Raw genomic sequence first — 57,671 nt, forward strand, 5'->3', positions numbered from 1 at the left:
GCGCGCGCCTGAGAGGACAGCGCGAGCCGAGGCGGCGCAGCGACGCCCGCGGCCGTTCCGTCGACAGGAGCGCTGCGACCACAAGAGACGAGAAGAGAGAGAGGAACGACCATGGCCATCCCCCGCATCCAGACCTATCGCATGCCACGAGCCGATGAGCTCCCGGAGAGCCGGGCGTCATGGCGGCCGGATCCGGGGCGCTCCGTCCTCTTGGTCCACGATATGCAGGAGTATTTCCTCGGCTTCTACGACGCGAGCGCGTCCCCGATGGTCGAGCTGATCGAAAGTGTCCGCCTGCTCCGGGAGAGGTGCGCGGCGAGCGGGATCCCGGTCGTCTACACGAAGCAGCCGGCAGAGCAGACGAGAGCCCAGCGCGGTTTGCTGACGGATCTCTGGGGGCCCGGTCTGACGCAGCAGCCCGACAAACACGAGATCGTGCGCGAGCTCGCGCCGGGAAGCGCCGACACCGTCCTCACCAAGTGGCGTTACAGCGCCTTCCAGCGCACGGAGCTCCTGGATCTCATGCGCCGGTGGGGCCGCGATCAGCTGATCGTGTGCGGCGTGTACGCGCACATCGGGTGCCTGCTGACCGCGTGCGAGGCGTTCATGAACGACGTCCAGCCGTTCCTCGTGACCGACGGGACCGCCGATTTCTCCCGGCAGCAGCACGACATGGCCATCACCTACGTCGCGCAGCGGTGCGGCGTCGCGCTGCCGACGAGCGACGTCCTCGCGCGCTCGCGCCCCGCGAGCGGGCGAGCACCCCGCGGCGCGAGGCGCCGGCGCCGGCGCCGCTCGGGGGGACGCAGGACCGGACGCCGTGGGTCGAGCGCCTGCGCGGCGACGTGGCCGAGGTCCTCGACCAGCTCCCCTCGGCGATCTCCGATCGCGACAACGTCCTCGATCTGGGGCTCGACTCGATACGGCTCATGACGCTCGTCGAGCAGTGGCGCGCCGCGGGGATCGACGTCGCGTTCGTGGACCTCGCCGAGCTGCCGACGCTCGGGCACTGGTGGGAGTTCCTGTCGACCCGGCTGCCACGCGAGGCGAGGCCAGCGCCCCGACACCGCGCGGAGGCGCCCATCCAGGAAGCTACAGGCTGACCGGCCGAGCTTGCTCCACGACGGCTTCCCCATGGCACAGGTCACCATGAATCGAGTCGCGACATCCCCACCCGGGCCGGTGGCGCGCACCCCGCCGCGCCTGCTTGAGGTGCTGCGCACGACCGCGATCTCCCCCCGCATGCGGCGGATCACGCTGGGCGGCGAGGCGATCGCGGGGTTCCCCGCGCGCTGCGGCGGCGCGCACATCAAGGTCTTCTTCCCGCGCGGCGACCAGGCGGCGCCGGAGCTGCCCACGCTGGGCCCGGACGGCCCCGTCTGGCCTCCGACGCCTCGGCGGCCGATCACGCGCACGTACTCGGTGCGCAGGTACGACGCGCAGGCCGGCGAGCTGGACGTGGACTTCGTCCTGCACGGGGACGACGGCCCCGCGTCGCGGTGGGCCCACCGCGCCAGGCCGGGCGACCGCATCGGCATCGCCGGGCCGGGCGGCCCCGATCCGATGCTCGGTCCCGCGGACTGGTACCTCCTGGCCGGCGACCTCTCCGCGCTGCCGGCCATCGGCGCGCTGCTCGAGGCCCTGCCGAAGACGGCGCGCGGCCACGCCGTCGTCGCGGTCCCCGACGCGGCGGACGTGCAGGAGATCGATCACCCGCCGCACGTCGCGCTGACCTGGATCTACCTGCAGGGCGAGCACGCCCCGGGCCCCCGGCTCGAGGCGGCCGTCCGCGCCCTGGGGTGGCCGGACGGCCGCGTCTTCGCCTGGGTCGCGGGCGAGTCGTCGTCCGTCGTCGCGATCCGCGATCACCTGCTCGACGAGCGCGGGCTCGGGCGCGAGGCGCTGTACGCGATCCCCTACTGGAAGGCGAGCCAGTCCGAGGAGGCGTACCACGCGGAGCGGCACCGGATCATGGACGGGCTCGACAGGGCCTGACGGGAGCGAGCGATCATGGACGGGCTCGACAGGGCCTGACGGGAGCGAACGATGGAGTTCAAACACAAGGCGGCGCTCGTCACGGGCGGGGCCCAGGGGATCGGCGAGGCCGTCGCTCGGAGGCTCGCCGCGCGGGGCGCCGCGGTGGCGGCCGTGGACGCGAACCGGGAGCGCCTGGGCGCCGTGGTCGCCGATCTCCAGGCGAGCGGCCATCGCGCCGCGGCGTTCGCGGTGGACGTGGCCGACGGCGAGGCGGTCGACGGCGCGGTGGAGCGGATCGAGCGCGAGCTCGGCCCGCTCGAGATCCTCGTGAACGTGGCCGGCGTGCTGCGCATGGGCGACGCCCTCTCGCTGACGAACGACGACTGGGAGCGCACGTTCGCGGTCAACACCCGGGGGGTGTTCAACGTGAGCCGGGCCGTGGCGCGCCGCATGGTGCCGCGCCGATCGGGGTCGATCGTGACGGTCGGGTCCAACGCCGCGCGCACGCCGCGGATGAACATGGGCGCTTACGCCGCCTCGAAGGCCGCCGCGGCCCAGTGGACGAAGTGCCTCGGCCTGGAGCTCGCGCAGCACGACATCCGGTGCAACGTGGTGTCCCCTGGCTCGACGGACACGCCGATGCAGCGCGCGCTCTGGGCGGACGATCGCGGCGCTCAGGCGGTCATCGCCGGCGCTCCCGAGGCGTTCCGGCTGGGCATCCCGCTGCGCCGGATCGCCACGACGGATGACGTCGCCAGCGCGGTGCTGTTCCTGCTCTCGGACGAGGCGCGGCACATCACGATGCACGACCTCTGCGTCGACGGCGGCGCCACGCTGGGCGCCTGATCCTGGCCGGACTTCGTTCGAGCGAGAAATGAGACGCCAAGACGAAGACGCCAAGAACAGAATCCTATCTTGGCGCCTTATCGGCGCATGTCCGTCAAGCCGACATCGTCCTGGCGGCGCCCGCGGCCACGCCGAGGCGCTGCTCGTAGCCGGCGAGCGCGCGGGCCCAGGCCGGACGCGCTTCGCAGAGCTCGCGGTAGCGCCGGACGTGCGGATGGTCGCCGAGGAGATCCGCACGCCAGGCCTGGCGGAGGACAGTAGTCATCGCGATGTCGGCAACGGTGAAGTCGTCGCCGGTGACGAATTGCTTGCCGTCGAGCCAGCGGTCGAGGGCACCGAGGCAGCGCTGCGCCCACGCGCAGAGCTCCGGTCGGAGGTCGGCGCCGGCCGTCTTTCCGAACTTGGCCTTCAGATCCAGCAGTACGATCTGCGCGATCGGCGGCTCGACCGTGGTGAGGGCCGCGAACGTCCAGCGCGTGACCTCCGCGCGCTTCCGGAGGTCGGATAGCTCCCCCGCGCGCTCTGCAAGGTGGAGGAGGATTGCGCCGCTCTCCGCGATCACGAAGCCGTCGTCCTCGATCACCGGCACCTGGTTGAACGGGCTGATCCGCGCGAAATGCCCCTCGTTCAGCTCGCCCTTCGGCTGATCGAGACCGTGCACCTCGTACGGAAGGCCGAGCTCCTCGAGCGCCCAGAGGATGCGGAGGTCTCGCGTGAGGCCGATCACCACGCTGGGCACCTTACCGAAGCCGTAGAGCGTGATCGGACGAGCGGTGGGGGCGTCGTGTGCTTCCATCGATTCCATCCTCTAAACGACGCAGCAGCGTGCGTGCAAGCTCGAGCGGTCGCCCTCGGCGGTCTTTTTGATCTCGACGAACGGCGATCGCGCTGTTTGTCGCTCTAAGGGTCTTCCTTGCCCACGTTCCCGAACAGCGCGTCGGACGCCGTGCCGACCATCACCACCGCGGCGAGCGCCACGGCGGCGGCGATCGCGAGGGCGCCGAGTACCCGCGAGGGCTTCATCTGCCACCACATGGCGAGGCCGCTGAGCGCCCACACGACCAGCGTGATCCCGGTGATGTCCGCGAAGAGCGCCCAGAGCCAGGCCACGCCGCCGTGGACGGGGAAATGATGCGTCTTGTGAAGCGTCTCGAGCACCTCGACGAAGCGAGGCCACCCCCGCGCGCCGGCGGGCCGCCCGTCGAGCCGCCCCGTGCCCAGGTTGTATGTGACGTTCCAGGCGCGGCCGTCTGCGTCCCGCATACCGAAGCGCAGCTCGGGGCTGATCTTCGGGTGAGCGCGCAGCGGTCCCGCGGCGTCGACGCCGATCTTGGGCAGGAGATCCTTTATCTGCTCCTGCACCGCCGCCATCCTGTATCCAGGCAGGTCGATCGCGACGCCGGCGAACGGGGGCGCGGGGGCATCGGGCTCGGGAGGATGGCTGGAGACTGTCGCGCTGCCGTCGTCGAGGCGCAGGATCACCACCTGGCGTCCCCCGCCCGCGCTCGGCGCCGCGAGCAGCGGCCACCCGGAGAACGCGCCTCGGGTCCCCGGATCGAGCGTGTAGCGCGAGGGCGAGCCGGCGTTGAGCTGCTCGACGACCTGGCGCGCGAGCTCGCCCGGATCCCAGGGCTGGAACCCGGTGAGCGCCGACAGCCGCTCTCCCGAGAGCGACCGGCTGTCGATGTCTCGCCCGATCTGCGGGTGATTGAAGAGCGTGCCGCTGATCCCGAACAGCAGTATCCAGGGGAACAGCAGCAAGCCCAGGTACATGTGCACGCGGCGCACGACCTTCATGATCGTGCCGTAACGCGGCCGCCCGCGGGGGCCCCGTGGCGAACGGGGTCCTCGCGCGGCGTCGTCCCTCACCGCTTCTTCGTGATCGGGCGCGAGCGTCATCGGATCTTCGCGACGGAGAACGTGAGCCCAGGCGCGCTCACGCCCGCCTCACCGGGCCCGTCCTCGCCGATCTCGCGGAGCGTCGTCGACTCCTGGCCCTCGAACTCCAGCAGGTAGGTGCGGTCGCCGAGCGCGACGGACAGGACGCTGCCGCCGCCGGGCGCGGCGTCGAGCACCGTGGCGGTCGGCGTATCGCCGAGCGTCACGCTGGCCCACCGCCACGCCGCGGCGCTCGCCAGCACGCGCGGGTGGGTGTCGTCCGCGATCGCGAAGAGGCTCTCGTCGAGCACGCGCAGGAACGCCTTGCCGTCCGGGCCGCCGAAGAGCGAGCCGGCGGTGTCGCCGTCGAACAGCGCGCTCAGCTCGACGTGGAACTCGGGATCGAACTGCCTCGTCTCGGGGTCGAAGCGCAGCATGCACGGGGCGGCTGCGTTGTCGGGGTTGAGCCGGTGCACCGCCGCGCCGTACGCCTCGGTGGCCACGTAGATCATGCCGTCGGGCCCCTCGACCCCATCGCGCACGTAACCGCAGCGATCGTCGGTGACGACGGTCGCCTCGTCCGTCGCGCTGTCGACGACGACGACCGCGGCCACGCTCGGGACCTCCGGGCCGACGCGCCACCCGCCGAAGGTGATCACGTCGTCGCCCTGGCGAAGCGGCGGCGAGGAAGAATAGGTGAGCGTGGCGTCCGGGATCACAAGATCCTCGAGCGGAATGTCTCCGGTCACCGTCATCTCCGCGGGATTCCAGACCACCACCTGGGCGGTGGGACCATCGAAGAAGTACGCCTTGGTCTCCGAGACGAAGTGGAACTGCGTGCCGTACTCGCCGATCTTCGCGAGGCCCTTGCCCTGGAAGCTGATGGTGTCCCCTTCCTCGAGGCTGCCGTCCTCCTGGAGGTCGTAGCGGGTCACGGTCGCCGCGGCGTCGCTCGCCACGAAGACCGCGCCTCCGCCGTCCAGCCCGACGCCGAGGGCGCGCCCCTGCACCTCGATCGCGTTCTCCAGCGACAGCGCCTCGGCGGAGTCGATGTCGTCCGTCACGGCGATGTAGCTCTGGGTGTCGCCGCCGTCCGGCCCGAACACCTGGATCGTGAGGGCGTACGCCGGCCCCGCGCTGGGTGTCCCCCCCGTGCCGCTGGTGGCTCCGCCGGCGCCGGTGCCTCCACCGCCGCCGCCTCCCGCGCCGCTGCTCGTGCCATCGCTCGTGTCGTCGCCACAGGCGGCGAAGCACGGGAGGAGCAGTGTCAAGAGGAGGGCATTCGCGTAGCGCGCACGAAATAACATGAAGGATCTCCTTGTGTCGGGTTTCAACTGCCGTCGCACGAACATCGGCTCACAGGCTCAAGGCGAGCTTGGCGTACGCCGCTCGCCCGGGGCGCTGGATGCCGTGGAAGCTGAAGGCCTTCTCGTCGGTGAGGTTCTGCACCTCGACGGTCGAGCTCACCGTCCATCCGCCGCGCTCGACCAGGTACGTGAGCGCGAGCGTGTGCAGGAGCTGCGACGGGATCTCCGCCTTGGAGCGGGCCGCGCCGCGGCCTTCCGGGCCGACGAAGAACGCGTGTACGTAATCCGTGATCCAGGTGAGCGACAGGACATCGCGCCGCGCCGCGATCTCGGGCCACTGCGCGCGCGCGGCGACGCCGCCGAACAGGTACGGGAGGTTCTGGATGCGAACGTCGGTCGAGCCGTCCCGGAAGTCCTGCCATGTGACGTGACCGTCCACCGACAGCCAGTCACCCGGAGAGGTCCACCCGGCTGTCGACTCGAAGCCGACCGATCGCGCCGACAGCGTGTTGCCGTACGCCGAGTAGCCGAGGAACCTTTGCAGCGTGATCAGATCCTCGGTGAAGCGACCGAAGCCGTTGACGTTGAACCGGAGCTGTCCCACGGGGGTCTCCGCGCGCTCCAGGGTCACGCCGACGTTGACGTTGTGGCTCGCCTCCGGCTCCAGGTGGACGTTCGAGACGACGAGCCCTCCGTCGCCGAACAGCTCCTCCGGCGTCGGCAGGCGGGTGGCGACCTCGTACGAGGCCTTGGCGTAGATCGCGTCGGTGAAGCGGAAGCGCAGGCTGTCCCCTGCCCCCACCCGGTGGGTCGCCCGATCGACGTCGCCGATCCGGCCGCTCGGCAGGTGTTCCCGGGTGCGGACCGACTGCAGGTAGAGCTTGGCGAAGGCGATGTTCGCGAGCCGGCCATCGAGTGGCCTCGCCTCGTACTCGACGCCTGCCACCCCGCTCCACAGGTCCCGCTCCGCGGTCAGCGGGTCCTTCTCGCGCTCGGCCACGACAAGGTTCCTCCCGGTGCGCGTCACGTGGGTCGGAGAGAGCCCGAAGCGCAGGAGGTGATCTGTCGCGGGGTGCCACGCCGCGTTGACGCGGGCGAAGGCGGTGTGCTGACGGACTTGCTGGTCGTTCGCGTCCTCCCCGACCTCCCCCCGATACGGGCGCTCCTTGCAGCGGTCGGACCAGTCGTAGGTGCACGTGGCCATGTCGACGAAGGTCGTGCGCGCGTACGAGTACCCCGCGAGGGCGTCGAGCCGCGCCCTCCCGAAGAACGGCTGCGCATACCGCAGCAGCGCGCCGCCGGTCTGCCTGCCGAAGGTCGCCTCTCCGAAGGGCGGCGACGTGACCCTTCCGTCGAGCATGGTGACGAGCGGGCCGTGCTGCAGCTCCTTGTCGTGCGAGGTGAAGAAGGCGCGAACGAGCAGGCGATCGGCCCACGGCCGCCGGGTGACCCCCACCTCGGCCGCGCCGCCGGCCGCGACGTAGCCATCGTGGAACCGCCGGGCGCGCGCGGGCGACGGGCGCCCGCTCTCGTCGAACGCCATGACGTCGATCGGATAGTCGTTCCGCGCACGATCGACGAACCCGCTCGCGCGGGCGAAGAGGCCGCTCGGCGCGTGCGCGTGGCGCGCGCCGAGAGTCAGCCGGTACGTGCCGAAGGAGCCGACCTGGTAGGACGCCGCCGCGCCCGCGCCGCGCGTGTCCTGATCGGTCACCAGGTTCACCGCGCCGCCGAGCGCGTCCGAGCCGAAGCGCAGCGGGACGACGCCGCGGTAGATCTCGGCGCGCTCGACGAGGTTGACAGGCACGTTGGCGACCCCGAAGGAGTGCCCGGCGAGGTCGAGCGGCACGCCGTCGAGGAAGAAGCGGATCCGGTCGTCGGTGAGGCCATTCAGCGAGAAGCGCGCGTCGGAGCCGAGCCCGCCGAGGCGGCGCACGCTCACGCCCTCGGCGCGCGACAGCACCTCGCCGAGATCCGCGGCCTGCCGCCTGGCCTCGACGGTCTCGATCACCTGGACCGCCTGCGCGGAGGTCCGGAGCCTCTCGGCCTCGGAGGCCCCTCGCACGCTCACCTCGATCGCAGGCAGAGCTGGCCCGGCGGCGCCCACGGCGGGCGCGGCCTCGGCGGCGCCTGCGACCGGCACGGCCGCGGGGACTGCCCGCCCGGCCGGCATCCCCGCACCGGGGACCGCCGCGGGGGGCGGCGCAGGCAGCCGGAAGTCGTGGCGGTAGAGGATGCGCGACGCGACGCTCCGGTCGCCTCGCCGGGCCGGCGTGAAGCGGAAGCGCAGCGCGGCTTCCCGCGCGGCCTCGTCGAACCCGTGGCCCGCGGGCTCGGCGACCTCTGCGCCGGTGACACGCCCTTCCGCGTCGATCGTCAGCCGCAGCACGACGCTCCCCTCCAACCCCGCCTCGCGCGCGGCCTGCGGATACGCCGCCTCGACGGCGCCCGTGAGCTCGGGCGGGCGCACCGCGGGCGCGGCGCCATCGCCCGGAGCGCGCGCCGCCGGCGCTGTCTCGGCCTGCGGAGCCGCTCCCTCGACGCCCTCGTCGGCAGGGGCCTCGTCGCTCGCCCGCGCGTCCGCTGCGAAGGCCAACAGGGCACCGCAGGGGGCGAGGATCAGAGTCCCGGCCAGCGCGGCGCAACGCAAGGGGCGTAATCGAATCATGAGATCACCGGGCATGCTCACCGGAGCGTGACGATGCGGCGCTCTGGCCGGCTCTGCGCAAGCTGGTTCTCGTGGCGTCTCGCTCGCCGGCTCCTCAGGCCTCTTCGGATGGCGCAAACCGCGCTGGCCAGGGGTCGCCGCCGCGAGCAGTCATGTCAGGGCTCTCGGGGATTCAACCGCTCACGTCCTCCGCCGCCGGGACCGGGACGACGACGACGCGCTTGCACCGCCGGCACTTCAGCTCGACGCCGCCGGGCACATACCGGGCGAGCAGGCTGCCGCACCCGCAGCGCACGGCGTTGGGCTCGGCATGTCCAGCAACGCCGCAGTGATCACACCGGCTGTCGAGCGGAGCCGTCGCCTTCGACATCAGGTTGTCCATCGTGGAACCCCACTTTCAATATTGAAAGTCACTTTCAATTTCAATCCGGAACCTGCCATGCTACCAACAACGTTGTCAAGCGAAAGCGGTCGGGGAACGTCCGCGACGTCCGCGGAGGGCCGCGATGGTCCGCAGGTCGAGCAGCGCGAGATCGCGCCCAAAACGGAGGCGATGTGCGCGATCGGCGCGCTCGCTCGGGTCGCCGGCGCCGTGCCTCGATGGCGCGGGCGGCCCCCCACCGGACGGTGGCCCGCGGCTGGGGTCCCAACGAATTCACTTGACAATGCCCACCCTACCTCACCATAAACGAACTTGAAAGTAGTTTTCATTTTCACTCAATCGCCGATGCCGAGGTGGGTGCGCTCATCGCGGGGTCGTCGAGCTGCGTCCGCCGCCTGGACGATGTCCGGCGCCCCTGCCCTGCGTGCTCTCGGGGCTCGGGCCCTGCTGCGCCGGCGGGCGCCGCTTTCGTTTTAACGGGCTGGCTCGGACGTCACGGCCGCCGTTGCGCCGTCGTCGCGGGCCGCAGATCGCCTGCCGCGAGCGTGCCTGTGGCGGCTGTCCCGTCGAGCGCCGGTTGAACCAGGAGGGTTGTCGTCATGGTCGCTCCTCAGGACGCGCGCTGGCCGCTGTCGGCCGCGCAACACGGTATCTGGCTAGGCCAGCAGCTCGACCCGGCGAGCCCTGTGTACAACGCGGGCGAGTGCGTCGAGATCTGCGGGCCCATCGATCTCGCCACCCTCGAGGCCGCGATACGCCAGGCCGTCTCCGAGACAGAGACGCTGCACGTGCGCTTCACGGGCGAGGCGGATGGACCGCGCCAGCGACTCGACCTGTCCCCTGACTTCCCTGTCCACCGCGTCGACGTCAGCGCGGCGCCGGACGCGTTCGCCGCGGCCGAGGCGTGGATGCGCGAGGATCTCGCGAGGCCTGTGGATCTCGCGCGCGGGCCCCTCTTCACGGAGGCGCTGTTCACGGCGGGGCCCGACAGGCTCTTCTGGTACCAGCGCGCGCACCACATCGCGCTGGACGGCTACGGCTTCTCGCTGATCGCGCGGCGCGTGGCCGAGATCTACACCGCGCGGGCCGAGGGCCGCTCGAGCGAGAGCGGCGCCTTCGGCTCGCTGCGCCGGGTCGTCGACGAGGATCTGGCCTACCGCGCCTCCCCCGATCTGGAGCGCGATCGCGCCTTCTGGACGCAGCGCTTCGCCGACCGGCCCGAGCCGGTGAGCCTCGGCGACGAGCCGGCGCCCGCGTCGCGCGCCTGCCTGCGCCGGACGGCCTCGCTCGCGCCGTCCACCGTCGACCGGCTGAAGGACGTGGCGCGCCAGGCGAAGGCGACGTGGCCGGACGTCGTGGTCGCCGCGACCGCGGCGTATGTGCACCGGCTCACCGGCGCGCCCGAGATCGTCCTGGGGCTGCCCGTGATGGGGCGCCTCGGCTCGGTGTCGCTGCGCATCCCGAGCATGGTCATGAACATCGTCCCGCTCCGGGTGCCGATCCCGGAGGGCGCGAGCTTGTCCGCGGTCACCCGGCAGGTCGCGGCCGAGCTCGCGGCCATCCGGCCCCACCTGCGTTATCGCTACGAGCAGCTCCGCCGGGATCTCAAGCTGATCGGCGGCAGCCGCCGGCTGTTCGGCCCGGTGGTCAACATCATGCCGTTCGATTACGACCTGCGCTTCGCGGGGCATCGCGGCATCGCGCACAACATCGCCGCAGGCCCGGTCGAGGATCTGTCGTTCGGCATCTACGCGAGGTCGGACGGGCGCGGGCCGCGGCTCGACCTCGACGCCAACCCGGCCTGCTACGGCGACGAGGACCTCTCGGCGCACCAGCGCCGGTTCCTCGCGTTCCTGGAGGCGGTCGCCGCCGCCCCCGAGCAGGCCCTCGATCGCGCCGAGATCGACCTCCCCCGCGCCGCGGCGCGCGCGCCGGGCGCGCACGCGGCCGCGGCCGGGCGGCCCGGCGCGCTGCTCGACGGGGGCCCGCTGCCCGCGCCGGCGCGCCCCGTCGTCGAGCAGATCGCCCTGCGCGCGCGCGAGCAGCCGGACGCGACCGCCCTCCACCACGACCTCGAGCGCGTGACCTACGGAGAGCTCGACCTCGCCGCCCGGCAGCTCGCCGCCCGGCTCGCCGCGCTCGGCGCCGGGCCCGACACGCTGGTCGCGGTGCTCCTGCCGCGCAGCGTCGGCGCCATCACCGCGATCCTCGGCGCGCTCTACGCCGGCGCAGGCTACCTCCCCCTCGATCCGGACGGGCCGCAGCCGAGGACCACGGCGATCCTCGACGACGCCGGGCCGGCGATCGTCGTCACGACGTCGCAGCACGCCGCGAAGGTGGGGAGCGATCGCGCGGTGCACCTCGTGCTCCTGGACGAGGCGACGCGCGGCGCGCCGGCGCGGGCGCCGGTCCAGGGCGCAGAGGAGCACCTGGCGTACGTGATCTACACGTCCGGCTCCACCGGCCGCCCGAACGGCGTCATGATCGAGCGCGGCGCGCTGGCGCACTTCGTTGCAGCCGCGACCCACCGCTACGATCTGCGCCGCGACGACCGGGTGCTGCAGTTCGCGCCGCTGCACTTCGACGCCAGCGTCGAGGAGATCTTCCTGACCCTGTGCGCGGGCGCCGCGCTGGTGCTGCGCACGGACGAGATGCTGCAGTCCGTGCCGCGGCTGCTCGACGCCTGCGAAAGGCACCGGATCACCATCCTGGATCTGCCGACCGCGTTCTGGCACGAGCTCGCCTACGGACTCTCCACAGGCGCGGCGTCGCTCCCCGCGAGCGTCCGCACCGTCATCATCGGCGGCGAGGCGGCGCTGCCCGAGCGCGTCGAGCGCTTCCGCAGCGCCGTCGGTCGGCGCACGCGGCTGCTCAACACCTACGGCCCCACCGAGGCGACCGTCGTCGCCTCGGCCGCCACGCTGAGCGGCGGCGACGCGCCGGACGATGAACACGAGGCGCCGATCGGCACGCCGCTGCCCGGCGTCCGCGCGGCCATCGTCGACACACACGCGCACGGCCGGCTGGTCTCGCAGGGCGCCGTGGGCGAGCTCCACCTCATCGGGCCCGGCCTGGCGCGGGGGTACCTCGGGCGGCCGGACCTCGACGCCGCGCGCTTCGTCGTCCTCGACCAGCTGGAGGGCCGCCCGCGCGCGTACCGCACCGGCGACCTGGTCCTCCAGCGGGCCGACGGGCAGATGGTCTTCGTCGGGCGCGTCGACGACGAGCTCAAGATCAGCGGCCATCGCGTCGATCCGCTCGAGATCGAGGCCGCGCTCCTGCGCCACCCTTCCGTGCGGGAGGCGGCCGTCATCGGGCACGCCTCGGCCGGCGGCGGCAAGCGCCTGTCCGCGTTCCTCGTCGCCGGGGACCCCGCCCCTTCGCCGGCCGAGCTCCGCAGGCACGCGCGCTCGCTGCTCCCCGCGGCCGCCATCCCCTCGGCCTTCGTGCTCACCGATCGGCTGCCGAGGACGAGCTCCGGCAAGATCGATCGCAAGGCGCTGCGCGAGGCGCCGATCGCCGCGACGGCGGAGCCGCCTGCCGCCGCGACGGCGCTCGAGCGGCAGGTGCTGCAGGTCTGGGAGCAGGTGCTCGGCGTGAGCGGCCTGTCGGCGCACGACGATTTCTTCGAGCGCGGCGGCCAGTCGCTGCAGACGATCCAGGTCGCCAACCGGCTCAGCGTCGATCTCGGGCGGGAGATCCCCGTCGCGATGGTCTTCCGCCACCCGACCGTCGCGGCGCTCGCGCGCGCCCTCGACGAGGCGCAGGGCGCGGCGGCGGCGCAGACGAGCGGCGGGCCCCCCGGCGCCATGCTGGCCGACGCCGAGCTCCCCGAGGACGTCGTCCCCCGATCGCTCGCGTGGTCCGGCGGCCGCGGTCGCCCGCGGCAGGTCGTGCTCACGGGCGCGAGCGGCTTCGTCGGCGCGCACCTGCTCCACGAGCTTCTGACACAGACCGACGCGACAGTGGTCTGCCTGGTGCGCGCCGAGAGCGAGGCGCGCGCCGCCGAGCGGATCCGGCAGGCGCTCTCGAAGCAGCGCCTGCCGGTCGACGGCATCGACGCGCGGGTGCTGGCCGTGCCCGCCGACCTGACGCAGCCCCGGCTCGGCCTGAGCGCAGCGCGGTTCGGCCAGCTCGCCGCGGAGTGCGACGCCATCTACCACAACGCCGCGGTGGTCAGCCTCGTGCGCGACTACCGCAGCCTGCGCGCCGCCAACGTGATCGGCACGCGCGAGGCGCTCCGCCTGGCCGCGGCGGCGCGGCCGAAGCCGTTGCACCACGTGTCGACGCTCGCCGTTGCCCCGGGCATCGCGGCGAGCCCCGAGGTCGCGGAGGCGTTCGTGCCGCCGCACCCCGGCCTGCGCGACGGCTACCAGCAGAGCAAGTGGGCGGCCGAGCGCCTCGTGCAGCAGGCCGCAGAGCGCGGGCTGCCGGTCGCCGTGTACCGCCTGGGCCGCGTCGTCGGCGCGCCCGGCACGGGCGTCGTCAACGAGCAGGACCTGGTCTTCCGGCTGCTGCGGGCCGGCATCCCGGCCGGCGTCCTGCCCGATCTCGACGTGCGGGAGGTGTGGACGCCCGTCGACTACGTGGCGCGCGCGATCGTGCGGCTCTCGCTCACCACGCTCACCGCGCAGGCCACGGGCGCCGTGGTCAACGTCGCCCCCGCGCCCGAGGTCCGGCTGACGGAGCTCTTCGACTGGGCGCGCGACTACGGCTATCCGGTCGAGCGCCGCCCGGTCGCGGCGTGGCGCGCGCGGCTCAAGGACGGCGCCGACGCCGCGGACAGCGCGACGCTCGCGTTCTTCGATCTGCAGTCGGCCCCGGCCGACGGAGAGGCGACCTTCGGCATCGGGCGCGTGCGCTGCGACAACCTGGAGCGCGGCCTCGCCGGCGCCGGCATCGCGTGCCCGCCGATCGATCGCGCGCTCTTCTACCGCTACCTCGATCGCTGCGTCGAGGAAGGCCTCCTGCCGCCCCCTTCCAGCGCGGCGCAGCGGGCGCCGCGACCCTCATGACACCGGCTCACGGACGACAACCTCCAGCCTGAGAGAACGACCACGATGACCACACAGACGATCGACACACGGGACAGGAAGCAGGGAGGCGGCGCGCCGCAAGGCGCCGCGGAGGGGCTTCGCCTCGACCGCTCGAACGCGCTGCTCGCCGAGGCGCGAAGGCTCATCCCCGGCGTCACGCAGTCGCTCATGAAGCGGCCGGAGATGTTCGCGCTCGGCTCGTTCCCCGTGTACCTCGAGGGCGGCGAGGGCGCGCTGGTGCGCGACGTCGATGGCAACCAGTACATCGACTACATCTGCGGCCTCGGGGCGAACACGCTGGGGCACAACCACCCCGCGGTCGTCGACGCCATCCGGCGGCGGCTCGACAGCGGCATCCTTCACTCGCTGCCGACGGAGGTCGAGGTCACCGCCACGCAGGACCTCGTCGCGCTGACCCCGGGCGCCGAGATGGCCCGCTTCTTCAAGACCGGCGCGGACGCGACGTCCGCGGCCATCCGGCTCGCCCGCCACGTGACCGGCAAGGAGAAGGTCGTCACCGTCGGCTACAACGGCTGGCACGATCACTTCATGTTCGACACCCCCGGCGTCCCGGCGGTGCTGCGCGAGTACACACACCGCATGCCGCTCATGGCCGAGGCCGACGAGCAGCCGCTGCTCGATCTCATCGCGAGCAAGGGCTCGGAGCTCGCGCTCGTGCTGCTCTCGCTGCCCTACAAGCGGTGCGTCTCGGCGGAGTACCTGCGCAAGGTGCGCGAGGCGTGCCGCGCCCACGGCGTGCTGTTCGTCCTCGACGAGGTGGTCACCGGCTTCCGGCTCGCGCTCGGCGGCGCGCAGCAGTTCTACCAGATCGAGGCTGATTTCGTGTGCCTCTCCAAGGGCATCGCCGCGGGCATGCCGCTGTCGGCGATCGCCGGGCCGCGCCAGGTGATGAGCCGGCTCTCGGAGCTCCAGGTGTCGACGACGTTCGGCGGCGAGATGCTCTCGCTGGAGGTCTGCAGGGCGGCGCTGCGCGAGTACCGCGAGACCGACTACATCTCGAAGGTCGCCGCGCTCGGGAAGCGGCTGCGCGAGGGCATCAACCGGCGCGCAGAGCAGGGCGGCTTCCCGCTGCGCGTCGTGGGGTACGACGCGATCCCCTTCTTCCTCATGGCCGAGGATCTGGCCGTCCACACGAAGCGCATGGAGCCGTTCGTCGGCGCGATGGCGAGGCGCGGCGTCCTGCTGCGGCGCGACGTCAACTTCCTCTGCGGCGCGCACACCGAGGCGCAGATCGATCACACGATCGACGCGGCGCACGACGCGCTGATCGAGCTGGCGAGCCGCGGCGTCATCGAGCGCGGCGCGGGCGCGAAGGCCCAGAGCTGAGCCCACCGTCGTGCAGAACGCTCGCTCCGAACGGACCCTCCTGTTCCTCATCGCCGCGGTCCAGTTCGTCAACCTGCTCGACTTCATGGTCGTCATGCCGCTCGGGCCGGACTTCGCTGTCGCGCTCGGCATCCCGATGTCCGACATCGGCCTGATCGGCGGCAGCTACACAGCGGCGGCGGCGGTCTCGGGGGTCGCCGGCGCGTTCTTCCTGGACCGCTTCGACCGGCGCAGCGCGCTCGCCGTCGCGATGCTCGGCCTCGTCCTCGGCACGGCCGCGGGCGGCCTCGCCACCGGCTTGCCGAGCCTCCTCGCGGCGCGCGTGCTCGCCGGCGCCTTCGGAGGGCCCGCGACCTCGATCGCCTTCTCCATCGTCGCGGACGCGATCCCGCCGCAGCGGCGCGGCAAGGCGATGGGCGTCGTGATGGGCGCCTACTCCCTGGCCGCGGTGCTCGGCGTGCCGGCCGGCCTCGAGCTCGCGCGGCGCGGCGGCTTCCAGGCGCCGTTCTTCGCCGTCGCGGCGCTCGGGCTCGCCGTCGCGGGGCTCGCCCTGCTGCTGCTCCCCTCGATGCGCGGCCACCTCGCCGGGGCGCGGGCGCGCGCCGAGGAAAACGCCCTGCGCGAGCTCCGCGCGCTCGTCGGCCGCCCGCTCGTGCTGCTCTCGTACGCGACGACGGCGGCCATGACGATGGCGTCGTTCCTCGTCATCCCGAACATCTCGGCCTACGTGCAGCACAACCTCGGCTATCCGCGCGAGCGGCTCGGACTGCTCTACCTCGTGGGCGGCGCGCTCACCTTCGTCGTGATGCGCACCGCGGGCGCGCTGATCGATCGCATCGGCGCGTTCCGCACGAGCCTGGTCGGGGCGGCGACGCTCGTGGCCGTCCTCTATGCCGGGTTCCACTCGTACGTGCCGGGGCTGCCCGTGCTCGTCGTCTTCGTCGCCTTCATGACGGGAACGGCGATCCGCAACATCTCCCACAGCACGCTCGCCTCGAAGGTGCCGCTCCCCTCCGAACGGGCGCGCTTCGGATCCATCCAGTCGGCCGTGGATCACCTCTCGTCGGCGCTCGCCGCGTTCCTCGCGGCCCGGATGCTGCACGAGCTCCCCGATCGGCGCCTCGACGGCATGGACGCCGTGGCCGCGCTGGCGATCGCGTTCACGCTCGCGTCGTCGTGCCTGATCTCCCTGATCGAGCGACACCTCGCCCTCGGGGCGTCGAGCAGCGCCGGCGCCGCGCGCGCGCTGGAGGGCCGCGGCTAGCTCCGCCTGTCGCGATCCGTGGCGGGAACAAGCCGCGGACGCGTCCTCCCGCCTGCAGCGCGTCAGCGTTGATTGGGGGTGTCGACCCTCAAGGGGCGTTCATCGTACGCCCTGAAGACCAGGTCCTGCAGCTCGGCGTGCTGGGCTTCCGCCTCCTGGAGATCCTGCTGGAGGCGCAGGAATCGGCTCCAGCCATCCGCCGTCATGTAGTTGCGCGGGCTGGGGTTGACCAGGATGGGAGCCCTCCCGTACGGAGACAGGAAATCGAAGCTCTGATTGTCGAGCATGTCCATCATCCCGCGGAACATCGACGCTCTGACGCGCTGGCTGAGCCGCGTCGTGTAGGTGAAGGCGAAGCCGAACTGATCCTCGATGGCCTCGTGGAGATACAGGTGCTCGATCAAGGCTCGCCGGCCGCGCAACCAGTCGAGCCAGCCCTGGGTGGCGGCCGACGTGAGGTTGAGCCGCTGGGCATGGTGATCGAACTGCGGCGCCGCCGCCTCGTGGGTGTTCTTTCGGGCCCAGATCGAGAGCGCTCGCAGGCGAACGCGGCCGTTCAGGAGGGGGGCGTACCGGACGATCAGGAAGTCGTAGACCAGCCGGTACGTGGTGAGCAGGCTCTCGCCCGACGTCGAATAGTCGATCAGCGCGATCGAGGTGATGCCGCCTGCGTTCTGCACATAGGGCAGGAGCACGTTGCGGAAGTGGGTGCCGGCGCGCTCGCTCTCCTGCGCCGTCGCCGCATCTCCGGCCAGCCGCGCCGACGAGAACGGTAGAATACAGACATGAGGGGTGTGCCTCATCAGCCAGGCCGCGATCGGGGTCGGGCTACGCCCGAGACAGACGAACAGCGTCTCCTTGCCATAGCGCCGGAGGATCGACCTGCTCAGCATGCAGAACCCGAGCAGCGCCTGGGGCCGGTTCTCGAGCGGCGATGCGCCGGCCTCCAGCAGCCGCACCATGTTCCTGCGCGGCGTCGTGGCGATGCGATTCTGCAGCTCCCCGACGTGGTGGTTCGTGACGCGGTCGAGGTCGAGGTCGCGCGTGGGCTTCTTGAGCAGGTCGAGATCGTCGTAGGAGGGCATGCTCGTGATTCCGCCAGAGGCGATTCGAGACACTCACGCCGGCAGCGGCCGGCGCTGTGCTGCCACTCCGCGTGAGGTGGCTCGCCGTGCATTGTCTCCGGGGCGCCTCCCCGGGTCAAAAATGTACCGCGATCACGCGAGCCTTGCGCGCCGGCCGAGCACCGCCGGTGCTCCGGGCGACGCCCGCTCGCCGACCGTCCCCGGTCGGATGCTCAGCTTCTTCGCCAGGGTCTGCCCCCTCGAGGAGCGGCGGGCCGACGCAGGCGCCTGTCCCGATCGCTCGCCGATCCGCGATCGCGGGGGACGAGCGTGAGCGTCCGGAGAACGCGTGTCCGGCCGGGCGCCGCTCACCGGGCTGGCCTGGTTTCCATCTCTGATTCCCCTCGGCAGGGACAACACTCCATTGGGGGTGACCCCTTGGGACGGCGGAGAAAAGCTCCAGGGTCGGCTTGCACGGCCGCTCCTCCCATGCTCTTTGTCGGCACCCCTCATCCATGGCGTCACCCTCTCTCGTCCTGCGTTTCGCAGGGTGCATTGGCTGTCTTGTCGCGGCCCTCGTCCCACGCAGCGTCATCGCCGTCCTCCCGGCCAAGGCCTCGCCCGCCCTGGAGGCGGCGGCCGCGCCCGCCGCGGCGGCTCTGCCCCTCGCGACCGGCGCGCCCGCGCCCGTCATCGCGGGCGCCGCGCGCTCCGTCGTCGCCGTGGCCGTATCGCACCACGATCCCAGGAGCGGCGAGCGACGCGTGAGCCTGTGCAGCGGCGCGCTCGTCGAGCCGAACCTCGTCTTGACGGCGCGTCACTGCATCTCGCGCAACCTGACAGCGGCCCCTCGCTGCGATCGCTCGGGCAAGTCGCACAACGGCGATCACGTCGGCGCAACCATCGATCCTTCCGAGATCGCCATTTACACAGGGGACCATATCGATGTCTCCCGCGACGCTGCGCGGGCGCGCGCCGTGACCACGCTGCACGGGAAAGAACGCGTCCTCTGCGACGCGGACATCGCCTATCTCGTGCTCGATCGGCCCCTCACCGACGTGGCGCCCCTGCGGATGCGCGAGGTCGGGGCGATCGATCCAGGCGACAGCGTGATCGCCGTCGGGTACGGCGGCGGAGCGTCCAACCGGCTCGGCGTCCGGGCCGCGCGCGGTCCGCGCCTCGTCGCCGCCGTCGGTCCCCGCGCCGATCCGGCGACCGGCAAGGTCCTCGGTCCGCGCGAGTTCGAGATCGAGGGGGCGACCTGCGCCGGCGACTCGGGAGGTCCGGTGATCGACGCCGACCGCGGCGACGTGGTGGGCGTCACCTCGCGAGGCGCGGGGTGCACCGCGGCCGGCAACCACGTTTATACGCGCACGGACGCCTTCGCCGCGCTGACGGCCGAGGCCCGCACAGCCGCGCTCGCACAGCGCTGAGCTCCGCGCGCCATCGCCGCCGGCTCGCCTCGGTGAGCACGAGCGTCGGGACGCGCGCGGCAGGAGCAGACCGTGTGCAGCCGCGGCACAGCGCGCGATGCGCGGTCGTGCCGGCACGTCGCTCGCATCGCGCAGAGTCGACGGAAGAAGACAGACGAAGACAGACACGGGATCGACGCTCGTGCGGTCAGGATCGCGTCCGCGATGACGCTGCCTCGCCCGCGCCGATGACCACTTTCCCGGAGGGATCGGAACCATGTCGTTGCTGGACACGACCAGGGGCTTCTTGACGCCCGAGCTCATCTCGGCCGCAACGAAGGGGCTGGGCCTGAGCGATGAATCGCCGACGAGCGTGCGCGCCGCCGCGGAGAGCTCGGTGCCGACGCTGCTCGCCGGAATGGCTCAGGTCGCCTCTTCGGAGGGCGGCGCAGCGCAGCTGTTCAGGATGATCACGGAGCGGGACTACGAAGGCCTCCTCGGGAGAGCAGGGCCCCTCCGCGCCGAGCAGGCCGAGGAGCTTTCGCATCATGGGCAGTCGATGATCGCCCGCCTGTTCGGAGAGCGCGCGAGCGGGATGATCGAGCTCATCTCCCGCTCCTCCGGCGCGGAGCAGCGGTGCTCGACCGCGATGCTGGGCCTGGTCGCTCCGATCGTCGCGTGCGTGCTCGGCCGCGAGGTGAGGTCGAGAGGGCTGACCGCGCGGGGGCTGTCCGATCTGCTCTCCCATCAGAAGCAAGCCTTCAAGGACGATCCACGCGCCCCGGCGGGCCTCCCTGGCTTCCTCACTCCCTCGATCGCGGCGAGCGCTCCCTTCGTCGCGGCGGCGCGCGAACGGCCGCGCGACGCGGTGTCGTCGGCCCCGCCCCGAATGGCGACCTCTTCGACCCCGCTTTCCTCACGTGAAGGGCTCCTCCGCAACACGCAGACGCGAGAATGGCTGCTCCCGACCTTGCTGGCAGCGGCGGTGCTCGGAGGCCTCTGGGCGTTCGTCCGCGAACGAAGGCTGGACCGCGCCGCCGCCGAGCCCACGCACGAAGCCCCGATCGCGGCGGCTCCGAGGGAGGACCTCGCTCAGCCCGTCGCGCCGCCGCCGCAGGCCGAGCCGCCGCGCGCCGAAGCGCCCACGGCCGCCGCGCCCAGCGACGCGCCGCCCAGCGCGCCGGAGATCGTCGAGCAGCTCAAGATCACGGCCGGAGAGATGACGCTCCCGGGCGGCAAGGTCCTCTCCGTCGACGAGCACGGCTCCGAGGCGGAGATCGCGCGGTACCTCGACGCCGGAGCCGCGGATGGCCCCAAGCGCTTCTCGATGGAAGGCATCAACTTCCAGTTCGGGACCACGGAGCTGACCGAAGCGTCGCGACCGAAGCTCGACGCGCTGGCCACCATCCTCGACGCCTATCCCTCCGCGCGGGTGCGCATCGAAGGGCACACCGACTCCGTGGGCGGCGCCGAGGGGAACAAATCGCTCTCTCTGGCGCGAGCCCAGGCGGTGCGCGACGAGCTCGCCGCGCGGCAGATCGCTCCCGATCGCATCGAGGTGGCCGGGATGGGCGCCGATCAACCGGTGGCGCCGAACGACAGCGCCGGGGGACGCGCGCAGAACCGCCGGATCGACGTCACGGTCCTGAGCCGCTGAAGCCGCGGCTCACCCCCCTCCACGCCAGGAGCAAGGTACCGGCGCCGGCCTGCGGAAGCAGGGTACCGGCGCCGATCTTCAGATCTCCCCGTAGGCCCTTGCGATCACCCGGCGGGCCACCGACTGGATGCCGGTGTGCTCGAAGTAGTTGGTGGCGAGATCGATCGCGGCCGCGAGGCCATCGAGCTTGCCGCCCGCCGCGCCGAGGTGCCCGCTGATCCGCTCGAGCACGCCCTGCCGCTCGATGCCCTTCTTCGCAATGAAGCCGGCGATCGCCGTTTGCGACGCGCCGAGGCTCTCTTTCATGATCTCGCGCTTGGCATCCACGCTCCCGCCTGGCAGGTATCCCAGCAGGCGCGCAAAGCGGCTTTGCTGGCCGAGCTGCTCGTTCGTCGCGCTAGAAACGGTGTCCACGACCCGAGCGAGGAAGTCGGGGCCGAGCGGGATCATGCCGTCGCACACGATCCAGGCGGCGAGGCGCATCGCGTCGTCCTTCTCGTAGCTGGCGAGCGAGGCGGCGAAGTCGCCGATGCTGTCGCCCGGCAGCCCGTTGATCGAGCAGAACGCCGCGAGCTCGGCGACGAGCTTCACGCCCGCATCGATGGCCTGGGTGGTGTCGGCCTTGGGCGTGATCTTCGACAGGAAGGAGAGAAAATCGGACGCGTCGCCGATCTTGCGCGCGATCGTCGCCACGCCGGCGAGGCCGCTCGTGTCGTCGACCAGCCGGAAGATCCGGACCGCGCGCTGGTAGCCCTGCTCCGACTCCGCATAGAGGGCGATCGCACGCTCGCCGACCTGCTGGATGAGGCCCTGATCCTCCTCGCCGGTGACGAGCTTGATCATCTCCTCGAAGCTCGTGACGTTCTTCCACTCGCCCGGCACGATGTAGTCGAGCGCCCCCAGCAGCCGAGTGGTCATGCTCGACTTCGGGAGGTCTTCGAGGATGGAGTGAATCGATTCGCGCGTCATGGGGGCCCTTCAGAGGTTCGCTAGACCGCTCAGGTCAAATCGCTTCAGCCATTCTTTTCGCGCCTCGGGGTCCAGGGTCTGGGATGACACCTTCACCTGGAAACGATTCTTGACGAGGATCGCGGACTGGTTCTTCCCGACGGTCACGACCGGCATGCCGGCGAGGTGATCCGTCGCGCTCGCGAACTTGGCGACGACCTGGGGATCGCCCGCCGTGTCGGAGATGGATAGGGAGGCCACGTCGCCGCCGTCCTTTCGCAGCTTGGCCTCCGCGTAGCCAGGCTTCTCCGCGGTGAAGACGCGGCTCGTCCCCTCGGCTCCCTCCGGGGGGAAGAACGCATTGAACGCGGATCCTGGCTTGATGTCAGGGGCGGCGCTCGCGGCAGGCGTGGGCGCCTTGGCCGCCGCCTCGTCCCAGCGCGAGGGAGGTTCCTTCTGGCAGGCGACCAGCAAGAGCGCGACGGAGAAGAGCAGGGATGGCGTTCTCGTGTTCATCGTGTCTCCGGTCCGGTGCTGGCGCTGCGTGCACCCCCGCGACGATCGCCAACGTCTGAGCATCGGCCGTGCCATGTCGCGGCGACTGCCGTGGCGAGGAGAGACACGATCTCGGAGCAGGATGGCGACGAGCGGCCGCTCGTTGGATAGGCGTGCAGGACGTGCTCACGCCCCTCCGCCGTGACGGCGCGTGACCGCGGTCCCGCCGGCGCCGCCCGCTCGTCTCGCACCCACGGGGCGTTCTCCGCTACGCGGAGGGCCAGCTCACGGCTTATCGTTGCTTACGTGTGCACTCTCGGGAGCACTTGCTCGAGGACGCCGACGGTGCCGTTGTCCCTTTCTACATGAAAGCGGACCGACAGGTTGTTGTTCTTGTCCCAGTCATCTCCGCCGTCGCTCGGATCGAGGATCGCAAAGTTGCGGTGGGTGACGCAGTACTTGTGATCCGATCCCGCGATCTCCCGGAGGGATCCCTTGATGTCTCCGTTGAACAGGTTCTGACTACCGCCGTTGGTCAGCACCGAGAGGATCATGCCGAACATCCCCTTGGGAGGTGGGCGCGCGATGCCGGATGCGGTCACCTGGTACAGGCGCGGCCGCGAGCGCGGCTTCCCGAACCCGAGGCCCGTGTCGATGTGCGCCATGGTGCCCACGTGGATATCGCCGCCCAGGAGCGTCACCTGGGTGCCAGGGCTGAAGCCGGCGAAATTCATGAGAGACATCAGGAAGCGCCTGCATTCGTTCTGGTTGTTGGAGGCCGCCCAGCCGTCCCGGATATCGTCGAGTGTGGCCTTGCTGAACACGCTCGAGAGCGCCTCGGCGGCCGCGAGCGGCAGGTAGACGACCGGCGTGCCGACCACGACAAGGAGGTGCCTGAGATCGAGCGCCGCGAGCTCGTTGAGCCTGAGCTCGAGGTCGTCGAGCTGCTGCTTGCCGAGGATCGTCCCGTTCTTCCACGAGCGCTGCGACCGCCCATCGACCGCGAGGATGGCGACGTCGCCATACTTCGCGATCCAGCCGAACCCCGAGCTGCTCAGGCGGTCCCTTGGGCTCAGCGCCATCTGAAACTCCTTGAACGCCTGCTCCGCGGCCCTGTAGCGCTCCACGGCCTGCGCGGTGCCGTCGTTGTTGTTCGACCCCCAGCCATCGTAGATCTCGTGGTCGTCCCACATCATGATGTTCGGGCAGCTCCCGAGGACCGCCGCCACGTCGGGGTGCGACCACGTCTGCGCGTAGTGCCTGCGGTACGCGGCGGTGCGCCCCTCCGAGGGCGACCACCCCGTGGGATCGCCGTCGCCGTAGATCTGGTCTCCGGCGTGGACAAGGAGGTTCACCTTGCCTTCGTCCACGAGGGCCTTGAGCGCCCGCCACATCGCCCCGCGCCGCTCCTTGGGAAACTCGTGATTGTCGATGTCGTTGCAGCTCACGAGGCCGATACGGATCGGCCCGTTCGCGACGGTGCGGAAGGCGGAGCCGTTGATGCTCAGGTTGTCCGCGGGTGTAGGGAGCGGATCTCCTGCGTCGTGCTCCACGATGCCGTAGCGAACCCTCTCGCCGCTCAGCCCGCTCAGCTCGAACGTGGCGAGCCCGAAGGGCGGCGCGCTGTTGATCGGCACGTCGAGCGTGCGAACGCCGTTGTCGTCCGCGAACGCCAGCCTCGCTCTCGCCTTGGGCCTCTCGAAGACGGCCAGGATCCTGCTGGTTGTCTGCGTCGTGTGACCGATGACTGCGCTTTTGAACGCCATGGTCCGCCTCCCTGGCGAGAGCTCGTCAGGCTCGTTGTCTACCTGCGGTTCCGGGCAACCCGCGCGATCCGGCCCGGGGCCCCGCCTCCCGACGACCTGGCGGGCATGATCCCCTATGTTTCGTCGCGGGCGGCCGAACGCAAGTTTTTCGGCTCGCGCCGAGGCCCTCTCACGTCTCGCGCTCACCGCGTCGGGGGCGGGAGCGCGGCGTCGGCGGGCGCGACGCCGGCGGCGACCACGGGGTAGCCCTGGCCTCGGCGCGTCCCGGCCGCCTGCGTGACGAACAGCAGCGAGAACCCGGGGTAGACCGCCACCGCGGGCGCACGCGGCGAGAGCGCGGACGACGCGCCGAACACCGGCGCGACGGCGCGCTCTAGCGGGCCGTCGTGGCCCAGGCGGGCGGCCAGGCCGATGGCCGAGCGCCCGGCGCTGTCCCTTCCGGCGTAGTAGACGCGAAGGAGCGGGCGACCCGTGGCGGAGACGGCGAGCGCCGGGGCGGGATCGGAGACGGCCGCGCTGTCGAAGGGCTCGCCCTCCGCCGCCGGCGCGCCGGCGCCTTCCGGGGCGCCGGCGCCGACGATGGACGCCGGCTCGAGCGCGGGACCGCCGCCGACGCGCTCCCAGGCGAGGCCGTCGTCGCTGCGCGCCTCGCCAAGGAACGAGGCGCCCGCCTCGCCGGCGACCTCGTAGAACATGCGCAGCGAGCCGTCGGGCAGGCGGACCACGCCGGGGCTCCTCGGGATCGCGCCGCGCTCCCAGCCGTCGCCGTCGGGCAGGCGGACCACGCCGGGGCTCCTCGGGATCGCGCCGCGCTCCCAGCCGTCGCCGTCAGCGGCCGGCGCGAGCACGGGCGCCGGCTCGCGCGTGAAGGCGAGCCCATCGGCGCTGCGCGCCAATCCGATGCCGCCCGCCGCCGCGTAGTAGAGCCAGATCTCGCCGCGCACGAGCACCGCCGAGGGGGCCGCCACCGTGCCGCCTTCCCAGGGCAGCTCCGGCGCGAGGACCGTCACCGACGATCGCTCGAACGAGCGGCCGTCCGCGGCATCGTAGCGGACGACGGCGTTCGGCGGAGCGAGGGGGTCTGGCGGGGCGTCCTCGGGGTGGAGGGTGGCCGCGAAGAAGCCGGCGGCGGCGAGCGTCGAGGGATCGTCGTCGAGATCGACGACGGACGCGTCGCGCACGAAGCGCTCGTCGTCCTCCATGACGTGCGGGGCCGTCCGCGCGTTGCCTAGCTCCTCCCCCGCGATCTCCCGGAACGGGCCGGCGTGGGCGTTCGGCAGGCTGCCCTCGCCGCCCTCCGACGGGAGCGTCGCGCAGGCGGCGAACAACCCTGCTGCGACGAGCGCGAGCGCCCGCAGAGACGATGGCTCCAACGCCAGACGTGGCCCAGTCCCTGGCGAACAGGCGGTGACACGACATGTGTGCCGACGTTCATCGATCTGCATGTGAAATGTCACTATGTGTGCGCCGCCTCAGAACGCCGCCGTCACCGTCGCCCCCAGGTTCAGCATCGTCCCGTCGGCCCGGTAATCCCCAACGAAATCCGCCGGGTTGTCCTTCTCGACCACCACCTCTGGCAGCACCGACAGCTGCCCGTGCAGGTCGATCCGGAGCGACCCTGGCAGCTCCTCCAGCGGCCGGTTCAGGACGACGCCCGCCCCCAGCGACATCGTGTGCCGGTCCGCGTCGACGTAGTTCGTCACGCCCTTCTGCGGCGGCACCGGGGACCTCTCGTAGACGTAGCCCGCGCGGAGCGGGATCTCGATCGCGCGGCGCTCGCCCTGCCCGGCCACCTTGCGCAGGCCCCCCGCCGCCGGGATGACGTACTCGACACCCAGCCTCGGCACGAACCGATCCCCGAACCGGAGCGGCGCGACGGCCGTGGGCCTCGGATCGTCGGGCAGGTCGATCGGCACCTCCGGCGGAGGCGCCGCCTCGAGGTGCGCCCGCGTCCTCGCCACCGGGCTCTCGTAGGCCGACCAGTTCACCCACGTCACGTCCAGGTTCACGCGGAGGCCGCGGATCCGCTGGAAGCTCGCCCCCACGACGACCTGCCGCGGCAGGAACGCGTCGACGGTGCGCGACTCGAGCTCGTACAGGAGCGGCACCTCGATGCCCGCGAAGTCCACGACCCCCTGCAAGCGCGCGTCGATCGCGAGGGGGAGCTTCGCCTCCCCGCGGTAGGCGATGCCCACGAAGCCGAGCTCTCCGGCGCGCACCCGGGCGCCGAGGTGCGGATAGCGGATCGACGTGAGATCCGCGTCCACCTCGTGCCGGAGCGCCGAGTCGTAGGGAGACAGCGCGTCCGCGCGGCCCGTCACCGCGAAGCGGCCCCGCGTCGAGGCGAGGAACGCGACGCCGCCGCCGAGCTCGAGGAACGGGAGCGGGCGGACCGCGACGCTCGCGGCGAGGAAGAGGATCGACAGCCGGTCGTCGTAGAGCTCCCAGCGCGGCGTCTCCTGGCGGATCGCCTCGATCCGCGACAGCCCGTCGTCCGGCAGGAACGTCGCCAGGCCGAGCGCGAACGGCACCCCGAGCACCTCGCCGGGCACGACCAGGCCGCCCGCGAGCCCGTGGACGTCGCGCACGCCGCTGTCGCGGCCGTTCGTGCGCAGGCGGTTCGACGCGTAGCCGTAGCCGATCGAGAGGCCGAGGCCCGTCGCGCCGCAGAGGCCCGCCGGGTTGTAGTAGCTCGCCGAGAAATCGGTCGCGTCCGCCACGAGCGCGCCGCCCATCGAGGCGCCGCGCGAGCCGAGGCCATACGCGTCGGGCGCATGCGCGCGCGCTCGCCCCGCGGCGGCGAGCGAGAGCAGCGCGGCAGCGGCGCAGGGGAGCCGGCGCATCAGAACGCCACCCCGAGCGTCGTCCCGCCCGCGACGAGCACGCCCCGCGTGCGCACGGGGCCGGCGCCGCGCTCCACGTCGCCCGCCGCTCCCTCCTCCCGCTTCCGGTGCGCGCGCCGCAGGAGCAGCTGGACCTGGCCGAACAGGTCCAGCGTCAGCCGCGGCAGCGGCGCCGAGAGCGCGAGCCCGTAGCCGAGCGAGAGCGCGACGCGCGCGTTGTCGTAGACGTTGGACGCGCCCGTCTGCTCCGGCGCGGGCGACGGCTCGAAGAACGCGCCGGCGCGCGCGTACGCCGTGGCGCCCCGCCCCAGCGCGAGGCTGCGCTCCACGCCGGCGCGCGGCACGACCGTGTCCGAGTACCCCGGGTCCTCGGGCACCGGCGCCGCGCACGAGCCGGCGAACGGCTCGCCCGTCTCGGGGTCGACCTCCGGGCAGCGAACCGTCGCCTCGAGCGCTCCTGGGTAGTCCGACCAGCGCTTGTACGTCGCGCCGATCGCCACCTTCCACGGCCCCTTCACGCGCGCCACCTCGAGCGCGATCTGCGCGGGATCGTACTGCGCGATCCCCGCGATGTGGAGCAGCGGCACGGCGATCCCCCCGAGATCCTCGGCGTGGATGACGACGTTGAACCGCCCGACGAGCGCGCCGCGGAACGCCGCCCCGACGCGGTAGGCGCCGACGTCGTAGCTCGCGCCGAGGATCGGCCCGTAGCTCGCGACGAGCGTGTCCTCGACGAGGGTGCCCACGCGGCCGGAGGCGTCGGTCGCCACCGTCACCGCGCCGGACAGCGCCGCCAGCGCGGCGAAGCCGGCGCCCACCCGGACGCCGCGCCCCACCCGCGCGCCGAGCGCCGCCTGCACCGCGACCGACTGGGTGCGATCCGCCAGCGGGAACTGCGGCGTCTCCGGGTAGAGGATCCGCCCGCGGACCACCACGTCGAACGGCGCGAAGAAGCCGAGGCCGATCGTCACGCGATCCGCGAGCGCGCCGCCGAACGGGATCGGCACCGTCGCGCCGATCACGCTGCCGCGCAGCGGCGCGTAGGACAGCCGCACGTCGCCGGCGCGGAGGTCGAAGATCGCGCCCGCGAGCCCCAGCGTGAGCCGGCGCTCGCGCGACAGCGACAGGAGCGCCGGGTTCGCGTGGACGGCCTCGTAGCCCTCCGCTGCCGCGGCGCCGGTCGCGCCCAGGGCGCTCGAGCGCGCGCCGAAGCCGAGCACGTCCTCCGGCGACGCCTGCGCCGCGGCGCCGTGTGCGAGGGCGAGCCCCGCCGCCAGGAGCGGCGCGAACCCGCGCCCCCTCCGGCGGATCCGGCGAAACATGCGCGCGCGACCGTAGACTGGGCCGCCCTGGCGCGCTAGTCGGTATCCGCCGTGGATCTCAGCCCTCGAAGCAGCCCGGACGAACGCCGCCCCCGCCTCGCGCTCCAGGCCGTGCTGCCGGAGGAGCTCGCCGGAGCGTGCGGCATCGACATCGCCGACGCGCGCCGCATCGTCTCCCTGGCGCACCGCCTCGGCGAGCTCCCCGCCCGCGCGCCCGCGACCGTCCGGCGCGCCGCGCTCGACGCGGCGCGGTCGGCGGGCGAGATCAGGACGCTCGCGCTCGTCGAGCGGCGCGCGAGCGCCGAGGATCCGTTCGTGAAGTACGCCTTCCGCCTCGAGGACGGGGCGACGGTCGAGTCGGTGCGCATCCCGCTCGAGCGGCCGGGCCGGTACTCGGCGTGCGTGAGCTCGCAGGTCGGCTGCGCGCTCGCGTGCGCCTTCTGCGCCACCGGGCGCATGGGCCTCACGCGCAACCTGGAGGCGTGGGAGATCGTCGAGCAGGTGCGGCTCATCCGCCGCGATCTCGACGCCACGATCGGAGGCGGCGCGCGCGTCCATGGAGTGCTGTTCCAGGGCATGGGCGAGCCGCTCGCGAACGCCGACCGGGTCATCCAGGCGATCCGGGTGCTCTCCGAGCCGAGCGCGCAGGCCATCGACATGCGCAACATCACCGTCTGTACGGCGGGGCTCCCGTCCGGCATCCGGCGGCTCGCGGCCGAGGTCCCCGCGGTCCGGCTCGGCCTGTCGCTCGGCTCGGTGCGCCCCGGCAAGCGGCGCCTGCTCATGCCGATCGACGGCGCGCACCCGCTCGACGAGGTCCTCGCGGCCGTGGGCGAGCACGCGCGCGCGAGCGGGCACGCGCCGATGTGGGCGTACACGCTCCTCGCGGACCAGAACGACACGGACGACGACGCCGCGTGCCTGGCCGCGCTCGCCCGCGGCTTCGCGGCGCAGCACGGCATCTCTCCCCGGCTCAGCCTCATCCCCTACAACGCGATAGGCGCGCCCGGCGATCCCCTGCCCTCGCCGGGCGGCGGCGATGAACGCGGCGCGTCGGCCGATCCGTTCGTGCGCTCGGCGCGGCTCGACGCGTTCCGCGCGGTCCTCTCCGCCGCCGGCGTCGGCTCGATCGTGCGCTACTCGGGCGGGGGCGACGTCGGCGCGGCGTGCGGGCAGCTCGCGCGGCCTCTGGCGGAGGCGCAGCGGCCGGGCGGCCGCCGGGCGCCGCCCCGCGCCGGGGCGACCGCGGGCGCGGCCGACGCCGGGCCAGGCGCGCCGCCCAGGCCAGCGTGAGCGTCGCTATGGATCCCCGCTCCCGCGCGCGCTAGCTTGCGCGCGTGTTCGGCTTCAGCTTCAGCGAGATCATGGTGCTCGCCATCGTGGGCATCATCGTGGTCGGTCCCCGGCGGCTGCCAGCGATGATGCGAACGGCGGGGAGCTGGATCGCCAGGCTCCGCCGCTTGAGCACGGAGCTCCGGACGCAGAGCGGCATCGACGATCTGATCCGCTCGGAGGGGCTGGAGCGTGAGCTCCGCGAGCTCCGCGCCCTCTCGCGGGTCAACGTGATCGAGACGCTGGTGAACCCCGTCGTCGGCGCCGTGACCGCCGGTACGGTCGCCTCGTCCACGCCGCGCGTGAGGCCGCCGGATCCCGAGCCGCCGCCGCCGCCCGACGTGAAGCCGCTCCGGGAGCGCGAGTACCCCGTCCTCGGCTGCGACGCCTACGGCGTGACGCTGGACGCGGCGCCGGACGGCGCGACCAGCCTGCCGGCCGCAGCAGAGAGCGCGACCCCCACGGAGACGGCGGACGCGGCGGACGCCACGGCCGGCGTGGCCGGCGCAGACACAACGGCTGGCGCGGCAGACGCCACGGCCGACGCGGGGTCAGCCGCGGTCGCTGTGACCGCGGCCGCAGACACCGCCGCGGTCACAGCGACCGCGGCCGCAGACACCGCCGCGGTCACAGCGACCGCGGCACCAGACAACGCCACGGTCACAGCGACCGCGGCCGCAGACACCGCCGCGGCGACGCAGGGCCTGGCGACCGGAAACGGAGCGACGTCATGAGCCAGGAGCAGGCGGCGGCGGTGAAGAGCGGCTCCCCGGAGGCGACGGGCGCGCCGAGCGAGGCCGCGGCGGAGCCCGACGAAGACAAGCCGATGTCGTTCTGGGAGCACCTCGACGAGCTGCGCAAGCGGCTCGTCCGGAGCATCCTTGTCTTCTTCGCGGCCTGCGTCGTGGGGTGGGAGGTGCGCGAGGAGCTCTTGCACTTCCTGACCGTCCCGTTCGTGCAGGCGTGGCGGGAGCAGAACCTGCCGGGCAACCCCTCGCTCCACTTCGGCGCGCCCGCGGCCGCCTTCGTCGCCTACTTCAAGCTGTCGATGATCGGCGGCGCGGCGATGGCCTCGCCGTTCATCTTCTACCAGCTGTGGGCGTTCGTCGCGCCCGGCCTCTACGCCCGCGAGAAGCGCTACGTCATCCCGTTCGTCCTGTTCTCGACGATCCTGTTCGTCGGCGGCGGCCTGTTCGGCTGGCGGGCGGCCTTCCCGATCTCGTTCGGTTACTTCCTCAGCCTGGCCGGCACGGTCGGCGGCGACGGGGTGACGATCACGCCGACCGTGATGATGGGCGACTACCTCGACTTCGTCGCCCAGCTCCTGCTCGGCTTCGGGATCATCTTCGAGATCCCGCTCATCGTGCTCTTCCTCTCCATCGCCGGCCTCGTCAACTACATCCAGCTCATCATGTTCGGCCGCTGGTTCGTGTTCGGCGCCTTCGTCGTGGCCGCCGTCCTGACGCCGCCGGACGTCACGAGCCAGCTCGTCATGGCCGTGCCGATGTGCCTGCTCTACGTGCTCTCGATCGGCCTCGCGTACATCTTCGGCAAGCCGCCGACCGACGCCCAGCGCGCGGCCTACAAGGCGCGCAAGGACAAGGAAGTCACCAAGGGCTGACGGGCGGCGCGGCGCAGCTCGGCACGCTGCGCCCTCTCGTCCGTGCGCCCTCCTCGGCGACCGGCGCAGCTCAAAACGCTGCGCCTTCTCGTCCGCGCGCCCTCCTCGGCGACGGCGCAGCTCAAAACGCTGCGCCCCCTCCTCCGCGCACCGTCCTCCGCCGCGCGGAGGTCAGGCGGCGGGCGCGGCCGCCGCGGGCGCTGCCTTCCGGGTCCGCGCCACGTGGATCGCGACCGCGGCGCCGGCCATCGCGAGCCCGATGAGCTGCGACGTCGACAGGCCGAGGAGGCCCCCGCGGTCGTCGGCGCGCGCGAACTCGAGCACGAAGCGCCCGAACGCGTAGAGGCCGAGGAACGTCGCGAAGACCTGCCCGTCGTACCGCTTCCGGCCGTGCACGTAGAGCAGGCAGATCGCCGCGATGGCGAACGACATCGCCGACTCGTAGATCTGCGTCGGGTGCACCGGGTGCGACGGCAGGCGCGGGCTCGTGAGCTCGAGCAGCTTGAACTGCGCCTCGCTCGCGGGGCTGTTCGGCGGGAACGAGAGCCCGAACGCCCCTTCGGTGCGCAGGCCGAAGCAGCAACCGGCGAGCAGGCAGCCCATCCGGCCGAACCCGAGGCCCAGCGGGACGGCGAAGCCCGCCATGTCCGCCGCCTTCCAGAACGGGAACCGATCGCGCTTGAGCAGCCAGTACGCCATCCCCGACGCGCCAAGGAAGCCGCCGTAGTACGTCAGGCCGCCCGCCCAGAACTTCGCCCACGCCAGGCAATCGCGCTCGATCGGGTGGCAGACCCCCTTCGCCGCGTCCCAGACGCCGTGGTACCGCGACGCGCAGAGCGCCTGCTCGACCTTCCAGTCGACGAGCGACGGGTCGGTGCACAGGTGCACGTAATCCCAGAAGTACCCGTCGGCGACGACGTGGAGGAGCCTGCCGCCGACGACGCCCGCGAGCAGGCAGGCGAGCCCCAGGTCGACGATCACGTCCGGATCCTGGCCAATCCGCCGCGCCCACAGCGCGCCGATGGCCGTCGCGAAGAGGAAGCCGGTCAGCAGCAGCAGGAAGTAGGCGGGGAACGCGACGTCGAGCAGGCGGAACAGCTCGGGCCGCATGGTCAGCCCGCGGACGCCTTCGCGCCGGACGCCTTGCCGGCGAGCTCGGGGCGGTGGGGGGAGAACATGTCGATCGCCATCAGCCCGACGCCCACGACGATCGCGATGTCGGCCACGTTGAACGTCGGCCACACGAACGTCGAGGTGAGCCGGACCTGGATGAAGTCGATGACGTACCCGTAACGGATGCGGTCGACGAGGTTCCCGAGCGCGCCGCCGAGCACGAGCGGCAGCCCCCACCTGAGCGCGGTCTGGGAGGGGTGGAGCTTGCGGTACAGCGAGACGATGAAGACGATCGCCGCGAGCGAGACCAGCAGGAAGAACGGGCGGCGGATCGCCTCGCTCTCGTCGCCCAGGATGCCCCACGCCCCGCCGTGGTTCTTCGCGAAGATCAGGTTCAGGTGATCCTTGATCACCTCGATCTTCCGGAACGAGAGCGGCCGCGGCGCGGCGGTGAGGTCCGTGAGCCCCTGCGGATCCAGCCGGTCCTTGGCCCACCACTTCGAGCCGAGATCGGCGGCGAGGGTGATGGCAGAGACGGCGATCAGGAACACGTACGAAGGCCGGTAGGTGGGCTTCGTCGGCGCGACAACGTCGTCGGCGTCCCCCTCCTGCGAGGAGGCGCGCCCGTCGTGGTCGCGTTCGCCGGCGGAGGCCAGCGGCTCGCCGGCCGGCGCGTTCACGGGGGCGGAGCGATGCGACTCCGCATGGGCACCTTCGTTCTCGGCGGGAGCGTCTCGCGGCGTCGCTTCTTCAGTCATGCGGAGCGCGTTCCTCTACGACAAACCGAGCGCTCCGGCAAAGGCTTCCCTCCGCGGGCGCCGCCGCGCGCGTCTTTCACGTCTTGCGCGTCGCAGGTGCCTTGCGTGACTTGCGCGACTTGCGTGACTTGCGCGCGCCGCGTGCCATCCGCTCCGGCCGAGCCGCCCGCTCGCGTCCTTCAGCTGGCCGGCGGCACGGGCGGAGGCGCTTCCGTCGATAGCGGAGGGGTGGGGTCGCCGCCTGCCAGGCCCTCCGAGGCGCCGCGAGTGTCTGGCGACGGCGCGTTCGCCCTGCGGGTCGCGACGATCATGTCCTTGGACATCAGGAGGACCCCCGCGACGATCGCGATGTCCGCCACGTTGAACGTCGGCCAGTGAAACTCCCGACCGCCGCGGATCACGTACACGTCGATGAAGTCGATGACCCAGCCATAGCGGATCCGGTCGACCAGGTTGCCCATCGCGCCGCCGAGCGCCAGCGCGAGCCCCCACTTCATCCCGGTCTGGTCCCTGTGGACGCGCCGGTAGATCGAGAAGATGAAGACCATCGCCGCGGCGGAGACGAACAGGAAGAACGGCCGCCGCAGGCCGTCCGGGAGGCCGCGCAGGAAGCTCCAGGCGCCGCCGGGGTTCTGCGCGAAGATGAAATCGAGGTGGTCCGGGATGATCGTGAGGACCTTCGCGCCCGACCGCTTCGGGTCGAACCCGGTGAGGCGCGCGTGCGCCCACCCCTTCGTCACCAGGTCGGCGGCGCACGAGACGAGCGCCACGACGGCCAAGAAGCGGAGCGAGGCGCGCTCCTCGCTGGGGAGGTCGTCGGGAAGGTGCGCGGCGGGCGACGCTTGCGGTGCGTCCGAGGACATCGTCTTCGCTTCTACGCGATGGCGTGGCACGGAGCAAACAGCCTCGAGCAGAGCGATGCCCGGCGGCGGTTGCCTCCGTGCTTCCATGCTTCCGCGCTTCCACGCTTCCGTTCGTCCGTCTCGCGCCTTCCGGTTCCGTCTTCCGTTCTCGCCCGCGCCTCCTCGGCCGATCGCCGCGCCGGTTCACCTCCGGTTCAGGATCACCAGCGGACGCTCCGGGGCGCGCGATCGCGCCGGCGCCTTTTCCCGTCCGGGAGGAGCGGCCGGAGCGGCCGGGTCGACCGCCGGCGCCCCCCTCCTTCGCAGCGCGAGGTGCACCTCGCCGTACGCCTGGAGGGCCGCGCCGCGCTGCCGCTCCGTGGCCGCCGTGCGCCCCAGCGACTCGGCCAGCTGCGCCCGGCGCCCCGCGAGGTACGCGAGATCCCTCGCCTCGGCGAGCTCGCTCCCCCCGGCGAACGCGCGCTCCGCGCGCTCCATCGCCTCGGTGGCGCCCCGCAGGTCCGCGGGCGCGAGCTCTGCCGCCGCGCTCATCCGGGCGCGCTCGTAGCTCTTCCTCGCCTCGATGAGCTCCTTCGGCGGGAGCGGGGCGCTCGCGCACCCCAGGAGACCGCCGACGAGCAGAATGGCCACCGTCCCGTGATTGGTTCGCATGATTCCGCGCCTCCTCTCCGTGTCCGTGAGCCCTAGCGGAGCTGTCGCTGGATGGATCCGACCTCCTCGAGCGCCTCGTGCGTGCGGGCCTGAGCCTGCGCCTCGCGCAGGAGGGCGAGCGCGAGCTCCGCGTCCGCCTGCGCGCGCAGGAGCATGCGCTGCGCCCGCTCGGGCACGCCGTCGGCCGACAGCGTCGTCGCCCGCTGCACCTGCTCCCGGGCGAGGCGGAGGTGGGCTTCCGCCCGCGGGTCCTCGTCGGCTCCGACCTCCTCGGCGGCTCGAATCATCGCCTCCGACGCGCCGAGCCGCTCGCCGAAGCTCGGAGCGTACGCGGCGCACCCCGCCGCCGACGCGCCGAAGAGCGTCAAGAACACTGCGTTTTTCATGTGCGACACCTCGTTGCCAGCCCCGGACGAGGGGTCGTCCGGAGAAGGCGGGTGAAAGAGCGGATGGGATCATCGACTCCGGATCTCCGTCGTCGATCGGCTCTTCCTCAGGCAACCAGCACACCAGCGCCGACGGCCTCGGGGCGGCGCCTGACCCCGCCCGCGAGAGGCGCCGCCCTGCGTCCGTCGGTGCAGGAGGAATCACGACGGCACTGAGACATCGCCTCACGCGCCGTATCCGGGCTTCCCATCCGTTGCGCGCAAACGAGCCATTCGCCGGAGCCCCGGCGTATGTCGCGCGCCGCGGCTGAACCACACGAGAGCCCCAGACACCGGATCTCGTTCGAGGACGGGAGAGGCCCGCTCTCCGCTGTACGCCCGCCTGCCGCGGCGGCCCGCCGCGACCGCGTTCCGCGCCGGTCTGCTACGCCCGCCTGCCGCGCCGATCCGCCGCGTCAGCGCTTCGCCCGCGCGCCGCCCTCCCCTCGCCTGCGCGCCGCCCTCCCCTCGCCCGCGCGCCGCCTGCCGAGATCCCGGCCGCGCAGACCAGCGCAGCGCCACGCCGGTCGACGTGTGCGTCGCGCCCGATCCGGTTGAGTGACACGGCGCATCTGTTTAGTATACCTGCGTCATGCCGTCGCCCCCCTGGAAGATCGAGACCGGCGTCGAGACCGTCATCTCGTCGTGGCTTGCCTCCGGCTACGTCCGCCCTTGTTTCACCGCGGATCGCGAGCTTCCGCCGGCCGACGCGCGCACCTCACCGATGCCCGACGCGCTCTCGCCGGCGCTCCGCGGCGCCCTGGAGCGGCGCGGCATCTCCCGGCTCTACGACCACCAGGCGCGGGCCTTCGCGGCGGCCCGCGCGAAGCCCGCAGGCCCGCGCGCCGCGGCGGAGCCGGCGCAGGCGGGGCGGCACGTGGTCGTCGCGACGCCCACCGCCAGCGGCAAGAGCCTCTGCTTCCATCTCCCGGTGCTCGACGCGCTCGCCGAGGGCGCCGCGTCGGGCCAGGGCGGCAGCGCGATCTACCTGTACCCCACCAAGGCGCTCGCCCGGGACCAGGAGGCCGGCCTGCACGCGCTCATCCGCGAGGCGGGGCTCACGATCCCGGCGATCGTGTACGACGGGGACACGCCGGGCGACGCCCGGCGGGCGGCGCGCGAGCGCAGCCCGATCGTCATGACCAACCCCGACATGCTCCACGCGGGGATCCTGCCGCACCACGCGCACTGGGCGCGGACGTTCCAGCGCCTGCGCTACGTCGTGCTGGACGAGCTCCACACCTACCGCGGCGTGTTCGGGTCGCACGTCGCCCACGTCCTCGCCCGGCTGCGCCGGGTCGCCGCGTTCCACGGATCGAGCCCGACCTTCCTCTGCGCGACGGCGACGATCGGCAACCCGCGGGCGCACGCCGCGCGCCTGCTGGGCATCGCCGAGGACGAGCTCGAGCTCATCGACGAGTCCGGCGCCCCGCGGGGGCCGCGGCGCTTCTTCCTGTACAACCCGCCCGTGGTGAACGCGGAGCTCGGGGTGCGCGCCAGCACCCTGAAGAGCGCGGTGCGCCTCGCCGGGGATCTCGCCCGCGCCCGCGTGCCCACGCTGGTGTTCGGCCAGTCGCGCAACTCGGTCGAGATCATGCTGAAGTACCTGCGCGAGGGCGTCGGCAAGGAGATCGGGGCGGAGGACGCGATCATGGCGTACCGCGGCGGCTACCTCCCGGAGACGCGCCGGCGGGTCGAGCGGGGGCTGCGCGAGGGCGAGATCCTGTGCGTCGTGGCCACGAACGCCCTCGAGCTCGGCATCGACATCGGCGAGCTCGACGCGGTGATCTGCGCCGGCTACCCCGGCTCGGTCGCCGAGACGTGGCAGCGCTTCGGCCGGGCGGGCCGGCGCGGCAAGACGAGCATCGCGGTCCTGTGCGCCACCAGCGCGGCGCTCGATCAGTACCTCGCGAGGAACCCGGGGTACCTGCTGGAGCGCGGGGCCGAGTCGGCCCGGATCGATCCGCAGAACACCGAGATCCTCGTGCAGCACCTCAAGTGCGCGGCGTTCGAGCTGCCGTTCCTCAAGGGGGAGCCGTACGCGGCGATGCAGCCGGACGACACCGTGGCGGCGCTCCGCTTCCTGCAGGACAACGGGGTCGTGCACGAGTCGAACGATCGCTTCCACTGGGCGACCGACGCTTATCCGGCGAACCACGTGAGCCTGCGCTCGGTGGGCTGGGACAACTTCGTCATCATCGACAAGGCCCTTGGCAAGACGCTCGCGGAGCTCGACTGGCGCGCGGCGCCGACGATGCTCCACGAACAGGCCATCTACCAGCACGACGGCGAGCAGTACCAGGTCGAGCGGCTCGATTACGAGAACCACAAGGCCTTCGTGACGAAGGTCGTCCCCGACTATTTCACGACCGCGCTCACCCACCGGAAGGTGAGCATCCTCGACGAGAGCGCGGCCGCCCCGCTCGGCCGGGCGACCGCCTCCTTCGGCGAGGTGAGCATCGTGGAGAAGGTGGTCGGGTACAAGAAGATCAAGTTCTACACGCACGAGAACACGGGATATGGCGATGTGCGGTTGCCCGACATCCAGATGCACACCACCTCGTTCTGGCTCACCGTGCCCGAGCCGCTCTGCGAGGAGCTCGGCCTCGGCCGCGCGACCGCTATCGACGGCCTGCGCGGGATCGCGCGGGCGCTGGAGACGGTCGCGACGCTCTCGCTCATGTGCGATCCGCGCGACATCGGCCAGACCCTCGAGGACGGGAGCGAGGCGCGGGAGGCCCCGGCCGGCGGAGAGGCGGCCGGGGTCTTCGATCCGACGCTGTTCCTGTTCGACAACATGCCAGGCGGCGTCGGGCTCTCCGAGCGCATCTACGAGCAGCGCGACGAGCTCCTCGCGCGCACGCGGCAGCTCATCGCCGGGTGCGGCTGCGACGAGGCCGGCTGCCCGCTCTGCGTCGGCGCCACGGAGACCATCGACGCGAAGCGCAAGCGCGCGGCGCTCGGGCTCCTCGCGATCTTGCTTCACCAGGCGTGAGCCCGGCGGCGGTCGCCCCGACGCGCGCGTTAACTCCGTTTCACAGCGAAGCCGGCGAACGCCTGCATGACGGGCATCAGCTCCAGCCGGTTCACGTTGACGTGCTCCGGGAGCGTCGCGCACCAGACGACGGCCTCGGCCACGTCCTCGGCCGAGAGCGGCTTCACTCCCTGGTACACGGCGGCGGCCTTGTCCCGATCGCCCTTGAAGCGCACCACCGAGAACTCCGTCTCGGCGAGCCCGGGCTCGATGTCGGTGACGCGAACCCGGCTGCCGAGGAGATCCGCGCGCAGGTTCAGCGAGAACTGCGCCACGAACGCCTTGCACGCGCCATAGACGTTGCTCCCGGGATACGGCGTCTCGGCCGCCACCGAGCCGATGTTGATGACGTGCCCCCGGTCGCGCGCCACCATGCCGGGCAGGAGCGCCCGCGTGCAGTGGAGCAACCCCTTGATGTTGGTGTCGACCATCTGCTCCCAGTCGTCGGGATCCGCCGTGTGCGCCGGCGAGAGGCCGATGGCGCCGCCCGCGTTGTTGACGAGCACCGACACCTCCGACAGCTCCGCCGGGAGCTCCGCGATCGCCCGGTCCACCGCCGCCCGATCGCGCACATCCAGCCGGACGAGGTGGACCGCCGCGGCCCGCGGCCGCGCGCCGTCGCGGGATTCGCGTGACGCGCCCGCCCCACCCATGAGCTCGGCGGCGAGCGCCTCCAGGCGCTCGTAGCGGCGCGCCGCGAGGACGAGGCGGGCGCCCAGGCCGGCGAAGCGACGGGCGATCGCGGCGCCAAATCCAGCAGAAGCGCCCGTGATGAAGACAACCGGCGCGGGATCGTTCGTGGCAGCGTGCATCATGTCCTGAGCGGACTTGTACCAGACCCACGCAGATCCAGCGACATCCACCTGGCTCCGCGCCCCCGAGCCCCTGCCGCGCTCGCGATGGGCGCTCGTCGTGGACGTGTCGCCGCCGCCCGCGCTGGCGATCGTGACAGCCATGTTTCGGCACAAAGGGGAACACCGCGAGTCGATTTGTGCAATCGACCGCAGCATCTCTGGAGATCGAGCGCTGTCGCCCCTTTACCCCGCCCCTCGGTGCAATCTAGAGTCGGGGCACCGTGGAGAGCGCGCCATCGAGGGGGGTTGTTCTGGGGCGTTACGCCATTGGACCGCGGATGGCGCGCGGCGGGATGGGCGAGGTGTTTCGCGCGGTCGCGCTCGGGCCGGACGGCGAGGAGGTCCCGGTCGCCATCAAGCGAATCGTCCCGATGCACGCCGGCAGCGACGATCTCCGGCAGCTCTTCATCGCCGAGGCGAGCATGATGACCCGCCTCAAGCACCCCAACATCGATGAGGTGCTCGACTTCGGCGTCGACGAAGCGGGCGACTTCTACCTGGTGCTCGAGCTCGTGTCCGGAACGGATCTCGGGCGACTCTGCAAGGGGCTCTGGGCGCGCGGGGAGTCGGTGCCGGTGCCGATCGCGCTCTTCGTCGCCGCCCAGGTGCTCGAGGGGCTGGGCTACGCGCACGAGCGCTCGGCCGCCGAGGGGCGGCTGATGGTGCACCGCGACGTGAGCCCTGGAAACGTGCTCATCTCGCTGAGCGGCGTCGTGAAGATCGCGGACTTCGGCGTGGCGATCGCCACGCGGGGCGAGGTGGGGGACGCCGCCAGGCGCGACCTGGTCGGGAAGCCGAGCTACATGCCGCCCGAGCAGTTCGATGGCGAGCGCGTCGACGCGCGCGCCGACGTGTTCGCCCTCGGGGTGGTCCTCTTCCAGATGCTCACCGGCACGCGGCCCTTCCCCGGGAGCAGCGCCGCCTCGCGGATGGCGGCGGCGCGCGAGGGGCAGATGCTGCGGGCGAGCGAGCGGCGCCCGGAGGTGAGCCCCGCGCTGGAGGCGATCCTCGCGCGCGCGCTCGCGCCGCGCCGGGACGACCGCTTCCCCGACGCGCGCGCGATGCTGGAGGCGATCGAGGCGCTGCGCGAGGCAGGCCACGAGATCGGCACGCCGGAGGACCTCGGGGCGCTCGTGAGCGCGGCGCTGAAGGAGTCGCCGGAGTCGCGTCCGCCGGGCCCCCACACGCCCGAGCTCCCCGAGGACGAGGACGACCTGGAGGGGGGCGAGCTGACGCGCGCCGACGCGGACAGCCCCTTCACGCTGCGCGCGACGCGGCGCCCCGGCGCACCGTCGCAGGTGCTCGGCGGCGAGGCCGAGGCGCTCGATGGCATCGACGCGGCGCTCCCGGCGCCGTCGAGCGCCCCGGTGAGCGGCGGGTTCCACGTCGTGGCGCCGGCGTCCGGCGACGACGGCTCGCTCGATCCGCTCCTGGCCTCGAGCCTGAGGGGGGCGGTCTCCCTGGCGCCGAGGCCGCGCGACGAGGCGCGGCCTCCGTCCTCGGCGCCGGGCGCGGTCCTCCCGCCGGCCGGGGCGACGCGGCAGCGCCTGCTCGCGGGGGCGATCGCCTGCGCCGCGCTGGCGGGGATCGCGATCGCCAGCGTGCGCGTCGGCCGCGGCGGACCGAGCGCAGCCTCCCCCGCAGCCGTGCACCGCGTCGTTCGGGCAGTGCAGCCGCAGATCGCCGCCGCCGTGCAGGCCGCGCTGTTGCCCCTGCGAAGAGCTCCTTCCCCTGCGAGCCGCGCCGAGGGCGCTGCGCCGGCCGCGGGCTCCACCGCGGACGCTGCGCCGACCGCGGTCTCCGGCCCCGCCGCTGCGCCGGCCACGGACACCCCGTGAGCGGCCTCGCTTGCGGCGCTCGGTCCGCTCGGTTAGCAGCGCGGCATGCGACGCCCTCACGTCCTCCTTGCCCTCGCCCTGACCGCGCTCGCCGGCTGTAGCGCCTCGCCGCCCGCAGCTCCGCCTCCGACGGCTGCGCCTCCGGCTCAGCCCGACGCGCCGCCCGCTGCGGCGGCCCCCGCCCCAGGCGACGCGGCCGCCTCGACGCCGCCGCCGGCCACCTCGGTCGACGTGCCCGCTGCCCTGCGCGCCGTCGTCGACGCCGCCGATCGCGCGGACGCCGACCGGGCGCTCGATGCCGGCCGTAAGCCTGCGGAGATGCTCGCATTCTTCGGCATCCAGCCGGGGATGAAGGTCGCGGAGCTCGCGGCGGGGGGCGGCTACTCGGCCGAGCTCCTGGCTCGGGCGGTCGGGCCGGGAGGGGTCGTCTATGCGCAGAACAACCGCTTCGTCCTCGAGCGCTTCGCCGAGAAGCCGTGGAGCGAGCGGCTCAAGAAGCCCGTGATGAAGCCGGTGGTCCGGGTCGATCGCGAGCTCGACGACCCGTTGCCGCCCGAGGCGCGCGATCTCGACGCCGTGTTCCTCGTGCTCTTCTACCACGACACGGTGTGGATGGAGGCGGACCGGGCCGCGATGAACCGCGCGGTCTTCCGCGCGCTCAAGCCCGGCGGTGTGTTCGCGATCGTCGATCATGCGGGGCGCGCCGGGACAGGCGTGACCGAGGTGAAGACGCTCCACCGCATCGAGGAGAAGATCGTGCGCGAGGAGATCGAGCGGGCCGGCTTCCGTCTCGCGGCCGAGGCGACCTTCCTCCGGAGCGCCGCGGACACGCGCGACTGGAACGCCTCGCCCATGGTGGCGGGCGAAAAGCGGGGCACGAGCGATCGCTTCGTCCTGAAGTTCGTCAAGCCCGGAGGCTGAGCCGCCGCAGCGGCCTGGGCTCATCGCTGGCAGCGGGTGGCGGCGGCGCACGCCATCCGCCGCCTCCGCCGCCCCACGGGGCGAGGGCGGCGCTCACCCGTCGGAGCGAACGCAGCGCGCGAGCCGCCGATCGCGGACCGTGTGGTCCTGCGATGCGCCGTTCGTGAAGTTGACGAGGACGGCCTTCTCCGCGCTGCCGATGGCGGGCGTCGACGACCAGAAGACGTCCGACGGCGTCCCCGGGAAGGCCTCCAGGTCGATCGCCGGCCCGGACAGCCGATCATCGACGATCGAGAGCAGCTCCTTCGCGCTCGGCAGCCGCCAGTCGCTCTTCGCGGCGAGGTCGAGCCCTTCGCAGTGCGCGAGCGCGTCGCTCCAGATGAACCGGGTCTGGGAGGCGTGGCGCTGCCAGACGAGCCCCGTCGAGCGATCGAGCACCCAGTCCTCGCCGGGCGAGAGATCGGCCGGCGCGATCCCCTTCACGCCTCCGACGCACAGCGCCCGCGCGCCGGCCGTGTCGTCCTTCGGGAAGAAGCCGAGGGACGCATCGCTGGCCAGCACGCCCCAGGCGAACGACGTGTCTGCGGCGACGTCGGTCGCGGACCAGTAGAAGCTGTCCTGGCTGGACGTGAAGAAGATATCGGGAAACGCCGTGATATGGCCGAAATCCAGGATGGAGACGAGCTCGATCCGCGTCGGCACGCGCCAGTCCGAGAGGCCGCCGATCCCCTGGGCGCTGAGCGCCGCGCAGTGCTCCTGCGCGCCGACCAGCGTGAACATCGCGTTCTCCGCCACCTTTTCCCAGGTGAGCCCGGTCACCGAGTCTTTCACCGCGCCGTTGGCTTCTGTGTAGGAGGGAACGGCGATCTCGTAGTTCCCGTCCTGTCCGAAGAAGGGCGCCGAGGGTCCTGGGCACTCCTCCAGCACGGTCGTCCCGTTCGAGCACCGCGTCGTCGGCGAGTCCGGCCATGTCACCGGCACGGGCGGCGGCCCTCCGCCGGTCCCTCCCCCGGCGCCCCCGCCGCCGATCGGCTCGCTGCCGCCGCCGCCGATCGGCTCGCTGCCGCCACCGCCGGTCGAGCCCACGGTGCCGGTGCCGACCTGAAAGGGCTCTCCGATGCATCCGGCGAGCGTGACGGACTCCACGAGCAACGCGGCCAACAGCCAGGTGAAGCGAAGGGCGTGAGGGGTCTCGTTGGGCATGGGCAAGCGGCGGCGCCTGGAAAGGATCCGGGCCAGCAGCCTATCATTCACCGGGGCACGGGGGTCGACTTCCTCGCAGGCGCCTCGCGCGGCAGGCTCGCGTCGTTGCCCCCCGCCGGCCGCCCGCCGCTTCGTTCCCCCCGCGCCCGCGTCGACGGCGTTCGCGCCGCCCGCGCGGGTCGGCCGGCCCGTGAGAGGCGAAGCGAGCATGATGGAAGAACGACGCGCAGCGGAGAGTGGGGTTGAGCCCCTGCACCTCGGTGCCTCTCCGCCGCGTCGATTTCTTCTACGCAGGTCGCGTCTGGCGCCCTTTCCACCTTTGCGGACAGAGGGGCCGTCGCGTCACGGCGTCGTGTAATCGACCTTCACCGTGTACGTGCTCTCCGCATATCCCTGCACGAGGAGGAAGGCCTCCGACTGCCCTTCCGGGACCGTCAGCTCGCACGTCTCGTCCGCCCCGTCGAGGTAAGGCCGGCAGTCGAAGGCGCTCAGCGTGGGCTGCTCCCCGAACCGCACGTAGAGATCGGGATCTCCGGTACCGCTCATCACGGCCCGGAAGGTCGTGCCAGGGACCACCGAGATCGGCCCATGGGACGCCGTCTCGCGCCGCGAGACGCTGCCCTCGAAGCTCGTCGAGGTCTCGGTGCCGCCCGCGGTGCCGCCGCCTCCGGGCTCGCCTCCGGGCGCCTTCGGCGCGGAGTAGCGCACGTCGATGTCGTAGGTCGAGGCCGTGAAGCCGTTCACCTTGACGAAGGCCCTCGTCTTGCCCGCGGGCACATCGAGCGTGCATGTCTCGTTGGCGTCGCTGAGGTAAGGCCGGCAATCGAACGATCTCGCCGTCGGCGCGTCGCCGAACTTCACGAAGAGATCGGGGTCTCCGGTCCCGGTCATGACGACGGTGAGGGTCGTCCCGGGCACGACCTCGAACCCCTCGGCGGGCCCGACCGTCTCGAAGGCTCCCCGGGCGAGGCGCCCGCTGAAGTGCTCGGTGGTCGGCTCCCCGGTCGGCTCCCCGGTCGGCTCTCCGCCGCCTCCACCACCTCCGCCGCCTCCACCACCTCCGCCGCCTCCACCACCTCCGCCGCCTCCGCTCGGCGTGCCGTAGAGCGATTGGACGCCCGCGATGTCCTTCTCCGTGAGGACGAGCGTGCTGTCGCCGGTGCCGTTGCACTGGGGATAGTGCATGACGGACGCGCCATCGTACTCGGTGAGGGCACGCCAGTTGTCGTCCTCGAAGCAGGTGCCCGACTCAGGACGGGTGTGCTCGTGACGGAAGCCAAGGGTGTGCCCTAGCTCGTGGCGGAGAATGCCCGTGAGCGTGGGCCGCGTGCTGTCGAAAGCGTTCCCGTCGATCAGCACGTTCCGCGAGTACCTCGACTGGCCGGGGAAGAAGGCGCGCGCCAGGTACTGACCGCCGGTGTTGACGGGGTTCACGTCGAACAGGACCTGGCTGGTGCTCGATGTGCAGTTCGCGTCGGCCGATTCGACATGGATGAAGTCGACGTCCGTGACGTCCTCCCAGGCCTTGACGGCATCCGCCATCGCCGTCACGACCGCCCCGTACTTGTCCCCGAATCTCTTGCTCACGCAGTAGGAGAGGTTGTGCCGCTGCTCCGCCGTCCAGATGACGTCTTCCCCCCCTTCCTGGTTGACGATCAGCGCACCATCGCGCACATGCGCCTCCCAGAACTCGCGCAGATGCTTGATATCTACGACCGGCGTGTCCCCGTTAACAATGTAGATGCCAGTGTCAGGCTCGCGGAACACCGTCCGCTCGAACCGCTCAAATCCCAGCTGATTCGTGCCGACTTCCTCGGTGTCGGCGCCACCGACGTCTGCCGAGCAACCGGCCGCGGCGGCGGTCAAACCAGCGATCACCAAAACGAGCTTACGGGCGATCACATTGCTCTCGTGCGGCTTTGCAGGATGCATTTGGAGCTCCTTTCGGGGGAGGCGAATCACGCTGTCCACGCGAACTCGATGAGACCCAAATGCCTTAACCCGATTTGACCCTCAGTCGGATAGCCAAATCTGACCGCCGTTCATAAAAAGGGTTCAGGATTGTAAAAAATTTCGAAGAGAGCGGATACGGTTCCCTTGTCACGGGAAAATTCCTGTCACACGCGAAGTGAACAGATCACGTCGGACAGATACACTGGAAAACAACACATCTTGAGCTCGGGCAATGCGTACTTGCATCGCAGCGGCATCAGGATCCTCCTGCCTTCGTTGCGTCGATGAAAGGCGCGGAACGCACGCATGCAACGCGACGGCTGCGGCGCGGCGCGTGCGGGCGCAGCTGCGAGCGCCGTGGCAGCCGACGACGCGCGGATGCCTCCGCGGACGCCGAGCGCGGCGCGATCGTTCAGGCTGGCGTCGGAACAGTCGGAACAGCGCGCAGCGCTCGTCGCGCGGGATGACGGCGGGCGTTCACCCGCGCGCTGACAGGATCCGGCTGAACGCCTCGCCGACGGCGCGCGCGAGCTCGACCATCCGGCGCGAGCCGCTCGAGGTGTCGAGGATCCGATCGGCGACCAGGATCATCGCGGGCCGGCCGACGACCTGCACGGCGACGGCGGCGACGTCGAGGCTCGGGTTGACCATGACGTCGAGCAGCGGCGCGTGGGTGGGGGTGCCGGGGATCGGGCCGACGTAGAGGTGGGTCGCCACGGCCGTGGCGAGCACGCTCGGCTGATCCATCGGGAGGGAGAGCTTGCGCAGCGCCTCCTGGTCGCCGAACTCCGCGTTGCACGCGAACCCGCGAAAGACCCCGCGGTGCGCGGCGAAGATGGCGACACGCCCGGCGAACAGCCGCAGTCCCCGGAGCGCGAGCCGGATGACGTCGTCGCGCGTGCGCGCGAGGTACAGCGCGTCGATGACGTCGCTCAGATCGACGAAGGGCTGCGGCGGCGGATCGTCGTCGAGGGGATCGGCGCGCTCCGGCTCGGGCGCCGGAGGCAGCGCCGGGAGCCGCCCGGAGTGCCGGCTCGACGGCGGCGCGGCGCTCTCCGGGCGAGCCCTGCCGCTGCCCGGCGCCGGGGCCTCTGCAGTGGCGGAGCGGCGGCGCGAGAGCGGCGCGAGGCCGGAGGGCGCGTCGAGCGGCAGCCGGCCGAGGCGCCGCGTCGAGGGGGCCGGCTCCCGCCCGGCGCTGTCCGGCGCGCGGTCGGGGCCAGGCGAGGCCTGGGGCATGATCGAGGCGAGCAGCTTGAAGGGCGGCGAGATCTCCACGGGCGGAGGCGGCGGAAAGGAGACGGCGGGCGGCTCCACCGCCGGCGCGCGCAGGGCCGCCTGACGCCCGGTCGCCCTCCCGCCCGCGCCGCGTTCGGCGTCCGCCGGGCGGCGAGCGCTCGAGGGAGAGCCGCGCGCGCCGGGGGCCGCCTTGGAGTGGCGGAGCGGCAGGATCGCGTCCTCGTGCGCCGCAGGCGTGTCCGCGCGCTGAGCGTGACCGTTGCGCGCCGCTCCGCGGTGGCCGTGCTTGCCGCTCGGCGCCTCGACGAGGCCCGCCTCGTCGAACGAGGGCACCGAGGCGCGACGGATCAGCGGGATGGGCACCTCGGACGACGGCGGCGGCGGGATGGTCGACTGGGGCGCGCCGTGCGGAAACGCCGGGGTCGCGCGCCGCGCGCGGGAGGGGACCTGCTCCCGCTCGTCGAGATCGAGGGCGCGGATGGCCTCCTCGACCGCCGTGATCGGCGCGCGGACGATGCGCACCGGCGCGCCGAGGTGGAAGCTGAACTCGTCGGCGATGTGGCGATCGAGCGGATCGGCCGCCGCGACGTCGATGGTGCCGACGCCGGGATCGATGCGGATCGGGACGGCGCCGAGGCGGCGGCACATGGCGCGCGGCAAGCGCGCGACGAGCTCTCGCGCGCCGACGACCTGCCGGAGCGCGAGGCCGCCGTGGCGATCGAGCTCCTCCTCGAGGGCGCGCTCGCTGATGGCGGCGCGGTCGATGAGGGCGCGAGGGAACGGGATGCCCCGCAGGACCGCCACGAAGAGGGCGGCTTCGACCTCAGCCTTGGAGACGGCGCCGGCGGCGATGAGGAGGCGGCCCAGGTCTAGCGACACTCGCTGCACAATACCAGAAAGGACGCTGCCAGCGTGCAGCGCCCCGCATCCGGTCACGACGGACGCTGCGCCTTCCGGACGGGCGGCAGGAGGGCAGCGGGCGCGTTCCCTCGCCAGCGCAGGCGGCGGGGTGGCGCGCTGGGCGAGCGAGCAGGCCAGGCGAGCTCATGCGCTCACACCGAGCCCCGGCTCACGTCCTGGCGTGGAGCGCTGGCTCACGCCCTCACGTCGAGCGTTTCCGCGGCGGAGCCCTGTGGCCGATACAACAACAGGCCTGGGAAGGGCCGAGAGACCTCGAGTCCTCAGCGGGAGAACTGAAAGACCACCTCGCTCTGCCGCACGAGACCCAGGTTGTCGCGCGCGATCCTCTCCACGGCGGTCGGGTCGTCGCGCAGGCGCGCCACCTTGCCGCGGAGGGCCTCGATTTGCCGCCCGAGGTCGGCATTCTCCTCCTCGACGTCGGCGAGCTCTCTCTCGAGCTCCCGCAGGCGGGGCAGCCCCTGCGGCGAGAAGATCATGATCGGTGCGCCCACGACGGCGACGATGAGCACCGCGATGGGGAGGGTCCGCTCCAGGAACTGCGCTATTCGACGCACAGGCATCCGCTCGCACGTCCTCCGCGCTCCTGTCAACTTTCCTCCAGGGTTCCTGCAACTCCGCGTTACCTTTACCCGGACTCTCGGCGGGCAGGCGCGGTGAGCACGACCCCGCGCGCCACGTCGATCCACGTCGATTGCGCCCACGTCGAGCGCCGCCGTCGCGCCGCGCGCCGCGGAAGCGCCCTGCAAAACAGGCGATCGTCGGATGTCGCATGGAGCCCCAAGCTTCGCTAGCATGCCCCACGTCCCCCGCCGTCCGGTAGGTCCGCTGCGCGCGCAACGCCGGCACGATGGCTCGGCCCGAGGAGTCCCATGTCCATTGATATCGTTCGAGGCGAGCTCGAGCGCCTCTTTTCGCTCGATGAAATGATGGCCCTGTCGTCCGACCTCCTCGGCTTCAACCCGGCCGAGATCGGGGGCAGCGCCTCCAAGGCCTCCTTCGCGCGCGCCCTCACGGATCATTGCGTGGAGCTCGACGCCATCGATGCGTTGATCGATGCCGTCATCGCCTCACGCGCAGAGGTCGACGCGCGCGTCCGCGCCCTCGGCGCTCATGGGCTCGGCCTGCCGGAAGAGATCGGGCCCGGCGAGGCGTTCGGCGACTACATCGTCACGAGAAAAATCGGCGAGGGCCCCCGGGGCCTCGTCTACGCGGCGACCCGGGGGACCGAGCCGCGGACGCTCAAGGTGCTCCGGCGCGAGGCGACCCGGGACAGCCGGGCGGTGCGCAGGTACCTCACCCACGTCCGCCTGGCCGCGCAGGTGCACCACGAGAACCTGGCGAGCGGCGTCGACGCGGGGATCGTGGGCGGCCGGGCGTTCGTGGCGTACGCGCACGTCGACGGGCTGCCGCTCTCGGCGCGCCTCGCGCGCTCGGGGCCGCTCCACATCAACGAGGCGAAGCCGCTGCTCCGAGGGATCCTCGGCGGCCTCGCCGCGCTCCACGAGCAGCGCCTCGTCCACGGCGCGCTCAAGCTCGAGAACGTCGTCGTGGCCCGCGGCGAGGACGGGGAGCCGCTCCCGGTCCTCGTCGACGTCGGCGGCGACCGGCTCGGCGCCGGGTGGTCCAGCCCGGAGCTCGTCGAGGCGGCCAGCCCCGAGCAGCTGCGCGGCGAGAGCGTCGGCCCCGCGAGCGATCTCTACGCCTTCGGCGCGCTGCTCTTCGAGCTCCTCACGGGCAAGCCCGTGTTCTCGGGCGCCGCCGCGGTCGACATCGCCGTCGCGCACCTCATCGAGCCGCCGCCGCCGCCGAGCGCTGTCGCGCCGCGCGGCTGGGTGGGCAAGGACGTCGACGAGCTCTCGGGCCGCCTGCTCGCGAAGGCGCAGGACGCCCGGCCGAGGGGGACGCGCGCGGTGCTCGACGCGATCGAGCCGCTCGGCAAGCCGCAGCAGAAGGAGGCGGCGATCGAGGGCGCGCAGCTGAACGACCTCATCGATCGGCTCGTCGCGAGCCCGATGGACACGGAGCTCGCGCTCGCCGTCGAGGCGGCCGTCGATCGGGGAGCGGACCCGGGGCGCGTGGCCGAGGCGCTCGTGATGGCCTCGGAGCAGATCGACGCGGGCTCGGCGCCCGGCCAGGGCGATGACCAGGCGGCCGCTGCGAAGAAGCTCCTGCACTTCCGGGCGGCCAGGATCTACGAGAAGGGGCGGCTGCACGACAAGGCGGAGGCGGTCTACCTGCGCCTGCTCGAGCTCGCCCCGGGCGACGACATCGCCTTCAGCGCGCTCGAGGAGCTCCGCAAGGCGCTCGGCAAGCACGAGGAGCTCGTGGAGATGCTCCTCCAGCGGAGCGAGCGCGCCGAGACCGCCGGCGAGCGCGCCCGGGCGCTCAACGAGATCGGGCACCTCTACGTGCGGGAGCTCGACGACAAGGACCAGGGGGTGTTCGCCTTCGCCCAGGCGCTCGCGCAGGATCCGGAGCAGGACGCCTACGCCGTCGACCTGGAGCGCGCGGCCGGCAACGACATGAAGATCTGGTCCGAGGCGCTCCAGATCCTGAGCCAGGCGAGCACCGACGAGGCGATGCCGGCCGAGGCGAAGCTCGCGCTCTTCAACCGGCTCGGGCCCTGGTATGCGGAGAAGGTCGCGCGGGCGGACCTCGGGATCCCGTGCTTCCAGTTCGTGCTCGGGCTCGACCCCGCGAACGAGGAGGCGCTGGAGGGGCTCTCGCAGGTCTACCGCCGCGCCCAGCAGTGGCAGGAGCTCGTCCAGGTGCTGCTCTCGCGGGCCGACCGCGCCGCGACGCCGGGGGAGGCGCGCGACCTCCGCGCCGCGGCGGCCGAGCTCCTGGAGACGAAGCTGAGCGACGCGGGCCGCGCGCGCGACCTGTACGAGCAGATCTTCGCCGAGGATCCGGGGCACACGAGGACGTGCGAGGCGCTGCTCAGGATCTACCGGCGCGCCGAGGATCACGCGGGCTACGCCAAGATCCTCGAGCGGCGCGCGGAGGCGCAGCGGGGCGAGGAGCGCGTCGACACGATCTGCAAGCTCGCCGAGCTCTACGAGGACCGGCTCGGGGACCTGGGCGAGGCGACGCGCCGCTACGAGGCGGCGCTCGAGCTCGATCCGGCCAGCCTGACGGCCCTGCGCGGGCTCGATCGCATCCACAGCCGCGCCGGCAGCTACGCGGCGCTCCTCCAGAACCTGGCGCGCCAGATCGACGTCAGCGCGACGCCGCGCCAGAAGATCAACCTCTACGAGCGGATCGCCGGCATCCACGACGAGGAGTTCCTCGACCACGCGAAGGCGGCCGAGGCCCTCGAGGCGATCCTCGGGATCGACAGCGCGCACGAGGGCTCGCTCGCCGCGCTCGGGCGGCACTACCGCGCCCTCGAGCGCTGGGAGGACGTGGTGTCGCTCTACGAGCGGCAGCTCGGCATCGTGTCCGACGACAGGCGCCGGGAGGAGCTGCTGCTCGCGATGGGGCGCGTGCTCCTCGAGCAGATCGGCTCGCCCGAGCGCGCCCGCAAGGCCTACGAGCGGGTGCTCGCGATCGATCCCCACCACGCGGGGGCCCTGGAGTCGCTCGCGCACGTGCGGGCCGCGACGGGCGACGCCGCGGCGGCGCTGAGCGCGATCGAGTCGCTCGCGGCGACGGCGAAGACCGCGGAGAGCAGGGCCGATCTCTGGATCCGCGCGGCGAAGATGCTCGAGGAGAAGGGCGATCGGGACGGGGCGATCGAGCGCTACAAGATGGCCCTCGACGCGCAGCCGCAGAACGCGGGCGCGTCCTCGGCGCTGCGCGCGGCTTACCTCGCCCGGGGCGACGCGACGAGCGCCGTCGAGCTCATCGCGCGCGAGGCCGAGGCCGCGGAGGGCAACCTCGCCAAGGGCCGCCTGTACGGCGAGATGGCCCTGCTGCTCCGGGAGCGCCTCAAGGACGACGGGCGCGCGGCGGAGGCCGCGACGAGGGCGGTCGACCTCGATCCGACGTGCGTGCCCGGGCTCATGATCTCGGGCGATCTCGCGTTCGAGGCGGGCCGCTTCCTCGAGGCGGCGCGGCACTACGAGCTCCTGGCGAGCCGGGTCGACGTCCTGCCGAAGGAGCAGGGGCTCAAGCTGCTCCTCCGCTACGTCGACGCGCTCGGCAAGAGCGGCTCGAGCGGCAAGGCGATCGGCACGGTGAAGGCGCTGCTCGCGCTCGCGCCGGACGACCCGGCCGCGCTCGCGCGGGCCGCCAGGGTCAACCTCGACGCGGGCAGGGCCAAGGAGGCCGCGGAGCTCTACGGCCGCCTCGTGGACCGCTTCGGCGCCGGCCTGCCGGAGCGCGACCGGGCGGAGGCGCTCCTCGGGCTCGGCGAGGCGAGGCTCGCGGCCGGCGATCCGGACGGCGCGGTGGCCGCGCTGAACGGCGCCGCCGATCTCCTCCCGGAGTCCCCTGCCCCGCTCGCCCTGCTCTCCAAAGTGTTCGAGGCCAAGGGGGACTGGGAGGAGGTCGTGCGCCTCAAGCACCGGCGGCTCGACGTGGTGACCGGCGAGGAGCGGAGCGCGCTCCTGCTCGAGATCGGCGACCTGCTCGCGGCGCACCTCCACGACCGGGCGCGCGCCGCGAAGAGCTACGTGGCCGCGCTGGACGAGCGCCCGGACGACCGGAAGATCCTCACCAAGCTGATGCAGCTCTACAGCGAGGAGAAGGACTGGTCGAAGCTCGTCGACATCGTCCTCAAGCTCGCCGCCAAGATCGACGACAGCCGGCAGAAGGCGAAGTACCTGCACACGGCGGCGATCGTGAGCGCGCGGCAGCTCGGCGATCTCGACCGCGCCGCCGCGTTCTACGACGAGGTGCTGGCGCTCGACCCGTCGCTCACCCGGGCGCTCGCGGAGGCGATCGAGCTCCGCGGCGAGAAGGGCGACCACGAGGAGGTGGAGCGCCTGCTCAAGGTCGAGCTCGACAGGGCGACCGAGGAGAACGACACGGCGAAGATGCTCGAGACGTTCGACCGGCTGGGCGCCCTCTACAAGGACAAGCTCGGCTGGGCGAGCGAGGCGATCGACGCCTACGAGGCAGCGCAGACGCTCGATCCCGACAGCGAGGAGCGGAACGAGCTCCTTGTGAACCTCTACGCCAGCAACCCGGCGGAGTACCTGGACAAGGCGGTGGCCGCGCAGGCCCCGATCCTGCGGCGCAACCCGTACAAGCCGGACGCGTACCGGCTGCTCCGGAAGATGTACACAGAGGCGAAGCGCGCCGACGCGGCCTTCTGTCTGTGCCAGGTGCTCTGCTGCCTGAGCGCCGCCGAGCCGGACGAGGAGCGCTTCTTCCGGCGCCTTCGCCCCGACACGGCCGCGGCGGCGCAGCAGCCGCTCGACGACGACGCGTGGGCGACCGCGCTCGTCCACCCCGACGCGGATCCGCTCCTGACCGCGGTCTTCGGCGTCATCGAGCCGGCCGTGCTCAGGAAGAACGGGCGGCCGCTGGAGGAGCTCGGTTACCAGCTCGCCTACCAGCTCGATCTCTCGCGTCACCCCTACCCGATGTCGCAGACGCTCTACTACGCGGCGGGCGTCCTGGGGCTCTCGCCGCCGCTCACGTTCCAGGATCCGAACGACGGCGGCGGCGTCTCGTTCCTCCACGCGCACGTCCCGGCGATCGTGCTCGGCGCCGCGGCGCTCCAGATGGACCTGCCCACGCAGGCCGCCGCGTTCATCGCGGCCCGCCACCTCACTTATTACCGCCCGGGCATGTACCTCCGGCACCTGGTGCCGACGGGCACCGGCCTGCGCGCCTGGCTGTTCGCGGCGATCAAGCTGATCTCGCCCACGTTCCCGATCACGAAGGAGCTGGAGGGGCCCGTGATGGACGACCTGGCCGTCCTGGAGCCCATCCTCGTCGGGCCGGCGCGCGATCAGCTCGCGAGCGCCGTGACGAAGCTGCTCCAGGCCGGCGCCATCGACCTGAAGCGCTGGGTGTCCGGCGTCGACCTGACGGCCGACCGCGCGGGGTTCCTCCTCGCCAACGACCTCGAGCTGGCGCAGGAGATGATCAAGGCGACCGACGAGGCGAGCGCCGCCCTGCCCCACAAGGAGAGGCTCAAGGAGCTCACGCTCTACGCGGCCAGCGAGGAGTACTTCGCCATCCGGCAGCGGCTCGGCATCAACATCGACAGCTGAGGACCGTCCCAGGCCGCGGAGCGCTGGCGCCCGGCCTCGATCTACGCCTGCCGGGACCGCCGCCGGCGGAATCTGGCAGGCCGGGTCAACTGGATCATCGACGATCCAGCTGCGGGATGTCGCTTCCTGCCCACTTCCGCACCGGACTGGTTGACGGATAAATCCTCAAATTGCTAGGCTGCTGGCCGGCATTAGGCCCTTTTCGATCGTATGTTAGCTCGCCGCAGCGTGGCAGCGGGCAGCCTGAGCGATTGTGTGAAAGCACGCCCATGGCGGCAAAGAAGACCCGAAAAACTTCGAAAAAAGACCGGAAGAGAGCGACCAAGGCCAGCGCGGCAAGCTCGAGGCGAGCAACCTCGACAGCGCGGACACGGAAGGCGAAGCCTGCCGCCCGCTCCGCCGCGCGCAAGCCGAAGCGGAAGGCCGCATCCTCTCGTCCTGCTGCGCGACGCACCGCTGCTGTGAAGGCGGCAAAGCGGCGGAAAACCACGACAAAACGGGCGACCACCCGCAAGTCGGCTGCCCCGGCGCGGCGCAAGGCGGCGCGCACGACCCGTACGGGCGCGAGGAAGAAAGCGGCGGTCGGGAGGGCGAAGAAGGCCACCCGCGCGGCCGCGAAGCGAACGAGCGCGTCGAAGGCGAAGAAGGCCGCGGCCAGGACGAAGGCCAGGTCGACGCGCACCGCCGCCAAGCTCAGGACGACCAAGGCCAGGGCGAAGGCCAGGGCGACGAAGGTCAAGGCGAGGGCGGCGAAGGCCAGGGCGACGCGGGCGAAGACGGCGAGGGCCAAGGCCACGAAGGCCAGGGTGACCCGCGCCAGGGTCGCAAAGCCGAGGGCCGCGAAGGTCAGGGCCGCGAAGACCAGGGCGGTCGCCGGGCGGGCGCGGAAAGCGAAGGCCGCGAAGACGAAGGCCGCGCGGGTCAAGGCCACGAAGCCGAGGCTCGTGCGGGTCAAGGCCGCCAAGCCGAGGCTCGTGCGGGTCAAGGCCGCCAAGCCGAGGCTCGTGCGGGTCAAGGCCACGAAGCCGAGGCTCGTCAGGAGAAAGGTCGCGGCGCGCTCCGAGCGGGCGCTCGCGGCGCCGGCGGCGGAGCCGACGAAGCTCCGCAAGAAGCTGAAGCTGAGGCTCGACGATCAGCCGAAGCTCAAGGAGAAGCCGAAGCTCAAGGAGAAGCTGAAGCTCAAGGACGTCGCGGAGCAGGCCGCGCCGAGCGAGGTCGAGCGACCGCGCCGGGCGAGCGACAGACCGTCACGCACGAGCGACAAGCCGGTCGCCGACAAGAAGAGCGCGCGGCCTGGCGGGGCGAAGGGGAAGAGCGCAGGGGCGTCGATCGAGCGCCGTCCGGGTCGCGCCCCGCTCCGGGAGGCGCCGCGGGTGGTCACCCTGCCGCTGCCGATGCTGCCGCCGCCTCGGCGAGCCACCATCGAGGAGCGCAGCGCGATCATCGAGCAGCGGTTGAACGCGCAGTCGGAGGACTTCCGGCGGCGCTACATCGACAGCCTCGATATGTCGTGGATTTACCACGACAGCGCGCTCGAAGGGGTTGTCTACACGTTCGACGAGCTGCGCGCGGCCCTCGCCGGCCCGGCGCCGCTCGTCACGGACTCGAGCCTTCAGCCGACGTACGATGACATCCGGCGGCACAAGGAGGCCATCGCGTACGTGCGCGAGCAGGGCGAGAACAAGCGGGCCCCGCTCACGCTCGACTGCATGAAGAAGCTGTACCTGATCCTCCATCCGGAGGAGGGGGATCTCAAGACGGTCAAATACCGCAAGGACATCCCCCAGCATCGGCTCTACTTCCACGAGTACGCTCCGCCGGACAAGATCGCCTACAAGGTGCGTCAGATCATCGACTGGCTGAACGACCCCGAGACGCGGAAGACGCGGAACGGCATCCGGATCGCCGCGCGCGCGCACTACGATCTGCTGCGGGTCTATCCGTTCCCGAACGACAGCGGCAAGGTCGCGAGGCTGTTCATGAACATGCTGCTGCTCCGCACGGGCCTGCCTCCGTCGATCATCCACTCGACCGAGCGGCAGCGCTACTACGAGGCGCTGAAGGGCTCGGCGACGACGGTGCTGCAGATGGTGCAGGAGTCGGTGGAAAACGCGCTCGCGAGCGTCGAGAAGCTCCTCGATGAGCATGAGACGCGGAAGCGCGCCTTCGTCAGCTGAGACGGCAGAGGGCGGTCGCGCGCGAGGCCTCGCCCTGACTGGGCGGGGTGCGCGCCGACCGCCCGCGTCGGCCGCTGTCCATCCCGCAGGTCCACATCGAGACGAGGGCGTCGCCGCGCCGGTGAAGCGGCCGAGCAAGGCGGCTCCCGGGGGTGCCCTCAGGGCGGCGAAGACGCGCGCGCCGAGGCCCGAGAAGGCGGCGGTCGCCGACGCGGCTCGGCCGACGCCGGCGCGCGCAGCGCCGAGCGCGCCGCAGGCCACCTTCGCGCGGCTGCGCGCGCTGCACCCGGACGCCCACTGCGAGCTGGATCATCGCTCCTCGTTCGAGCTCCTCGTCGCGACGGTGCTCAGCGCCCAGACGACGGACGTGCTGGTCAACAAGGTGACACCCCACCTGTTCGGCGCGTATGCCGACGCCCGCGCGCTCGCCAGCGCCGACGCCGCCGAGGTGGGCGCGCTCCTCCGGCGGCTCGGGATGGGCATGTTCAACCAGAAGGCGAGGAACATCGTGGGGCTCGCGCGAGGCCTCGTCGAGCGGCACGGCGGCGAGGTGCCGAGGACGCTCGCCGAGCTCGTGAAGCTGCCCGGCGTCGGGCGCAAGACGGCGAACGTGGTGCTCGGCGTCGCCTTCGGAGCGCCGGAGGGCGTCGTGGTCGATACACACGTGCAGCGCCTGTCGCAGCGGCTCGGGTGGACGACCAGCGACAAGCCAGAGCAGATCGAGCGCGACCTCGTGGCGCTCTTCCCGCGGCGCGACTGGGACATGCTGTCCCACACGCTGATCTTTCACGGCCGCCGGATCTGCTTCGCGAAGAAGCCAGCGTGCGGAGGCTGCGGGATCAGCGACGCGTGCCCGAGCGCATTTCACGCAGAGAACGTGGGGCGCAAGCCGCCGCGGCGCCGCGGCGCCGCGCCGTGAACGTCAGCCGCGCTCGGCGCACACGCTGGGTGTCGAGCGCACCGACGGAAGGTGAAAGCAGGCGAACGCGGCGCATCGTCGCCCAGCGCCCAGCGCCCAGCGCCCAGCGCCCAGCGAGCTGTTTATCGCGCTGGAGCCGAGGGCGCGGGATAAACTTGGGCCAATGAAGGCTCCGCACATGATCCTCGCCCTCACTTGCCTCGTCACCGCCGCGTGCAGCCCTCTGGAGGACGATCTCTGCGACTACCAGTGCGACTGCGAGGGGTGCAGCGACCGCGAGTACGGCGACTGCCTCGATCGCTACGATCACAGGTACGTGGACGCCGACCGCCGCGACTGTGTCGACGAGTACGACGCTCTCCTGGAGTGCGAGGACGACACCGGGGTCTGCAACCGCGATGATAAATGGAGTACGTCCTGTAAGTACGAGAACGACGCTCTGAATCGCTGCATCGACTAGTAGCACCGGGCGCCCGACCTGAGCCGGCCGCCCGGCCTCGTGGCAGCCGGCTCAGGTCCCGCCGCCGGGCGCGACGGCGGCGCCGGGCGCGATGGCGCCAGCGCTGCGGAAGGCCGCGACGAGCTGCTCCGACGCCGTGTAGGGGTCGACCGTGCGCTGCGCGACGGCGTGCACCGCGGCCTCGAGCGCAGGGCCGAGCGCGGCGACGGCGGCGTCGGTGAGCGCGTCACGGAGCTGCACGTGCATCGCTTCGCGCAGGCGCTCCTCGCGGCGCGCAGCGCCGGCCTCGGTCCCGAACAGCCACGCTCGGTGCCCCTCCAGCTTGTCCACGAGCGCCGCCACGCCCTCGTTACGTGTGGCCACGGTCCGCGCGATCACGGGCTCCCACGGCCCTTCGACCGGCTCTCCTCCGGGAGATGGCGCCCCCTGCGCGCGGGCGTGGAGCGCCGCGGCGCTGTGCCCGCGCGCCCGCCCGGAGGCCGCCGCCACCTCTCCGCCGAGCGCGATCATGAGCTCCAGATCGCGCACCGCCGCGTCGGCCCCGTCCCGGTCGGCCTTGTTCACGGCGAAGACGTCGGCGCACTCCAGGATGCCCGCCTTGATCGCCTGCACCTCGTCGCCCATCCCCGGCGCGGCGACGACCAGGGTGGTGTGCGCCATCCGGGTGATCTCGAGCTCGTCCTGCCCGACGCCGACGGTCTCGACCAGCACGACGTCCGCGCCCCAGGCGTCGAGCACCCGCACGACGTCCACCACCGAGCGCGACAGCCCGCCGAGCGCGCCCCGGGTCGCCAGCGACCGGATGAACACGTCGGGATCGCTGAAGTGGGCCTGCATGCGGATGCGATCGCCGAGGATCGCGCCGCCGGTGAACGGGCTCGTGGGATCGACCGCCACCACGGCGACGCGGCGACCCTGCCCCCGGAACACGCTGATCAGCCGATCCGTGAGCGTGCTCTTGCCTGCCCCCGGGTTCCCCGTCACGCCGAGGATCCAGGCGCGGCCGGTATGGG

Annotated in this window: 44 protein-coding genes (2 of these 44 running past the window's edge); 20 read left to right on the forward strand and 24 right to left on the reverse strand. The window is 72.2% G+C overall.

Annotated features, from left to right (window positions below; all coding sequences use genetic code 11):
- From POL72_RS30560 to POL72_RS30580, 5 genes are all read left to right on the forward strand, one after another.
- On the forward strand, positions 1-12 hold the end of the coding sequence (locus POL72_RS30560) for a (2,3-dihydroxybenzoyl)adenylate synthase (protein WP_272099707.1). Its footprint begins 1,659 nt before the window's first position; only the last 12 of its 1,671 coding nucleotides appear in the window; its start codon lies off the left edge, out of view; it ends in the stop codon at positions 10-12.
- A gap of 99 nt (positions 13-111) precedes the next feature.
- Complete coding sequence (locus POL72_RS30565) at positions 112-933, forward strand: isochorismatase family protein (RefSeq protein ID WP_272099709.1); 822 nt, start codon at positions 112-114, stop codon at positions 931-933.
- Positions 846-1,103 carry a phosphopantetheine-binding protein gene (locus POL72_RS30570; RefSeq protein WP_272099711.1) on the forward strand — a complete coding sequence of 86 codons (258 nt, stop codon included), beginning with the start codon at positions 846-848 and terminating at the stop codon, positions 1,101-1,103. Before POL72_RS30565 ends, POL72_RS30570 begins: the two co-directional genes overlap by 88 nt.
- 31 nt (positions 1,104-1,134) lie before the next feature.
- Complete coding sequence (locus POL72_RS30575; protein WP_272099713.1) at positions 1,135-1,995, forward strand: siderophore-interacting protein; 861 nt, start codon at positions 1,135-1,137, stop codon at positions 1,993-1,995.
- 51 nt (positions 1,996-2,046) lie between these two features.
- Positions 2,047-2,823: a 2,3-dihydro-2,3-dihydroxybenzoate dehydrogenase gene (locus POL72_RS30580; RefSeq protein WP_272099715.1), complete on the forward strand. Its 777-nt coding sequence runs from the start codon at positions 2,047-2,049 to the stop codon at positions 2,821-2,823.
- A gap of 94 nt (positions 2,824-2,917) precedes the next feature.
- On the opposite strand, the gene POL72_RS30585 is transcribed toward POL72_RS30580, so the two are convergent.
- From POL72_RS30585 to POL72_RS30605, 5 genes are all read right to left on the reverse strand, one after another.
- Positions 2,918-3,619 carry a glutathione S-transferase family protein gene (locus POL72_RS30585; protein WP_272099717.1) on the reverse strand — a complete coding sequence of 234 codons (702 nt, stop codon included), beginning with the start codon at positions 3,617-3,619 and terminating at the stop codon, positions 2,918-2,920.
- 104 nt (positions 3,620-3,723) lie between these two features.
- A complete protein-coding gene (locus tag POL72_RS30590) occupies positions 3,724-4,620 on the reverse strand; it encodes a PepSY domain-containing protein (protein ID WP_272099719.1) in 897 nt (298 codons plus the stop codon).
- A gap of 98 nt (positions 4,621-4,718) precedes the next feature.
- Positions 4,719-6,008, reverse strand: coding sequence for a DUF4374 domain-containing protein (locus tag POL72_RS30595; protein WP_272099721.1), 1,290 nt, complete (start codon positions 6,006-6,008; stop codon positions 4,719-4,721).
- Between the two features lie 49 nt (positions 6,009-6,057).
- Positions 6,058-8,604, reverse strand: a complete 2,547-nt coding sequence (gene mxcH / locus POL72_RS30600; RefSeq protein ID WP_272099723.1) for a TonB-dependent siderophore myxochelin receptor MxcH — start codon at positions 8,602-8,604, stop codon at positions 6,058-6,060.
- 244 nt (positions 8,605-8,848) lie between these two features.
- Complete coding sequence (locus POL72_RS30605) at positions 8,849-9,058, reverse strand: hypothetical protein (RefSeq protein ID WP_272099725.1); 210 nt, start codon at positions 9,056-9,058, stop codon at positions 8,849-8,851.
- Between the two features lie 599 nt (positions 9,059-9,657).
- Between POL72_RS30605 and mxcG the strand changes: the two genes are divergently transcribed.
- The 3 genes from mxcG to POL72_RS30620 are packed head-to-tail and all read left to right on the forward strand — an operon-like array spanning position 9,658 to position 16,705.
- Positions 9,658-14,073: a myxochelin non-ribosomal peptide synthetase MxcG gene (gene mxcG / locus POL72_RS30610; protein WP_272099727.1), complete on the forward strand. Its 4,416-nt coding sequence runs from the start codon at positions 9,658-9,660 to the stop codon at positions 14,071-14,073.
- A gap of 45 nt (positions 14,074-14,118) precedes the next feature.
- Positions 14,119-15,441, forward strand: coding sequence for an aminotransferase class III-fold pyridoxal phosphate-dependent enzyme (locus POL72_RS30615; protein WP_272099729.1), 1,323 nt, complete (start codon positions 14,119-14,121; stop codon positions 15,439-15,441).
- A gap of 10 nt (positions 15,442-15,451) precedes the next feature.
- The gene (locus POL72_RS30620) at positions 15,452-16,705 is read left to right on the forward strand and encodes an MFS transporter (protein WP_272099731.1); all 1,254 of its coding nucleotides are present in this window, start codon (positions 15,452-15,454) and stop codon (positions 16,703-16,705) included.
- A 62-nt stretch (positions 16,706-16,767) separates the two neighbouring features.
- Here the strand turns inward: POL72_RS30620 and POL72_RS30625 are convergent, their stop codons facing one another.
- Positions 16,768-17,790 (reverse strand): hypothetical protein, encoded by a 1,023-nt coding sequence (locus POL72_RS30625; protein WP_272099732.1) that lies wholly within the window; start codon positions 17,788-17,790, stop codon positions 16,768-16,770.
- Positions 17,791-18,284: 494 nt separating this feature from the next.
- On the opposite strand from POL72_RS30625, the gene POL72_RS30630 reads away from it, so the two are divergent.
- Together POL72_RS30630 and POL72_RS30635 are read left to right on the forward strand one after the other, a co-directional pair.
- Positions 18,285-19,202: a trypsin-like serine protease gene (locus POL72_RS30630; protein ID WP_272099734.1), complete on the forward strand. Its 918-nt coding sequence runs from the start codon at positions 18,285-18,287 to the stop codon at positions 19,200-19,202.
- 256 nt (positions 19,203-19,458) lie between these two features.
- Positions 19,459-20,838, forward strand: a complete 1,380-nt coding sequence (locus tag POL72_RS30635) for an OmpA family protein (protein WP_272099736.1) — start codon at positions 19,459-19,461, stop codon at positions 20,836-20,838.
- A 78-nt stretch (positions 20,839-20,916) separates the two neighbouring features.
- On the opposite strand, the gene POL72_RS30640 is transcribed toward POL72_RS30635, so the two are convergent.
- From POL72_RS30640 to POL72_RS30665, 6 genes are all read right to left on the reverse strand, one after another.
- Positions 20,917-21,807 (reverse strand): hypothetical protein, encoded by an 891-nt coding sequence (locus tag POL72_RS30640; protein ID WP_272099738.1) that lies wholly within the window; start codon positions 21,805-21,807, stop codon positions 20,917-20,919.
- A gap of 9 nt (positions 21,808-21,816) precedes the next feature.
- Complete coding sequence (locus POL72_RS30645; protein WP_272099740.1) at positions 21,817-22,302, reverse strand: hypothetical protein; 486 nt, start codon at positions 22,300-22,302, stop codon at positions 21,817-21,819.
- A gap of 281 nt (positions 22,303-22,583) precedes the next feature.
- The gene (locus POL72_RS30650) at positions 22,584-24,047 is read right to left on the reverse strand and encodes an alkaline phosphatase D family protein (protein WP_272099742.1); all 1,464 of its coding nucleotides are present in this window, start codon (positions 24,045-24,047) and stop codon (positions 22,584-22,586) included.
- A 182-nt stretch (positions 24,048-24,229) separates the two neighbouring features.
- Entirely contained in the window at positions 24,230-25,420 is a 1,191-nt protein-coding gene (locus POL72_RS30655) for a glycoside hydrolase family protein (RefSeq protein ID WP_272099744.1), read from the reverse strand.
- Positions 25,421-25,519: 99 nt separating this feature from the next.
- Positions 25,520-26,890 (reverse strand): OmpP1/FadL family transporter, encoded by a 1,371-nt coding sequence (locus tag POL72_RS30660; RefSeq protein WP_272099746.1) that lies wholly within the window; start codon positions 26,888-26,890, stop codon positions 25,520-25,522.
- The gene (locus POL72_RS30665; protein WP_272099748.1) at positions 26,890-28,212 is read right to left on the reverse strand and encodes an OmpP1/FadL family transporter; all 1,323 of its coding nucleotides are present in this window, start codon (positions 28,210-28,212) and stop codon (positions 26,890-26,892) included. The genes POL72_RS30660 and POL72_RS30665 overlap by 1 nt, the downstream gene beginning before the upstream one ends.
- A gap of 51 nt (positions 28,213-28,263) precedes the next feature.
- Between POL72_RS30665 and POL72_RS30670 the strand changes: the two genes are divergently transcribed.
- Genes POL72_RS30670 through tatC form a run of 3 tightly spaced genes read left to right on the forward strand, consistent with a single transcriptional unit; the run spans position 28,264 to position 31,165 of the window.
- Positions 28,264-29,505: a radical SAM protein gene (locus tag POL72_RS30670; protein ID WP_272099750.1), complete on the forward strand. Its 1,242-nt coding sequence runs from the start codon at positions 28,264-28,266 to the stop codon at positions 29,503-29,505.
- Positions 29,506-29,549: 44 nt separating this feature from the next.
- Positions 29,550-30,278: a Sec-independent protein translocase protein TatB gene (tatB, locus tag POL72_RS30675; protein ID WP_272099752.1), complete on the forward strand. Its 729-nt coding sequence runs from the start codon at positions 29,550-29,552 to the stop codon at positions 30,276-30,278.
- Positions 30,275-31,165, forward strand: a complete 891-nt coding sequence (gene tatC / locus POL72_RS30680) for a twin-arginine translocase subunit TatC (RefSeq protein ID WP_272099754.1) — start codon at positions 30,275-30,277, stop codon at positions 31,163-31,165. The genes tatB and tatC overlap by 4 nt, the downstream gene beginning before the upstream one ends.
- A 171-nt stretch (positions 31,166-31,336) precedes the next feature.
- On the opposite strand, the gene POL72_RS30685 is transcribed toward tatC, so the two are convergent.
- The 5 genes from POL72_RS30685 to POL72_RS30705 form a co-directional block, all read right to left on the reverse strand.
- The gene (locus tag POL72_RS30685; protein ID WP_272099756.1) at positions 31,337-32,275 is read right to left on the reverse strand and encodes a prolipoprotein diacylglyceryl transferase; all 939 of its coding nucleotides are present in this window, start codon (positions 32,273-32,275) and stop codon (positions 31,337-31,339) included.
- A gap of 2 nt (positions 32,276-32,277) precedes the next feature.
- Entirely contained in the window at positions 32,278-33,036 is a 759-nt protein-coding gene (gene lspA, locus POL72_RS30690; protein ID WP_272099757.1) for a signal peptidase II, read from the reverse strand.
- Positions 33,037-33,215: 179 nt separating this feature from the next.
- Positions 33,216-33,899, reverse strand: a complete 684-nt coding sequence (lspA, locus tag POL72_RS30695; protein ID WP_272099759.1) for a signal peptidase II — start codon at positions 33,897-33,899, stop codon at positions 33,216-33,218.
- 183 nt (positions 33,900-34,082) lie between these two features.
- Positions 34,083-34,550: a DUF4398 domain-containing protein gene (locus POL72_RS30700; protein WP_272099761.1), complete on the reverse strand. Its 468-nt coding sequence runs from the start codon at positions 34,548-34,550 to the stop codon at positions 34,083-34,085.
- Between the two features lie 32 nt (positions 34,551-34,582).
- A complete protein-coding gene (locus POL72_RS30705) occupies positions 34,583-34,936 on the reverse strand; it encodes a DUF4398 domain-containing protein (protein WP_272099763.1) in 354 nt (117 codons plus the stop codon).
- 631 nt (positions 34,937-35,567) lie between these two features.
- On the opposite strand from POL72_RS30705, the gene POL72_RS30710 reads away from it, so the two are divergent.
- Positions 35,568-37,970 (forward strand): DEAD/DEAH box helicase, encoded by a 2,403-nt coding sequence (locus tag POL72_RS30710; RefSeq protein WP_272099765.1) that lies wholly within the window; start codon positions 35,568-35,570, stop codon positions 37,968-37,970.
- Positions 37,971-37,999: 29 nt separating this feature from the next.
- Here POL72_RS30710 and POL72_RS30715 read toward each other — a convergent pair whose 3' ends face one another.
- Positions 38,000-38,965 carry an SDR family NAD(P)-dependent oxidoreductase gene (locus POL72_RS30715; RefSeq protein ID WP_276597279.1) on the reverse strand — a complete coding sequence of 322 codons (966 nt, stop codon included), beginning with the start codon at positions 38,963-38,965 and terminating at the stop codon, positions 38,000-38,002.
- 176 nt (positions 38,966-39,141) lie between these two features.
- Between POL72_RS30715 and POL72_RS30720 the strand changes: the two genes are divergently transcribed.
- Both POL72_RS30720 and POL72_RS30725 read left to right on the forward strand, forming a co-directional pair.
- Positions 39,142-40,701: a serine/threonine-protein kinase gene (locus POL72_RS30720; protein ID WP_272099766.1), complete on the forward strand. Its 1,560-nt coding sequence runs from the start codon at positions 39,142-39,144 to the stop codon at positions 40,699-40,701.
- A 45-nt stretch (positions 40,702-40,746) separates the two neighbouring features.
- Positions 40,747-41,622 carry a class I SAM-dependent methyltransferase gene (locus POL72_RS30725; protein WP_272099768.1) on the forward strand — a complete coding sequence of 292 codons (876 nt, stop codon included), beginning with the start codon at positions 40,747-40,749 and terminating at the stop codon, positions 41,620-41,622.
- A gap of 93 nt (positions 41,623-41,715) precedes the next feature.
- Here POL72_RS30725 and POL72_RS30730 read toward each other — a convergent pair whose 3' ends face one another.
- The 4 genes from POL72_RS30730 to POL72_RS30745 form a co-directional block, all read right to left on the reverse strand.
- Positions 41,716-42,825, reverse strand: coding sequence for an Lcl C-terminal domain-containing protein (locus POL72_RS30730; protein WP_272099770.1), 1,110 nt, complete (start codon positions 42,823-42,825; stop codon positions 41,716-41,718).
- A gap of 342 nt (positions 42,826-43,167) precedes the next feature.
- A complete protein-coding gene (locus tag POL72_RS30735; RefSeq protein ID WP_272099772.1) occupies positions 43,168-44,757 on the reverse strand; it encodes a pre-peptidase C-terminal domain-containing protein in 1,590 nt (529 codons plus the stop codon).
- A 498-nt stretch (positions 44,758-45,255) separates the two neighbouring features.
- On the reverse strand, positions 45,256-46,893 hold the full coding sequence (locus POL72_RS30740; protein ID WP_272099774.1) for a GspE/PulE/PilB domain-containing protein: 1,638 nt from the start codon (positions 46,891-46,893) through the stop codon (positions 45,256-45,258).
- A 302-nt stretch (positions 46,894-47,195) separates the two neighbouring features.
- Complete coding sequence (locus tag POL72_RS30745) at positions 47,196-47,495, reverse strand: FtsB family cell division protein (protein WP_272099776.1); 300 nt, start codon at positions 47,493-47,495, stop codon at positions 47,196-47,198.
- 309 nt (positions 47,496-47,804) lie between these two features.
- Between POL72_RS30745 and POL72_RS30750 the strand changes: the two genes are divergently transcribed.
- A complete protein-coding gene (locus POL72_RS30750; RefSeq protein ID WP_272099778.1) occupies positions 47,805-53,102 on the forward strand; it encodes a protein kinase domain-containing protein in 5,298 nt (1,765 codons plus the stop codon).
- 94 nt (positions 53,103-53,196) lie between these two features.
- On the opposite strand, the gene POL72_RS30755 is transcribed toward POL72_RS30750, so the two are convergent.
- Positions 53,197-54,066 (reverse strand): hypothetical protein, encoded by an 870-nt coding sequence (locus tag POL72_RS30755; protein ID WP_272099780.1) that lies wholly within the window; start codon positions 54,064-54,066, stop codon positions 53,197-53,199.
- Between POL72_RS30755 and POL72_RS51345 the strand changes: the two genes are divergently transcribed.
- The 3 genes from POL72_RS51345 (at position 54,047) to POL72_RS30770 (ending at position 56,658) form a co-directional block, all read left to right on the forward strand.
- Positions 54,047-55,279: a Fic family protein gene (locus POL72_RS51345; RefSeq protein ID WP_272099782.1), complete on the forward strand. Its 1,233-nt coding sequence runs from the start codon at positions 54,047-54,049 to the stop codon at positions 55,277-55,279. The two genes, POL72_RS30755 and POL72_RS51345, sit on opposite strands and share 20 nt — an antisense overlap.
- A 121-nt stretch (positions 55,280-55,400) precedes the next feature.
- Positions 55,401-56,198 carry an endonuclease III gene (gene nth / locus POL72_RS30765; protein ID WP_272099783.1) on the forward strand — a complete coding sequence of 266 codons (798 nt, stop codon included), beginning with the start codon at positions 55,401-55,403 and terminating at the stop codon, positions 56,196-56,198.
- Positions 56,199-56,376: 178 nt separating this feature from the next.
- Positions 56,377-56,658 (forward strand): hypothetical protein, encoded by a 282-nt coding sequence (locus POL72_RS30770; protein ID WP_272099785.1) that lies wholly within the window; start codon positions 56,377-56,379, stop codon positions 56,656-56,658.
- A gap of 51 nt (positions 56,659-56,709) precedes the next feature.
- On the opposite strand, the gene meaB is transcribed toward POL72_RS30770, so the two are convergent.
- Positions 56,710-57,671, reverse strand: partial view of a methylmalonyl Co-A mutase-associated GTPase MeaB gene (gene meaB / locus POL72_RS30775; protein ID WP_272099787.1) — the 3' portion only. Its footprint extends 115 nt past the window's final position; the window shows 962 of its 1,077 coding nt (coding positions 116-1,077); the start codon falls outside the window, past its right edge; the stop codon is at positions 56,710-56,712.

The sequence above is a fragment of the Sorangium aterium genome (assembly GCF_028368935.1).
Classification (GTDB): domain Bacteria; phylum Myxococcota_A; class Polyangia; order Polyangiales; family Polyangiaceae; genus Sorangium; species Sorangium atrum.

Coding starts and splice junctions, on each gene's coding strand:
- POL72_RS30565 (WP_272099709.1), top strand. CDS start 112: ATGGCCATCCCCCGCATCCAGACCTATCGCATGCCACGAGCCGATGAG.
- POL72_RS30575 (WP_272099713.1), top strand. CDS start 1,135: ATGGCACAGGTCACCATGAATCGAGTCGCGACATCCCCACCCGGGCCG.
- POL72_RS30580 (WP_272099715.1), top strand. CDS start 2,047: ATGGAGTTCAAACACAAGGCGGCGCTCGTCACGGGCGGGGCCCAGGGG.
- POL72_RS30585 (WP_272099717.1), bottom strand. CDS start 3,619: ATGGAAGCACACGACGCCCCCACCGCTCGTCCGATCACGCTCTACGGC.
- POL72_RS30590 (WP_272099719.1), bottom strand. CDS start 4,620: ATGAAGGTCGTGCGCCGCGTGCACATGTACCTGGGCTTGCTGCTGTTC.
- POL72_RS30595 (WP_272099721.1), bottom strand. CDS start 6,008: ATGTTATTTCGTGCGCGCTACGCGAATGCCCTCCTCTTGACACTGCTC.
- POL72_RS30605 (WP_272099725.1), bottom strand. CDS start 9,058: ATGGACAACCTGATGTCGAAGGCGACGGCTCCGCTCGACAGCCGGTGT.
- mxcG (WP_272099727.1), top strand. CDS start 9,658: ATGGTCGCTCCTCAGGACGCGCGCTGGCCGCTGTCGGCCGCGCAACAC.
- POL72_RS30615 (WP_272099729.1), top strand. CDS start 14,119: ATGACCACACAGACGATCGACACACGGGACAGGAAGCAGGGAGGCGGC.
- POL72_RS30625 (WP_272099732.1), bottom strand. CDS start 17,790: ATGCCCTCCTACGACGATCTCGACCTGCTCAAGAAGCCCACGCGCGAC.
- POL72_RS30630 (WP_272099734.1), top strand. CDS start 18,285: ATGGCGTCACCCTCTCTCGTCCTGCGTTTCGCAGGGTGCATTGGCTGT.
- POL72_RS30635 (WP_272099736.1), top strand. CDS start 19,459: ATGTCGTTGCTGGACACGACCAGGGGCTTCTTGACGCCCGAGCTCATC.
- POL72_RS30640 (WP_272099738.1), bottom strand. CDS start 21,807: ATGACGCGCGAATCGATTCACTCCATCCTCGAAGACCTCCCGAAGTCG.
- POL72_RS30645 (WP_272099740.1), bottom strand. CDS start 22,302: ATGAACACGAGAACGCCATCCCTGCTCTTCTCCGTCGCGCTCTTGCTG.
- POL72_RS30650 (WP_272099742.1), bottom strand. CDS start 24,047: ATGGCGTTCAAAAGCGCAGTCATCGGTCACACGACGCAGACAACCAGC.
- POL72_RS30660 (WP_272099746.1), bottom strand. CDS start 26,890: ATGCGCCGGCTCCCCTGCGCCGCTGCCGCGCTGCTCTCGCTCGCCGCC.
- POL72_RS30665 (WP_272099748.1), bottom strand. CDS start 28,212: ATGTTTCGCCGGATCCGCCGGAGGGGGCGCGGGTTCGCGCCGCTCCTG.
- tatC (WP_272099754.1), top strand. CDS start 30,275: ATGAGCCAGGAGCAGGCGGCGGCGGTGAAGAGCGGCTCCCCGGAGGCG.
- POL72_RS30685 (WP_272099756.1), bottom strand. CDS start 32,275: ATGCGGCCCGAGCTGTTCCGCCTGCTCGACGTCGCGTTCCCCGCCTAC.
- lspA (WP_272099757.1), bottom strand. CDS start 33,036: ATGACTGAAGAAGCGACGCCGCGAGACGCTCCCGCCGAGAACGAAGGT.
- lspA (WP_272099759.1), bottom strand. CDS start 33,899: ATGTCCTCGGACGCACCGCAAGCGTCGCCCGCCGCGCACCTTCCCGAC.
- POL72_RS30700 (WP_272099761.1), bottom strand. CDS start 34,550: ATGCGAACCAATCACGGGACGGTGGCCATTCTGCTCGTCGGCGGTCTC.
- POL72_RS30705 (WP_272099763.1), bottom strand. CDS start 34,936: ATGAAAAACGCAGTGTTCTTGACGCTCTTCGGCGCGTCGGCGGCGGGG.
- POL72_RS30710 (WP_272099765.1), top strand. CDS start 35,568: ATGCCGTCGCCCCCCTGGAAGATCGAGACCGGCGTCGAGACCGTCATC.
- POL72_RS30715 (WP_276597279.1), bottom strand. CDS start 38,965: ATGGCTGTCACGATCGCCAGCGCGGGCGGCGGCGACACGTCCACGACG.
- POL72_RS30720 (WP_272099766.1), top strand. CDS start 39,142: ATGGCGCGCGGCGGGATGGGCGAGGTGTTTCGCGCGGTCGCGCTCGGG.
- POL72_RS30725 (WP_272099768.1), top strand. CDS start 40,747: ATGCGACGCCCTCACGTCCTCCTTGCCCTCGCCCTGACCGCGCTCGCC.
- POL72_RS30730 (WP_272099770.1), bottom strand. CDS start 42,825: ATGCCCAACGAGACCCCTCACGCCCTTCGCTTCACCTGGCTGTTGGCC.
- POL72_RS30735 (WP_272099772.1), bottom strand. CDS start 44,757: ATGCATCCTGCAAAGCCGCACGAGAGCAATGTGATCGCCCGTAAGCTC.
- POL72_RS30745 (WP_272099776.1), bottom strand. CDS start 47,495: ATGCCTGTGCGTCGAATAGCGCAGTTCCTGGAGCGGACCCTCCCCATC.
- POL72_RS30750 (WP_272099778.1), top strand. CDS start 47,805: ATGTCCATTGATATCGTTCGAGGCGAGCTCGAGCGCCTCTTTTCGCTC.
- POL72_RS30770 (WP_272099785.1), top strand. CDS start 56,377: ATGATCCTCGCCCTCACTTGCCTCGTCACCGCCGCGTGCAGCCCTCTG.